The sequence below is a fragment of the Rhodococcus sp. NPDC003318 genome (genome assembly GCF_042879035.1).
In the GTDB taxonomy this organism is placed as follows: domain Bacteria; phylum Actinomycetota; class Actinomycetes; order Mycobacteriales; family Mycobacteriaceae; genus Rhodococcus_G.
Genome location: NZ_JBIAOU010000019.1, coordinates 1 through 57,671, shown reverse-complemented (window position 1 = coordinate 57,671; position 57,671 = coordinate 1). Strand labels below are relative to the sequence as shown.

39 protein-coding genes, 1 pseudogene and 1 CRISPR repeat array are annotated in these 57,671 nt (G+C 68.0%); of the genes and pseudogenes, 15 read left to right on the top strand and 25 right to left on the bottom strand.

All coding sequences use genetic code 11. From position 1 onward, the window contains the following. Positions 1–12 precede the first annotated feature (12 nt). Both ACFYVR_RS22325 and ACFYVR_RS22320 read right to left on the bottom strand, forming a co-directional pair. Positions 13–657, bottom strand: a complete 645-nt coding sequence (locus tag ACFYVR_RS22325; RefSeq protein WP_387477238.1) for an HNH endonuclease — start codon at positions 655–657, stop codon at positions 13–15. Continuing rightward, positions 624–956 (bottom strand): DUF222 domain-containing protein, encoded by a 333-nt coding sequence (locus ACFYVR_RS22320; RefSeq protein ID WP_387477236.1) that lies wholly within the window; start codon positions 954–956, stop codon positions 624–626. The genes ACFYVR_RS22325 and ACFYVR_RS22320 overlap by 34 nt, the downstream gene beginning before the upstream one ends. Before the next feature lie 396 nt (positions 957–1,352). On the opposite strand from ACFYVR_RS22320, the gene ACFYVR_RS22315 reads away from it, so the two are divergent. Further along, positions 1,353–3,020, top strand: coding sequence for an SLC13 family permease (locus ACFYVR_RS22315; protein WP_387477234.1), 1,668 nt, complete (start codon positions 1,353–1,355; stop codon positions 3,018–3,020). A 124-nt stretch (positions 3,021–3,144) separates the two neighbouring features. Further along, the gene (locus ACFYVR_RS22310; protein ID WP_387477232.1) at positions 3,145–3,660 is read left to right on the top strand and encodes a protein tyrosine phosphatase; all 516 of its coding nucleotides are present in this window, start codon (positions 3,145–3,147) and stop codon (positions 3,658–3,660) included. Here the strand turns inward: ACFYVR_RS22310 and ACFYVR_RS22305 are convergent. The 3 genes from ACFYVR_RS22305 to ACFYVR_RS22295 form a co-directional block, all read right to left on the bottom strand. Further along, positions 3,657–3,812 carry a hypothetical protein gene (locus ACFYVR_RS22305; RefSeq protein WP_387477230.1) on the bottom strand — a complete coding sequence of 52 codons (156 nt, stop codon included), beginning with the start codon at positions 3,810–3,812 and terminating at the stop codon, positions 3,657–3,659. The two genes, ACFYVR_RS22310 and ACFYVR_RS22305, sit on opposite strands and share 4 nt — an antisense overlap. A gap of 170 nt (positions 3,813–3,982) precedes the next feature. Continuing rightward, positions 3,983–5,731, bottom strand: a complete 1,749-nt coding sequence (locus tag ACFYVR_RS22300) for a polysaccharide biosynthesis tyrosine autokinase (RefSeq protein WP_387477228.1) — start codon at positions 5,729–5,731, stop codon at positions 3,983–3,985. Positions 5,732–5,852: 121 nt separating this feature from the next. Then, positions 5,853–18,707: an amino acid adenylation domain-containing protein gene (locus ACFYVR_RS22295; RefSeq protein ID WP_387477226.1), complete on the bottom strand. Its 12,855-nt coding sequence runs from the start codon at positions 18,705–18,707 to the stop codon at positions 5,853–5,855. Positions 18,708–18,895: 188 nt separating this feature from the next. Between ACFYVR_RS22295 and ACFYVR_RS22290 the strand changes: the two genes are divergently transcribed. The 3 genes from ACFYVR_RS22290 to ACFYVR_RS22280 all read left to right on the top strand — a co-directional run bounded on the left by ACFYVR_RS22290 (position 18,896) and on the right by ACFYVR_RS22280 (position 23,412). After that, positions 18,896–20,749 carry a DUF4012 domain-containing protein gene (locus tag ACFYVR_RS22290; RefSeq protein ID WP_387477224.1) on the top strand — a complete coding sequence of 618 codons (1,854 nt, stop codon included), beginning with the start codon at positions 18,896–18,898 and terminating at the stop codon, positions 20,747–20,749. 521 nt (positions 20,750–21,270) lie between these two features. Beyond that, on the top strand, positions 21,271–22,518 hold the full coding sequence (locus ACFYVR_RS22285; RefSeq protein ID WP_387477222.1) for an O-antigen ligase family protein: 1,248 nt from the start codon (positions 21,271–21,273) through the stop codon (positions 22,516–22,518). Positions 22,519–22,533: 15 nt separating this feature from the next. Then, positions 22,534–23,412 (top strand): glycosyltransferase family 2 protein, encoded by an 879-nt coding sequence (locus ACFYVR_RS22280; RefSeq protein WP_387477220.1) that lies wholly within the window; start codon positions 22,534–22,536, stop codon positions 23,410–23,412. Between the two features lie 22 nt (positions 23,413–23,434). On the opposite strand, the gene ACFYVR_RS22275 is transcribed toward ACFYVR_RS22280, so the two are convergent. The 8 genes and pseudogenes from ACFYVR_RS22275 to ACFYVR_RS22240 form a co-directional block, all read right to left on the bottom strand. After that, on the bottom strand, positions 23,435–24,928 hold the full coding sequence (locus ACFYVR_RS22275; protein WP_387477218.1) for a lipopolysaccharide biosynthesis protein: 1,494 nt from the start codon (positions 24,926–24,928) through the stop codon (positions 23,435–23,437). Further along, entirely contained in the window at positions 24,925–26,007 is a 1,083-nt protein-coding gene (locus ACFYVR_RS22270) for a polysaccharide pyruvyl transferase family protein (protein WP_387477304.1), read from the bottom strand. The genes ACFYVR_RS22275 and ACFYVR_RS22270 overlap by 4 nt, the downstream gene beginning before the upstream one ends. A 5-nt stretch (positions 26,008–26,012) precedes the next feature. Beyond that, positions 26,013–27,083, bottom strand: a complete 1,071-nt coding sequence (locus ACFYVR_RS22265) for a polysaccharide pyruvyl transferase family protein (protein WP_387477216.1) — start codon at positions 27,081–27,083, stop codon at positions 26,013–26,015. Then, positions 27,080–27,946: a glycosyltransferase family 4 protein gene (locus tag ACFYVR_RS22260; protein ID WP_387477302.1), complete on the bottom strand. Its 867-nt coding sequence runs from the start codon at positions 27,944–27,946 to the stop codon at positions 27,080–27,082. Before ACFYVR_RS22260 ends, ACFYVR_RS22265 begins: the two co-directional genes overlap by 4 nt. Before the next feature lie 161 nt (positions 27,947–28,107). Beyond that, positions 28,108–28,647 (bottom strand): glycosyltransferase, encoded by a 540-nt coding sequence (locus tag ACFYVR_RS22255; RefSeq protein ID WP_387477300.1) that lies wholly within the window; start codon positions 28,645–28,647, stop codon positions 28,108–28,110. Positions 28,648–28,680: 33 nt separating this feature from the next. After that, positions 28,681–29,190 (bottom strand): annotated as a pseudogene (locus ACFYVR_RS22250) (glycosyltransferase); the annotation flags it as partial. 63 nt (positions 29,191–29,253) lie between these two features. Then, entirely contained in the window at positions 29,254–30,579 is a 1,326-nt protein-coding gene (locus ACFYVR_RS22245; protein WP_387477214.1) for a UDP-glucose dehydrogenase family protein, read from the bottom strand. 35 nt (positions 30,580–30,614) lie between these two features. Continuing rightward, the gene (locus ACFYVR_RS22240; protein WP_387477298.1) at positions 30,615–32,126 is read right to left on the bottom strand and encodes a sugar transferase; all 1,512 of its coding nucleotides are present in this window, start codon (positions 32,124–32,126) and stop codon (positions 30,615–30,617) included. A 673-nt stretch (positions 32,127–32,799) separates the two neighbouring features. On the opposite strand from ACFYVR_RS22240, the gene ACFYVR_RS22235 reads away from it, so the two are divergent. Beyond that, the gene (locus ACFYVR_RS22235; RefSeq protein WP_387477212.1) at positions 32,800–33,720 is read left to right on the top strand and encodes a UTP--glucose-1-phosphate uridylyltransferase; all 921 of its coding nucleotides are present in this window, start codon (positions 32,800–32,802) and stop codon (positions 33,718–33,720) included. Between the two features lie 114 nt (positions 33,721–33,834). After that, a CRISPR array of direct repeats spans positions 33,835–34,167; the repeat unit is 19 nt; unit sequence GCGCAGGCGGGGATGAGCC. Between the two features lie 392 nt (positions 34,168–34,559). On the opposite strand, the gene ACFYVR_RS22230 is transcribed toward ACFYVR_RS22235, so the two are convergent. The 9 genes from ACFYVR_RS22230 to ACFYVR_RS22190 all read right to left on the bottom strand — a co-directional run bounded on the left by ACFYVR_RS22230 (position 34,560) and on the right by ACFYVR_RS22190 (position 42,308). Next, a complete protein-coding gene (locus ACFYVR_RS22230; protein ID WP_387477210.1) occupies positions 34,560–34,688 on the bottom strand; it encodes a hypothetical protein in 129 nt (42 codons plus the stop codon). Positions 34,689–34,788: 100 nt separating this feature from the next. Next, positions 34,789–35,661 carry a glycosyl hydrolase gene (locus ACFYVR_RS22225; RefSeq protein ID WP_387477208.1) on the bottom strand — a complete coding sequence of 291 codons (873 nt, stop codon included), beginning with the start codon at positions 35,659–35,661 and terminating at the stop codon, positions 34,789–34,791. Next, positions 35,658–36,695, bottom strand: a complete 1,038-nt coding sequence (gene galE, locus ACFYVR_RS22220; RefSeq protein WP_387477206.1) for a UDP-glucose 4-epimerase GalE — start codon at positions 36,693–36,695, stop codon at positions 35,658–35,660. Before galE ends, ACFYVR_RS22225 begins: the two co-directional genes overlap by 4 nt. Position 36,696: 1 nt before the next feature. Beyond that, the gene (locus ACFYVR_RS22215; RefSeq protein ID WP_387477204.1) at positions 36,697–38,601 is read right to left on the bottom strand and encodes a glycosyltransferase family 2 protein; all 1,905 of its coding nucleotides are present in this window, start codon (positions 38,599–38,601) and stop codon (positions 36,697–36,699) included. After that, entirely contained in the window at positions 38,589–39,557 is a 969-nt protein-coding gene (locus tag ACFYVR_RS22210) for an NAD-dependent epimerase/dehydratase family protein (protein ID WP_387477202.1), read from the bottom strand. Before ACFYVR_RS22210 ends, ACFYVR_RS22215 begins: the two co-directional genes overlap by 13 nt. Positions 39,558–39,586: 29 nt before the next feature. After that, positions 39,587–40,903, bottom strand: a complete 1,317-nt coding sequence (locus tag ACFYVR_RS22205) for a UDP-glucose dehydrogenase family protein (protein ID WP_387477200.1) — start codon at positions 40,901–40,903, stop codon at positions 39,587–39,589. 659 nt (positions 40,904–41,562) lie between these two features. Further along, positions 41,563–41,691 carry a hypothetical protein gene (locus ACFYVR_RS22200; protein ID WP_387477198.1) on the bottom strand — a complete coding sequence of 43 codons (129 nt, stop codon included), beginning with the start codon at positions 41,689–41,691 and terminating at the stop codon, positions 41,563–41,565. Between the two features lie 123 nt (positions 41,692–41,814). Further along, on the bottom strand, positions 41,815–42,024 hold the full coding sequence (locus tag ACFYVR_RS22195) for a three-helix bundle dimerization domain-containing protein (RefSeq protein ID WP_387477196.1): 210 nt from the start codon (positions 42,022–42,024) through the stop codon (positions 41,815–41,817). Positions 42,025–42,092: 68 nt separating this feature from the next. Then, a complete protein-coding gene (locus ACFYVR_RS22190) occupies positions 42,093–42,308 on the bottom strand; it encodes a three-helix bundle dimerization domain-containing protein (protein ID WP_387477194.1) in 216 nt (71 codons plus the stop codon). 107 nt (positions 42,309–42,415) lie between these two features. On the opposite strand from ACFYVR_RS22190, the gene ACFYVR_RS22185 reads away from it, so the two are divergent. Continuing rightward, entirely contained in the window at positions 42,416–43,465 is a 1,050-nt protein-coding gene (locus tag ACFYVR_RS22185; protein ID WP_387477192.1) for a DNA polymerase IV, read from the top strand. 191 nt (positions 43,466–43,656) lie between these two features. Here ACFYVR_RS22185 and ACFYVR_RS22180 read toward each other — a convergent pair whose 3' ends face one another. Continuing rightward, positions 43,657–44,595: an alpha/beta hydrolase gene (locus ACFYVR_RS22180; protein WP_387477190.1), complete on the bottom strand. Its 939-nt coding sequence runs from the start codon at positions 44,593–44,595 to the stop codon at positions 43,657–43,659. Positions 44,596–45,067: 472 nt separating this feature from the next. Here ACFYVR_RS22180 and ACFYVR_RS22175 point away from each other — a divergent pair, with 472 nt between their 5' ends. Genes ACFYVR_RS22175 through ACFYVR_RS22140 form a run of 8 tightly spaced genes read left to right on the top strand, consistent with a single transcriptional unit; the run spans position 45,068 to position 54,665 of the window. Then, on the top strand, positions 45,068–46,099 hold the full coding sequence (locus ACFYVR_RS22175) for an LLM class flavin-dependent oxidoreductase (protein WP_387477188.1): 1,032 nt from the start codon (positions 45,068–45,070) through the stop codon (positions 46,097–46,099). A gap of 33 nt (positions 46,100–46,132) precedes the next feature. Then, a complete protein-coding gene (locus tag ACFYVR_RS22170) occupies positions 46,133–47,413 on the top strand; it encodes an NtaA/DmoA family FMN-dependent monooxygenase (protein ID WP_387477186.1) in 1,281 nt (426 codons plus the stop codon). A 35-nt stretch (positions 47,414–47,448) separates the two neighbouring features. After that, on the top strand, positions 47,449–48,771 hold the full coding sequence (locus tag ACFYVR_RS22165) for an NtaA/DmoA family FMN-dependent monooxygenase (protein ID WP_387477184.1): 1,323 nt from the start codon (positions 47,449–47,451) through the stop codon (positions 48,769–48,771). A gap of 1 nt (position 48,772) precedes the next feature. After that, complete coding sequence (locus ACFYVR_RS22160) at positions 48,773–49,753, top strand: ABC transporter permease (protein ID WP_387477182.1); 981 nt, start codon at positions 48,773–48,775, stop codon at positions 49,751–49,753. Then, entirely contained in the window at positions 49,750–50,601 is an 852-nt protein-coding gene (locus ACFYVR_RS22155) for an ABC transporter permease (RefSeq protein WP_387477180.1), read from the top strand. The genes ACFYVR_RS22160 and ACFYVR_RS22155 overlap by 4 nt, the downstream gene beginning before the upstream one ends. Then, complete coding sequence (gene nikE / locus ACFYVR_RS22150) at positions 50,598–52,247, top strand: nickel ABC transporter ATP-binding protein NikE (RefSeq protein ID WP_387477178.1); 1,650 nt, start codon at positions 50,598–50,600, stop codon at positions 52,245–52,247. The genes ACFYVR_RS22155 and nikE overlap by 4 nt, the downstream gene beginning before the upstream one ends. A 16-nt stretch (positions 52,248–52,263) precedes the next feature. Beyond that, on the top strand, positions 52,264–53,778 hold the full coding sequence (locus ACFYVR_RS22145; protein ID WP_387477176.1) for an ABC transporter substrate-binding protein: 1,515 nt from the start codon (positions 52,264–52,266) through the stop codon (positions 53,776–53,778). A 35-nt stretch (positions 53,779–53,813) separates the two neighbouring features. After that, entirely contained in the window at positions 53,814–54,665 is an 852-nt protein-coding gene (locus ACFYVR_RS22140; RefSeq protein ID WP_387477174.1) for a sulfurtransferase, read from the top strand. 207 nt (positions 54,666–54,872) lie between these two features. On the opposite strand, the gene ACFYVR_RS22135 is transcribed toward ACFYVR_RS22140, so the two are convergent. Both ACFYVR_RS22135 and ACFYVR_RS22130 read right to left on the bottom strand, forming a co-directional pair. After that, entirely contained in the window at positions 54,873–55,661 is a 789-nt protein-coding gene (locus ACFYVR_RS22135) for a hypothetical protein (RefSeq protein ID WP_387477172.1), read from the bottom strand. 859 nt (positions 55,662–56,520) lie between these two features. After that, a partial coding sequence (locus ACFYVR_RS22130; protein ID WP_387477170.1) for a LuxR C-terminal-related transcriptional regulator occupies positions 56,521–57,671 on the bottom strand: 1,151 nt, incomplete at its 5' end.

Here is a 57,671-nt window from a genome sequence, read left to right as displayed (position 1 = left end):
GCAGTCGCGCTCTCACGCGTCCGCTGATCCGTACACCAGGAAGGTTTGACCGTCTCGGCGTTCGATGAGGTGCGACCATTGGCCGACCAGTCGCCACGGCGCACCGTCACCACCCCGGTCACCGTCGCCGCGTCTGTCCCTCGCCGACCTCACGTAACCGGCCACGCCGCCGACAGCGGTGAGGATCTCGGCGATGCGATGCCGGTGGTTGACCCTCGGTGTCTGCTCCGGTTCGATGTGTCTCGGCGCGATCCACTGCGTCCGGCCGGGGTGGTCGCTGCCGTCGGGCGCCACCCGGGTCTGCCAGCCACCCGGACCGTCGTGGACCAGGGCATGACAGGCATCGCACGCGAGGTCCTCGTTGTCGATGTCGGTGCGGCCCCCGGCCTTCCACGCCCGAACGTGGTGCACCGCGGTCATCGACGCCGGCGCATCACAGCCCGGCCGGGTGCAGCCTCCCGACGCCGCGGTCAACGCCAGGCGCCGATCGGGCGACGCGGTCCGTTTCGCCCGACCCAGATGCAACGGCCGGCCACGATGATCCAACAGCGCCAGCACCGGATACGCGTGTTCGGCCATCCGCAGTGCATCGGAGATCGGCACGATGCCCCCGGACGCGGTGGTCACCACCCCGGTCGCCTCCTCCACCTGCTGCACGGGGCTCCGATCGCCCCGGCCCACACCGCGGCCGCGGTCTCCGGCAGCGTCGGATCCATCGACTCCCCGGAGACGGTGTGCCAGATCCCGGTCTTCCGGGCCCGTTTCACCCGCGCCGCGGCGTCACCACCGGAGATCCGTTGCGTCTGGACCAGGAACTGGGTGATCGACCGGCACCCCACGCTCCCCGGCAACGACCGTTCAACGGCCTCGACAACCAGTCGGTCCCCGACCGCGGTCGCCTTGCGCAGCGACGTCTGCACCCGCTGCACCACCTCGACCACATCGTCGCCGGACAACCCCGTCAACCCCACCGCGAGCAGGCCCTAGACGGCAGCGTCGAGGGCGGCCAGGTGCATGTCCACCTGGCCACCGCCGCCCTCAACCCCACCATTCGAAAGCATGTTCGAACCATACGGCGACCCCCCCGACAGGTTTCGGGATATCGCGTCATCCGACCCCCGGAAACAGGGCCTACCAGCCGGAACAGTGCCGCCAGCCCCGAAGCGGCGGTCGCCCGGCCTGCCTCGCGCCGAGCAGGTGGCCCGAGGCACGGACCGAACAACAGCACGGACCCGAACAACAACCCCACCAGCACCCCTCTGACGGCACCTCTCAACCGGTGGTGGAGCCGATTCGAGCACATCTCCCGACTCACCGCGCCGACGGCCCACGGGACTGAGAGCATTGCCTGCATGGCACTTGTCGCGGCGATCATCGTCATCGTCACCCTGGCCGTGATGACGACGGGGCGGATGCCGGCGGTCTTGGCGTTGACGTGTGCGTTGGTGGTGGCGGGGTTTGTCGGGATCGCCACGCCGGCGGAGCTTTTCGCGGGGTTGAGCAACGGTGGTGTCATCACGGTGGCAGCGATGCTGGTGATCGCGAAGGGGGTGCTGCGGACGGGTGTGGTGTCCCGGGTGACGCATCGGTTGCTGGCGGGGGTGCGGACTCCGACGCAGACGCTGAGCCGTCTGATTCCACCGGTGGGGCTGATGTCCGCGTTGATCAACACGACGCCGATCGTGGCGATGCTGATTCCGGCGACGAAGGAGTTGCAGCAGCGGTCGGGGGTTCCGGCGCGGGGTGTCCTGTTGCCGATTGCGCACGCGACCACGCTGGCAGGGTCGGCGACGCTGATCGGCACGAGTTCGAACCTGCTCATTGCGGGGATCGCCGCGACGGCGGGTGTGCAGGTGTCGATGTTCTCGTTCGTGCCGATCGCGGTGCCGGTGGCGCTGGTCGGCTGGGTGGTGCTGTTGGTGACGTCACCGTTGATGTTGCACGGCACACCGGAGGTCGCCGAGCGCGATCTGTCGTGGCGGGCGGAGATCCCGATCTCGTCCCGCGCCACCGCCGTCGGCCGCACCGCGGCCGGGCTCGGCATCCACACGACGGCGGAGTTCGAGTTGCTGGAGATCCGGCGGTGGGGCAAGCCCGTCGACCCGGATGCGGTGTTGGAGGTCGGCGACGTCCTCGTCTACCGGACCACGGAGGCAGGCGTCCGGATGCTCTGGGCGAGCCCCGGATTCGGGCTCGATCCGCAGCACCTGTACCTGGTCGCGATCGCCACGAACGAGCAGCAGACCACGGTCCGCGATTTGGAGGAGGACGAGGACATCACGGTGATCGCCGCGCAGACCACCCGACTGCTCCGGGAGGCGCCCGCCGAACCGGGTGCGCTGTGCCTGGTCGCCGCGGCGTCCGCGGATGTCCTCGCCGACCATCCGTTGGTGAGCCTGTGGCAGCGGCTGCCGGGCACGTCCCCGCAGACGAGGAAGACGTGGATCGCGTTGACGATTCTCGCCGCGGTGATCGTCTCCGGATCGTTGGGCCTGGCGCCGGTCGAGCTGAGCGCCGTCGCGGGGGCCGCGCTGATGGTCCTCACCGGTATCCTGACGCCGCGGTCCGCGGTGCGCGCCCTCAACTGGAACATCCTGGCGATCATCGCCGGGTCGATCGGCCTGGGGACGATCGTCGTGCAGAGCGGTCTCGGCTACTACATCTCGGACGCCGTCCTGACCCTGTCGAGCGGCAACACGGCCCTCGTGGTGCTGGTGATCGCCGTGGCGACGACGCTGCTGACGAACGTGGTCACCAATGCGGCCGCCGCGGCGATCCTGACGCCGGTGGCCCTGTCGATCGCCGCGGAGACGGGGCTGAATCCGGTGCTGCTGCTGACGCTGATCGGGACGTGCATCTCGTTCACGTTCCTCAATCCGTACAGCCATCAGTCGAATCTGATGGTGATGCGTCCGGGCGGGTACTCGTCGGCGACGTTCCTGCGCTTCGGTGTTCCGCTCACCCTGGTGTCGCTGGTGACGGTGTTCGGTGTCGGCTGGGCTCTGCTGTCGGTGTGGTGACACACACCGAGCCGAACACGGTGCGGCACAAATCATCTCGACAGGTGAGACGGCGCCGGCGTCACCGGCGTGGCGCAACGGACGCTACCCGGCCGAGCGGCCCGTGACCCACTAGGCTTCTCCCATGCACCTGCTCTTCGTCTGTACCGGAAACATCTGCCGCTCCCCCACGGCCGAGCGACTCGCCGTGGCCTTCGCGGAGGAGTTCGGGTTGCCGGGGCTGACGGCGGAGAGTGCGGGCACGCGGGCGATGGTCGGGTATCCGATGGAGCCGACGGCGGCGATGGTGCTCGAGAGTCTCGGCGGCGATCCGGCCGGGTTCACTGCGCGACGCCTGACGCCGGAGATCGCGATGGGCGCAGACCTGATCCTGACGATGACCGCGACGCAGCGAGAGAAGGTGCTGACGCTGGCGCCGGCGCAGATGAAGAGGACGTTCACGCTGCGGGAGGCGGCCCGCCTGTCGCAGGTGTCGGGTGCCACCACCGTGGCCGAACTCGCCGCGGCCCGGGCCGCACTGACGTCGCCCGACTCCGAGGACGTGGCCGACCCGATCGGGCAGGACGCCGAGACGTTCCTCGAGGTGGGCACGCAGGTCGCGGACCTGCTGGGCCCGGTTCTGCACCAGGTGCGCGGCTAGGAACGTCGCGTCGCGGCGAACCCGTCGAGGTAGTCCCACGGTGCGCGTTCGCGGCTCGGGTCGTGGGACTCGCGGGACGACGGCACGACGCGGGCGCGGTCGATGTACGACCCGGAGGGCGCGGGTGTGCGCCCGAGGATCGCGTCGGCCATTTCCTTCCGGAAGTGGGCACCCGGTCGACGAGCGGGGTGACGGCGAGGGCCGGCAGCACCCGCCGACGACCGAACCCCGCTGACCACCGGCCCCCGCCGACGACAGAGCCCCCGCCGACGACAGAGCCCCGATGCCGTGGGGCACCGGGGCTCGGTCGTGACCGCCTGCGTCAGTTCTGCGGCGGCTGTTGCCGGGCAGGCCACTGTTCGGTCGGGGTCGGGTACGGCGCCCGGTAGGGCTGGTCGCCGTAGGGCCGTTCCGGATTCGGCTGCGGCGGGTAGGTCTGCCGCTGCTCGGGGTGGCTGCCGTATCCCGGCTGCGGCGCGGCCGGTTGCTGGGTGAAGTCCCAGGCGCGGTGGCCGCCGCCCGCGGGCTCCGGATGGTTGTCCTGCCCGTTCTGCGGCCGACCGTTCTGCAGGTACCCGTTCTGCGGCTGACCGTTCTGCAGGTGACCGTTCTGCGACTGCCCGTTCTGCGCGGCCGCGGGGGCGAGCGCCACCGGAGCGGCGGTCGCCGGACCGGAAAGGGCCGCGGTAGTGGTCTTCTGCAGCTGCGGGATCGTCTTGTCGGTCTCGTAGTAGTACCGGTACGCGTACACGCCGCGTCCGTTGGCGGGCGACATGGTGATGACGGTGCCGAGGATGGTGGCGCCGACGGCGTGCAGGTTGCCGACCGCCCGGGTGAGCTGTTCGCGCTTGGTCTGCCCGTGCCGGGCGATGACGAGGGCACCGTCGGACATCGCGGTGAGCACGGTCGCGTCGGTGACCGGCAGCAGCGGCGAGGCGTCGATGATCACGTAGTCGAAGCGGGCACGCAGGTCGTTCAGGACGTTCTGCGCGGTCGCGGTGCCGAGCAGCTCGCTGGGGTTCGGCGGGATCGGCCCGGACGCGAGGACGGTCAGCCCGGGGAACTGGCTCTCCTGCAGCACGTCGTCGAGGTGCGCCTGACCGGCGAGCACCGAGCTGAGGCCGACGGAGCCGAGGATGTTCAGGTACTTCGACACGCGCGGCTTGCGGAGGTCGCCTTCGACGAGGCACACGCTGCGGCCGGCCTCGGCGAGGACGAGCGCGATGTTGATGGCCGTGGTCGTCTTGCCTTCGGCGGGCAGCGAACTGGTGACGACGATGACGCGCGGCGGGTTGTCCACCTCGAGGAACTGCAGGTTGGTGCGCAGCTCGCGGTACGCCTCGGCGCTGCCGGAGTTGGTGTCCGCGAAGCTGATCGCCGCGTGGTCCTGCCGGTCCTTGTCGAAGGGGACGACACCGATCATCGCGACGCCGGAGACCTCTTCGATGATCTTGCGGTCCTTGACGGTGTTGTCGAGCCGGTCCCGCAGCACCGCCAGTGCGACGCCGAGCAGCAGGCCGACGGCCAGACCCAGCGCGAGGTTGCGCTTGGTCTTCGGGCTGACGGGCGTGGTCGGGGTGTCGGCGTGCTGTTCGACGACGACCCGGGCCGCGGCCTCCCCACCGCGCTCGGGCGTCTCGAGTTGCTTTGCCATGACGACGAATTCGTCGGACAGCGCGTTGGCGATGTCCCGTGCCAGTTCCGGCGAGGAGTCCTGCACCTTGGTGTCGATCAGGACGGTGTCGGGTGCGGAGGTGGCGGTGACCTTCGCGGCCAGCTGCTCCGGCGTGATACCGGTGAGGTCGAGCTTGTCGATCGTCCGCTGCGCCAGCGTTGTTCCGGTGAGCAGCTTCGTGTACGAGGTGACGCGCTGCTGGGAGAACAGGTTGCCCTGGTAGATCTCGTTGACCGAGGCTCCCGAGGACGTCGAGACGAACAGCCGGGTCCCGGCCTGGTAGGTGGGTGTCGTCAGCAGCGACGCGGCGAGCGCGCCGAGGACGCAGGCCACCGTGGTGACGGCGACGATTTTCCATCGGGCCTGCAGGATGCGCAGGTAATCTTGTACTTCCACTATCGAGTCTCCCATCGACCATCGGCACGCAGTAGGTCGGTGCCCCCAGAACTTGTTGCCCAAGAAACCCGAACAGACCGCCACATCTTAGTTAGCTGTGCGTCTGCCCGGACAATCGCCTTCACCCCGACGGGGCCTCCCTTCCCCGGAGGAGTGTGGCGACGACTGCGAGGTGCTCCGGTTTCCCCATCGCGGAATGCGTGGTGTCCACCGGATGCGTGTGGACGCGGCCACCGACGTGCGGGCGCCAGGCGTCCGGTAGGTCGGGGTGCCGGTCGAGGTCGTGGGTGGCGACGAACAGGTCGACGTCGCCGTCGAAGCGTCGCGGTCTCTGGCGGGCGAACCGCTGGTGGCGGTCGGTGAGGTCGAGGATGTCCCGCACGCGGTCGGCGGTGACGAACCGCAGCTGCGGGTGCGCGTCACGCAGTGCGGACGCGGCCTGCTCGGGCGTCACCTCGACGGCGACGGCGGTGCCACCCGAGGGTGCGGTGGCGCCACCGAGCATCCCGAGCTCCCCGACACCGAGCTCCCCGACACCGAGTTCACCGACACCCAGTTCGCCGACACCGAGCTCGCCGAGGAAGGCGCCGAGGTCGGGGTGGCCCGGGTCGTCGGGCTGGTGCTGCGGCAGCAGGGTGTCGAGGAGGGCGAGCGTGGCGACGCGGTGGCCCGCTTCCTGCAGCTGCACGGCCATCTCGTGGGCGATGGTGCCGCCGACGGACCAGCCCAGCAGGTGGTACGGCCCCTCGGGTGCCACCCGCCTGAGTGCGGCGATGTAGCGGGCCGCGGTCTCGGCGAGGGTGTCGGACGGGTCGCCGCCGCCGGTCGCCTGCAGCCCGTACAGCGGCCGGCCGCCGAGGTGGTCGGCGAGCGGCGCGTAGCCCCAGGAGAGACCGCTGACGGGGTGCACGCAGAACAGTGGCGCGCCGTCCCCGCCGCCACCGAGCGGGACGACGGTGTCCAGCACTCGTGATTCGGCGGGCGGCGCGGTGTCGGCGATGCGGGCGGCGAGCCGGTGCACGGTCGGGTCGGTGAACACCCACTCGACGGCGACGTGCCGGTTCAGGCGGGTGCGCAGTGTGGCCGCGGCGCGGGCGGCTCCCATCGAGGTGCCGCCGAGGTCGAAGAAGCCGACGTCGGCGGGAATGTCGGTGAGGCCCAGCAGGTCGCCGTACACGGCGGCGACGGCGATCTCGAGGTCGCCCTGCGGGACGGTGACGCCGCCGACCGCGCTGCGGTCCGGTTCGGGGAGCGCGGCGCGGTCGATCTTCCCGGACGGCAGCAGCGGCAGCTGCGGCAGGACGGTGACCGCGGACGGCACCAGGTGCCGGGGCAGCCGCGCGGCGAGGTGGTGACGGACGCTCTCGCCGGTCAGGGCGTCGTCGCCGACGACGTAGGTGGCGAGCATGGCGGTGCCGTCGGGTGCGGTGCGGGCGACGGTGGCGCAGGACTGCACGCCGGGATGGCGCAGCGCGGTCGCGTCCACCTCGCCGGGTTCGATGCGGACGCCCCGCACCTGCACCTGCGCGTCGCTGCGGCCGAGGTACTCGAACTGTCCGTCGCCCTTGCGCCGCACCAGGTCTCCGGTCCGGTACAGGCGGCGGCCGGGGTGGAACGGGTCGGCGACGTAGCGGCCCGCGGTCAGGCCGGGCCGCCCGTGGTAGCCGCGGGTGACGCCGGCGCCTCCGAGGTACAGCTCGCCGACCACCTCGTCGGGCACCGGTCGCAGGCGGCCGTCGAGAACCAGCGCGAAGACGCCGTTCATAGCTGGACCGATCCGCACCGGGCCACCGGTCAGGGGCCCGGCGACGGTCGCGAGGACGGTGGCCTCGGTGGGGCCGTAGGCGTTGAACAGTCGATGCCCGGACCATCGTTCGGCCAGTTCGGGAGGAAGCGTCTCGCCCGCCGACCACACCGTCCGTGGACTCAGGGCGGCCGCGTCGAGGGTCGCGAGGACGCTGGGCGTCACCGCGACGTGGGTGATCTCCTCGAGTTCCAGGAACCGCGCGAGTTCGTCTCCGGCGTAGCAGTATTCGGGTGCGGCGATCAGCGTCGCGCCGGTCGCGTGGGCGGCCAGCAGTTCGAACGTCGAGGTGTCGAACGTCGGAGAGGCGAGCTGCGCGATCCGCGGCGCCGGGTGGTCGCCGAGCACCCGCGGCAGCAACGCGAGCAGGTTGACCAGACCGCGATGCGGCACCGACACACCCTTGGGCCGGCCGGTGGTTCCGGAGGTGTAGATCAGGTAGGCGGGGTTGTCGATCCGCGCGGGCACGGGTTCGGCTGCGCGGGTGTCGGTTTCGTCGAGTGCGAGCCACTCGACGTGGCCGGAGAGGGTGTCGGCCAGCGCGCGGACGGTCAGGCCGATCCGGGCGCCGGCGTCGGCGATCATCCAGTCGAGGCGTTCACGCGGGTGGGTGGGGTCGAGCGCGATCCAGGCGGCGCCGGATTTCGCGACGGCCCACGCTGCCACCGTCCACAGCGCGCCGCGGGGCACGGCGATCGCGACCACGGTCTCGGGGCGGGCACCGCGCGCCGCCAGGGACCGCGCCCACCGCTCGGATTCGGCGTCGAGTTCGGCGTAGGTCCACTGCCGGTGCCCGTCGGACAGGGCGAGCGCGGACGGTGTGGCGCGGGCCTGGGCGCGGAGGATGTCGGCGAGGGTCCGCGGCGCCGGGGTGCCGACGGGCTCGCGGACCACACCGGCGAGGTCGGTCGGCGTCACCAGGTCGCCGACGGCACGGGACGGGTCGTGCAGGGCCGCGTCGAGGATCCGGTCGAACAGCGCGGCCATCGTGTGCGCGGTCGACGCGTCGTACAGGTCGGTGGCGTAGCCGAGCCGCAGGTCGAGGCCCTGCCCGGTGTCGGTGACGTCCCAGACGAGGTCGAATTCGACGGCGGGATCGTCGGATCGCGGGTCCGCCCCCGGCAGCTCGGGAGTGTCCGCCCGGTAGGTGAGCACCACCTGGAACAGGGGGTTGTGGGCGGTGGTCCGGTGCGGGGCGACGCGCGCGACGACGTCGTCGAACGGGACGTCGGCGTGGGCGAGGGCGTCGAGGACGACGCCGCGCACCTCGTCGAGCAGTCCCGAGAACGGCTGCTGCTCACCGACTTCGGTGCGCAGAGCGACGGTGCCGACGAACATGCCGACGAGCCGGTCGAGCGCGGGCAGCGGCCGGCCGTGGACCGCGGTGCCGATCACGATGTCGGGCTGGCCGCCGAGCCGGGCCAGCAGCACCGCGAGCGCGGCGTGCAGCACCATGAACGGGGTGACGCCGTGGGCGCGGGCCACGGCGTGCAGCCGCCCGGTCCGTTCGGTGTCGACGCTCCACCTCACGAGGGCGCCGTCGCCGCTCGGGCGGGCGGGGCGCGGCCGGTCGACGGGCAGCGGCAGCGGACCGGTGATTCCGCCCAGCACCCGCGCCCAGTGTTCGAGCTGGGTGTGGGCGCGACTGCCGAGACTCTCGTGCAGCCAGAGGCTGTAGTCCGCGTAGTCGACGGGCAGCGGATCCCAGTGCGGCGCGGCACCGTTCACCCGCGCCCGGTACGCCGTCTCGGCGTCGACGAGCAGCGGCGCGAGCGACGCCCCGTCGAACGCGATGTGGTGGACGACGACGGCCAGCAGGTGGGTGCCGTCGGGGCGCGTCCACAGCCGGGCCCGCAGCGGTGGCTCGGCGGTGAGGTCGAACGGGCGTCGCACCCACGCGTCGACGTCGGGATTGGCGGAGCGGCCCGCGGTCACCGGCACCAGGTCGGCGCCGACGATCTCCTGGCGGGGTCCGTCGGCGTCGACGGGGAACACGGTCCGCAGCACCGAATGCCGCTGCGCCACATCGCGGATGGCGGCGAGGACGGCGTCCGCGTCGACGTCCGCGCCGAGGCTGCGCACGACGGGCATGTGGTGGACCACCGAGTCGGGGGCGATGCGGGTGAGCAGCCACATCCGCCGTTGCGGCGGCGCGAGCGGCACCCGCGCACCCGGCTGCCGGGGCACCAGCGCCGGCCGCGGCGTCGCGGTCGGCGGGTGGTCGAGCCAGCGGGCCAGGTCGGCGACGGTGGGGTGCTCGAACAGCACCCGGGCGGTGACGTCCACCCCGAACAGGTCGGTGAGCCGCGCGACGACGGCCGTCGCGGACAGCGAGTTGCCGCCGAGGTCGACGAACCCGTTCCCCGCACCCACCACGTCGACGCCGAGGACGTCGGCGAAGAGGCCCGCGACCAGTTCCTCGGTCGCGGTGCGCGGCGCGAGATATGTTGTCGCGGAGTCGGAGTCGAGGTCGGCGCGGAGAGCGGCGACGTCGAGTTTGCCGTTGGCGGTGGCGGGCAGGGCGTCGCGGTGGACGATCCGCGGGGGCACCAGGTGCGCGGGCAGGCGCCGGGTCAGCGCGTCCCGGACGGTATCGGGGTCGGTGGCGCCGGTGACGAACGCGGCGAGGTCACCGCGCCATTCGACGACGGCGGCGCCGTCGACGCCGGGCACCGCGAGCAGCGCGGCCTCCACCTCGCCGGGCTCGATGCGGACGCCGCGGATCTTGACCTGCCGGTCGCTGCGACCGAGGTACGACAGCCGTCCGTCGGTGCGTCGGTGCACCAGATCGCCGGTCCGGTAGAGCCGCTCCCCTCCCGGGGCGGCGACGAAGCGGGCGGCGGTCTCACCCGGCGCGTCGACGTATCCCTGCGCGAGGGCCGCGCCGCCGACGTACAGCTCGCCGACCGCGCCGGCGGGGACGGGCCGCAGCCGCGCGTCGAGGACGTACGCGGTGACGCCGGGGATCGGGGTGCCGATCGTGACGTCCTCCCCGACCTCGGCGAGTGTCGCGACGACGGTGGTCTCCGTCGGGCCGTACGCGTTGAGCATCAGGCGGGTCGCGCTCCACTCGCGCGCGAGGTGCGGGGCGAGGGTGTCGCCGCCGACGGCGACGACGCGCAGGTCGTCGAGGCCGGCGGGGTCGAGGGTGGCGAGCACCGCGGGGGTGGACAGGTAGTGGGTGACGCGCTGGTCCGCGAGCAGCCGCTGCAGCGGCGGTCCGCCGACGACGTCGGCGGGCGCGACGACCAGGCAGGCGCCGGTGGTGAAGGCGAGCAGGAATTCGAGGACGGCGGCGTCGAAGGCGGGGTTGTAGCCGTGCAGCACCCGGTCGTCGGGGCCGACGCGGTACCGGGTCGCCGCCTCCGCGGCAAGCGGCGCGAGCCCCCGGTGCGTGACGGCGACGCACTTCGGGGTGCCCGTGGACCCGGAGGTGTGAATCACGTACGCCACCGAGGCGCTTCGCACCTGTGCGCGAGTTCGGTGGTCCTGGCTACCGAACTCGCGCACGGGCCCGGAGGGCATCACGGCGGCGCCGGTCTTGACGACGGCCCACCACTGCACGACGAAGTCGAGGGAGCGGGGCTCGGTGAGGGCGATGGTGACGCCCGGGCCGGCGCCGTCCGCGGCGAGGGCGGCGGCGCGCTGCCCGGCGCGTTCGTCGAGCTGGCGGTAGGTGAGGGTGGTTTCGCCGTCGGTGACGGCGTCGCGGTCGGGGTGGGCGGCGACGGTGGCGGCGAGCAGCTCGGCGAGGGTGCGTTCGGCGGCGGGCGCGGCGCCGGTGAGGGCGGGCGCCGGCGGCAGCGCGACGGCCCCGACCGGCAGGCTCGGGTCGGTGGTGACGGCGTCGAGGATCCGCGTGAACAGGTCGCCGAACGCGACGGCGGTGGCCTCGTCGAACAGGTCGGTGGCGTACCGCACGGACGCGTCGAACCGGTCGCCCCGTTCGACGAACCCGAACAGGACGTCGAACTTGGCTGCGCCGGGGTCGATCTCGTCGGCGGTGACGGTGAGCCCGTCGACGGCGAGGTTCGGCTCGGGGAAGGGGTGCACGGCCAGCGCGACCTGCGGTGTGGCGCCGCCGAGCGAGCGCGCGACGGTGTCGAACGGGACGTCGGCGTGCTCGAACGCGGCGAGGTCGCGCTCACGGACGTCCGCGAGCAGGTCGGCGAACGTCCGGTCCGGTGCGGCGTCGGCGCGCAGGACGACGGTGCCGACGAACATGCCGACGAGCGCGTCGAGCGCGTGGTCGCCGCGGCCCGCGACGGCGGTGGCGACGAGGACGTCGTCGTGGCCGCCGAGCCGGGCCAGCAGCACCGCGAGCGCGGCGTGCAGCACCAGGAACGCGGTCGCGCCGTGCTCGTCGGCCAGCGCCTGCGCGGCGCGGTGCGTCTCGGGCCCGATCGCGAACTCGACCGTCCCCGAAGCCGATTCGCCGCCGTGTCGGGGCCGGTCGGTGGGCAGCGGGGTGGCGGTGACGTCGCCGGCCAGTGCCCGACTCCAGTACTCGGCGCCCCGCTCGTCCGCGGCCAGGGACTGCTCCCACACCGCGTAGTCGGCGTACTGCAGCGGCAGCGGCGCCCAGCCGGGTGCGGTGCCGGCGCGGCGGGCGGCGTACGCGGTGAGGAGGTCGCCGACGAGCGGGCCCAGCGACCAGCCGTCGGCGGCGATGTGGTGCATCGCGACGACGAGGACGTGACGGCGCGGCCCGCGGCGCAGCAGCCGCACCCGCAGCCCGGGTTCGGTGGTGAGGTCGAATCCGGCGAGCGCGACCTCGCGGACGGCGGCGTCGAGCCCGTGGTCGTCGACGTCGAGGGGCGTCAGGTCGACGGGCCGCGGCGGCAGGATCACCTGGTGCGGCTGCTCCCCCGCCGGGTAGACGGTGCGCAGCACCTCGTGCCGGGCCACGACGTCGCCGAGGGCGGCGGCGAGCGCGGCGACGTCGAGGTCGCCGTCGAGGCGGATCGCGGACGGCAGGTTGTAGGCGGCGGACGCCGGGTCGCGGCGGTTGATCACCCACATCGCAAGTTGGCTGCGGGACAGCGGGATCCGGTCGGGCCGCGGCAGCTTCCGCACGGCGGGACGCGCGGGCGCCAGGTCGGCGGCGTCGACGGCGGCGGCCAGTTCCGCGACCGTCGGGTGCGCGAACAGGGCGCGCAGCGGCACGGCCCGCCCGAGGTCGCGGCGCAGCCGCGCGACGGCCTGGGTGGCGGACAGCGAGTTGCCGCCGGCGGTGAAGAAGTGGGTGTCGCGGCCGGCCGGGACGCCGAGCAGGTCCGTGTAGACGGCGGCGACGGCGTGTTCGGTGTCGGTGAGCGGCGCGTCGGGTGCGGCGGCGAGGTCGGGTTCCGGGAGGGCGCGCAGGTCGAGTTTGCCGTGGGCGGTGGGCGGCGCCGCGTCGAGCACGACGACGGCCGCCGGCACCAGGTACGACGGCAGGACCGCGGCCACGGCGCGCCGCACCGCGTGCGGGTCGACGGGTCCGCGCGGGAGCACGTAGCTCACCAGCATCGGGTCGCCGGTCGGGGCGGTGCGGACGACGGTGACGGACAGGTCCACGTCGGCGACCCGCGCGACGGCGGCGTCCACCTCGCCCGGTTCGATGCGCACGCCGCGGACCTTGATCTGGGAGTCGGTGCGCCCCAGCACCTCCAGCGTCCCGGCCGCGCGCCACCGCACCCGGTCCCCGGTCCGGTACAGCCGCTGCCCGTCGGTTGCGGCGACGAACCGGCCGGCGGTCGAGGCGGGTGCTCCGGCGTAGCCGCGGGCCAGTGCGGCGCCCCCGAGGTACAGCTCGCCGGGGATCCCGATCGGGACGGGGCGCAGGCGGTCGTCGAGGACCACCGCCCGGACGCCGGGGATCGGGCCGCCGACGGTCACCGGCTCCCCCGCCGTCAGCGCGTCGGAACTGGCGGCGTAGATGGTGGTTTCGGCGGGTCCGTAGCCGTTGAGCAGGCGCCGTCCGGGCGCCCAGTGGCGGACCAGTTCGTCGCCGAGCCGTTCGCCGCCCATCATCAGCACCCGCAGGTCGGGCAGGTCGGCGTCGCCGAGGGTGGCGAGCGCGGTGGGTGTGAACGCGGCGTGGGTGATGCGTTCGACGCGCAGCAGATCGGCCAGCTCGGGCCCGGCGAACGCGGTGTCGGTGGCGACGACGAGAGTGGCGCCGGACGCGCCGGCGACGAGGATCTCGACGAGCGCCATGTCGAATCCGGGTGCGCCGCGGTGCAGCATCCGGTCGCCGGGGCGGGCGGCGGTGCGGGCGGTGAGGTCGGCGTCGAGTCCGGCGAGGCCGCGGTGGGTGACGACGACACCCTTCGGTGTGCCGGTGGTGCCGGACGTGAACACCACGTAGGCGGCCTCGTCCGGGTGGGGCTGCGTGCACGCCGGCGCACCGATGCCGGTGTCGCCCACTGCGACCCACGTCGGGCCCGGCACGGGGCCGGACGCGTCGGCCGCGATCCCGAGCGTGGCGCCGGCGACGTCGAGCATCTCGGTGAGGCGGGCGGCGGGCTGGTCGGGGTCGAGGAGTACCGGCGCGGCACCGGTTTTCGCGATCGCCCACAGCGCGACCACGGAGTCCGCCGACCGCGGCACCGCCCACGCGACGGTGGTGCCGGGCCGGGCGCCGCGGGCGGCGAGGACGCGGGCGAGCGCGTCGGAGCGGTCGTCCAGCTGCCGGTAGGTGAGCTCGCGGCCGCCGGGTTCGCGCACCGCGACGGCGTCGGGCACCAGGCGCGCCCCGCGGGTGAGCATGTCGCGCAGCGTCACCGGGGCGGGCGCGTCCACCGGCGGCGCCGCCTCGTCGGGGCCGCGCAGGTCGACGGCGCCGGGCACGGTGTCGGGGTCGGCGGTGACGGCCCCGAGCAGCGTGACGAACCGCTCGGCGAACCGGGCGATGGTGTCGTGGTCGAACAGGTCGGTGTCGTAGCCGAATTCGAGGCGCAGCGGCCCGCCGGTGTCGAGGGCGGTGACCTGCAGGTCGAACTTCGCGCTCTCGGTGACCGGCGGCACGGACGTGACGGTCAGCCCGGGGAGTTCGACGGTGTCCGGGTGGTGCCGCTGCATCGACAGCGCCACCTGGTACAGCGGGTGGTGCGACGGCGAGCGGGTGGGGTTCAGCCGCTCGACGAGCGTCTCGAACGCGATGTCGCCGTGGGTGTAGGAGGCGACGTCGCGGGCCGCGACGTGCGCGAGCAGGTCCGCGAACGTCGCGTCGGGGTCGACGTCGACGCGCAGCACCAGCGTGCCGACGAACATGCCGACGACGTCGTCGAGTTGCGGGTCGTCGCGGCCCGCGACGGCGGTGCCGATCGGGATGTCGCGGCTGCCGCTGTAGCGGGCCAGCAGCGCCGCGAGGGTCGCGTGCAGCACCATGAACGTGGTGGCGCGGGACGTGCGGGCGAGGTCGGTGACGGCGGCGCGCAGCCGCTCGTCGACGTCGACGGTGATCGCGGCGCCGCGCCCCGACGGGACGGCCGGACGCGGCCGGTCGGCGGGCAACGTCACCTGGTCGGGCAGGCCCGCGAGGGTGTCGCACCAGTACTGCAGGGCGGCGCCGTCGGGCAGAGCGCGTTGCCAGCGGGCGTAATCGCTGTACTGCACCGGAAGCGGGGTCCAGTCGGGTGCGTCGCCGTCGACGCGGGCGCGGTAGGCGGTGGTCAGGTCGTGCAGCAGCGGGGTCAGCGACCAGGCGTCGGCGGCGATGTGGTGCACCACCAGCGCGAGGACGTGGCATCGGATGCCGGTGCGGTACAGCTCGATCCGCACGGGCGGTGCCGCGGCCAGGTCGAACCCGGACGTGGCGACGGCGCGGAGCCGATCGGTGAGCGCGGCCTCGGTGACGTCGACGGGCGTGAGGTGCAGCGGCGCGGCGGCGTCGATCACCTGGTGCGGACCGTCCGCGTCGGACGGGTAGCGGGTGCGCAGGATCCGGTGCCGCTCCGCCACATCCGTCAGCGCCGCGGCCAGCGCGGGCACGTCGAGGCAGCCGACGAGCCGCGCGACGAGCGGAATGTTGTAGTGCCCGGCGTCCGGGTCGAGCTGCGCGAGGATCCACATCCGCTCCTGCGCCGGGGAGAGCGGGATGCGGCCGTCGGTGCCGGTGGCGCGCAGCGGCGGCCGGGTACGTCCGCCGCCGACCCGGTCGACGACGCGGGCGGCGAGCGCGGCGACGGTCGGTGCCTCGAACACGTCGCGGACGGTGATATCGATGTCGAACAGCGCGGCGACCCGCGCGGCGAGCCTGGTCGCGAGCAGGGAGTTGCCGCCGAGGTCGAAGAAGCTGTGGCCGGCGCCGGCGTCGATGCCCAGGAGATCGGAGAACGCTTCGGCGACGGACTCTTCCACCGGCCCGTGCGCGCGGTGGTCGACGTCGGCGACGTGCGGTGCGGGCAGGGCGCGGACGTCGAGCTTGCCGTGCGCGGTCAGCGGCAGTGCGGCGACGGGGACGACGGCGGCGGGCAGCAGGTGCGCGGGCAGCAGCCCGCGCAGGTGCCGCATGAGCTCGGCGGACGCGGCGTCGGTGACGGCGTAGGCGACGAGCTGCGGCCCGGTTGCGGTGTCGCGCGCCGTGACCGCGGCCTGCCGGACGTCCTCGTGCCGGACGAGGGCGGCGCGGATCTCACCGGGCTCGATGCGGTGCCCGCGCACCTCCACCTGGTCGTCGCTGCGCCCGACGTGGTCGAGCCGGCTGTCACCGTTACGGCGGGCGAGGTCGCCGGTGCGGTACATGACGGAGCCGGCCGCGAACGGGTCGGCGACGAACCGTCCGGCGGTCAGGCCGGGACGGCGCAGGTAGCCGCGGGTGACCTGCGGTCCGGCGACGTACATCTCGCCGGTGCTGCCGGGCGGGACGGGACGCAGCGAGCGGTCGAGGACGTAGACGCGCAGCCCCGGCAGCGGCTCGCCGATGAGGCCGTCGCCTTCCGACGGGTCGAGGTCGCGGGCCGTGACGTGGACTGTGGTCTCTGTGATGCCGAACATGTTGACCGCCCGCACCTGCGGGTGGCGGCTCAGCCACGGCCACAGCGGCGTCGGGTCGAGGGCCTCGCCGCCGAAGATCAGCAACCGCACCGCCAGATCGGCCTCGCCGCCCTCCGCGAGTTGCGCGAACGCGGACGGGGTCTGGTTGAGGACGGTAACCTGCTCCCGGACGAGGAGGTCGGTGAATTCGTGCGGTGAGCGGGCCACGTCGCGGTCGACGAGGACGACGCGTCCACCGGTGGTCAGCGCACCCCAGATCTCCCAGACGGAGAAGTCGAAGGACGGTGAGTGGAACATCGTCCACACGTCGTCGGGGCCGAACCCGAAGTCGGTGTTGGCCAGCAGCGTCAGCAGATTCGCGTGCGAGACCAGCACCCCCTTCGGCTGCCCGGTGGAACCGGAGGTGTGGATCAGGTACCCCCCCTGCCCGGGGTGCACCGTCACGGGCTCCGCGGGCGTGACGTCGCCGAGTGCGTCGACCGCGACGACGAGGTGCGCGCCGGCGGGCAGCGACGCGGCGTCCGCGGACCGGCACACCGTCGCGGCGGGCGCGGCGTCGTCGAACAGGTAGTCGATGCGCTGCGCCGGATAGTCGAGGTCGACGGGCAGGTACACGCCGCCGGCGCGGAGCACCGCGAGGAGAGCGACGACCAGGTCGGCGGTGCGCGGCAGCGCGACCGCGACGACGTCCTCCGCGCCGACACCCGCCGCGATCAGTCGGGCCGCGAGCCGCGCGGCACGGCGATCCAGCTCGGCGTAGGTGAGGGACTCGTCGCCGGCGGTGACGGCGACGGCGTGCGGGGTGCGCGCGACGTGCGCAGCGACGAGGTCGTGCACCGCCGCGACGGTCGGTGTCGCGCCGGGACGCCCGGTGACGGCGGCGGCACGCTCGGCGGGTGAGAGCAGGTCGATGGCGCCGACCTCGAGATCCGGCGAGTCGGAGACGAACTCCGCGAGAAATCCGAGGAACCGGGCGTGGTGACCGCGCAGCTCGCAGTCGCTGTACCGGCGCGGGTTGGCTTCGAAGTCGATGCGCGTGCTGAGGCCCGGGACGGGCGGATAGACGTTGACGGACAGGTCGTCGACGGGGCCTGTCGTCAGAACGTGCACCTCACCGACGACATCGCCGAACATGAGCGTCGAGTAGAAATTCATCACGTTGACGACGGGACCGAAACTTGCCGTGTCTGTGCCGTTTCCGAGGTCTGCGCGGATGTCTTCGACGCGGTAGCGCTGGTGCCGCAGGGCCCCGGTGATCTCGAGCTGCACGTGTCGCACCAGCTCACGCGCGGTGGCCCGCCCGGGCACGGGCACCCGTAGCGGGACGACGTTGGAGACGGTGCCGGCGGAGCGGCGGGTCGCGGCGGTGGTGCGCCCCGACATCGGCAGGCTGAGCACCACCTCGTCGGCGCCGGTCATGCGGGCCAGGTAGGCGGCGAACGCGGCGGCGACGATCGGGACGTCAGAGCTGTTCCAGTCGCGGGCGCGGTCGGCGATGGCGTCGGCGAGCGCCGGGTCGAGTTCGGTGCCGACGCGACGCGGCGGCGCCGTGAGCGGCGCGCGGCCCGGCGCGAGCCGCACCGGGGCGGGCAGGTCGTCGACCCGCTGCGCCCAGTACGCGCGATCGGTGGACTGCCTGCTGCTGCCCTCGTAGCGGGCCTCGCCGTCGTAGAGCTCACGAAGCGTCAGTGCCCGGGCCAGCGGCGGCTCGGTGCCGGCAAGGAGGTGGGTGTAGACCTCCGCGATACGGGTGGCGACCACCATGCCGGCGTGGCCGTCGAGGACGAGGTGGTGCATACGGCAGAACATGAAGTGGTGGTCGTCCGCGAGCCGGATCAGCGTGGCCGCGGCGAGCCGGTCGACGAGCACGTCGAGAGGTCGACTGCCCTGCTCGGTCATCCATCGCACGGCCTCCGCCACGGGCGTGGGGTGGTCACGCAAGTCGAGGAAGGACATGGCGTCGACCATGTCGCGGTCGGCGTACTGGAGCGGCTCACCACCGCGGTCGATCAGGACAACGCATCCCGACTCGAGCTCGCGGCCGACTCGATCGCACGTGGCGGTCATCACATCGGCATCGATGGCGCCGCGGATCTCGACGTACTGCGCCACGTTCAACGGAACATCCGGATTGAGCTGCTGCGTATACCAGAGTCCCTGCTGTGCTCGGGACAGCGGAAAAGCGCCCACGACACACCTCCCCCCGACACCCGGGCCCAACCGGATATCAGCCCCCGACGGACTGCTCCCCACCCCCACGGTGGAGAACTTGCATAGCAAAGGACAATACTGGCAATACTTCGCGAGTGCGGATGCGAGACAGCGCGTCCCACCCAATCGACGAGGACCGCCTCGAACCACGACAGGAGCCGAGCTGAATGGATGACAACGGCACGGGCGATTCCCTCACCAGCGGCGGAGATTCCTCGCAGCCCGGTCAGCGGCGGCGGCGGACAGTGCAGCCGATGGTGATCAGACGGCGCCGACGCCGCATCGTCGTCGGCGCAAGTGTGACCGGAATCATAGTCATCAGCTTCGGTTTGTGGCTCGGATACACGGCGCGCGAGGCGCATTCGCACCTGAACGAGGCCCGCGATCACGCCACCGCGGCGAAGGACGCGTTGCTCGACGGCCGCAGCGAGGATGCGCTGCGCTCGGCGACAGACGCGGACAAGTACGCCGCGCTGGCCGAGTCCGACACCGGCTCTGTGCCGTGGCGGATCGCCGCGGCCGTGCCGTGGCTGGGTGCGCCGTTCGAGAGCGCACAAGAGATTTCGGCGGTGGTGCGCGGGCTCACGCGGGACGTGCTCACCCCGGTCGTCGACGCGGGCTCGTCGCTGGTTCCGGATCACCTGATCCAGGCCGGTGGACGAGTGAATCTTCAACCACTGCATGACGCTGCGCCCGTTCTGGCGCGGACGTCGGTAGCTGCGCAGCAACTGGCGGACAAGGCGGCGGCCGTTTCCGACGCCGGCTATCTGTCTGTGGTCGATGACGCCCGCACGCAACTGCAGGACCAGACCGCGGACCTGTCGAAGCTGTTGACCAACACCGCAACCGCCGCCGAACTGGCCCCGGCCATGCTCGGCGCGGACGGGCCACGGAACTACTTCATCGGTTTCCAGACCAACGCCGAGGCACGCGGAACGGGTGGCCTCCTGGGCGGTTTCGGTGTGATCCGCACGAATAGCGGTGCCATTGCCGTGGACACGCTCGGCGCAAACATCGAGTTGGCCCCTGCGGACATGCAGCCAATCGATCTGGGTCCAGATTACGCCGCCCTGTACGGACGCAGCCGTCCCACAACCGATTTCCGTAACAGCAACCTCAGTTCGCACTTCCCGTATGCGGCGCAGATCTGGCAGTCGTTGTGGCGGCAGGAGTCGGGTGAGACGGTGGACGGCGCCATCGCGACCGATCCGATCGCGCTCAGTTACATTCTCGGCGCCGTGGGTTCGGTGAAGATGCCCGACGGCGAAGTGATCACGAAGGACAACGTGGTGGAGCTGACTGAATCCACCGCGTACGTCCGGTTCGCCGACGACAACGCGGCCCGCAAGGCGTATCTGCAGGCGGTGGCCGCGAAGGTCGTGGAGAAGTTGACCGGCAACCTGTCGAATCCGCAGGCGGTTCTCGATGCCCTCGGCAGGGCGGCCGGCGAGGGCCGTATTGCGGTGTGGAGCGCGAACCCCGCCGAGCAGGAGGTGCTGACGGGAACGATTCTGGGCCACACCATCCCCGGCGATGCCGCACCTTATGCGGGGGTGGTGATCAACAACCAGTCGGGAAACAAGCTGGACTACTACCTGACGCGAGAGATCGACTACACGTCAGGGTCGTGTGAGGGCGAGACGCGCGAGTCGACAGTGACTGTGCGCCTGACCAACAACACTCCGGCGGGTGACCTTCCAGATTACATGGCGGGAATGTTTCTGAACCCACAGAATCTGCCGAAGGGCACCAACGTGTCCGGCGTGAAGCTCGTGGCGACACAAGGCTCGACATTGAGGAAAATTACCGTGGACGGTGGGCCATTGTTCAACACGACCGGCAAGGAACTTGGCCACGACACATTCGAGGTGTTTGCGCCAGTCCCCCAGGGCAAGACGGTGGAAGTCAAGTTCGAGTACATCGAGCCGACAGTGCCGGGAGAGGCCCGGGTGCCCGTCCAGCCACTGGTTGACACACCGACCGTGTCGGTAGACGTACCAGTGTGTGGCAAGCCAGAGTAGCCGCGACACCGAGGTCACCCATCACCGATCCTCATTGGCCCGGCGACGTGCCTTCTCCGCCGGGGAAGACGCTAGTTTCCGCCCGCCTCTCCGGCGCGGACATCGCCGCCGACGCCAAGTACCCCACGCAGCAATTGCGAAGCCTCCGAGAGCAAGAAGATCCGACTCGGTGAGTCCGTTCTCAGCGCTGACTGTGAGCAGTATTCGCCCTTCCAGTGGACCGTTGAGGACCAACCAGAAGAATGACGCCATCGTGACGACTGAACACGAAACGCAAGTGGGCCTGGACAGGCACCAGGCGCACGACGAAAAGAGGAGACCCATAACAACAAGGCCATGGAACATCACTGGATCGACGATGACGCACTCCCTCAGCTACGATTACTATCCCAACTCACCCTGAATACCATCCGTCCCAGCACTCTCACTGGGTGCATGGTCACGTTCAAGAAGTGACGATACGCATCACTCCGCGTATGCTGTTCTCGATCCATACTAAGGAAGTCGATCCGGGGGGATAAATGAATCAGAAAGTACTCAACAACAACCGTACAGATACTCCAACAATATCGCCTGGCGGAACCATTTGGGTAGCTATCCTGGCGATTACTCCAATCTATAGGCTGATCTCAATTGAAGTAAGCCCTCTCATCACATATGCGATACTGGCAGTCGTTATCTCCTGCGCTTTACTTGGCAGACTGTCACCTCCCCCAAAATCAGGGATCTGGATTTTTGCGCTCCTAGCGACACCTATTGCAGCTCTCATTTCAGGAGCGTCCTCCAGCGTATCCATGAGCACCTCAGCTGGGATCAAGCTCGCCATTCTAATCGGCATAACCCCCTTCGTGGTGAGATACTATGCAGAAAGCGAGTGCAATTTTGTGAAATACTCAACAATTGCATTCACCACAGTTCAATCAGTTTCTGCCGCGGCAGGACTTTTCCAGCTCGCCGGAGTTTCCATGCTCGGGCGGGAGGCTAACGATGGTCGGGCAAACGGCCTCGCAGTCCATCCGAACGTACTCGGGATCATGGCAGTAATCACCATTCTTGCATGCTTCTACATGCAACCGAAGCTCAAGGGCAAAACACGAGCTCTATGCATCGCAGCTATAGCACTTAACTTTGGAGCCCTAATCGGCAGCGGAAGCCTAAGTTCAATGATTTCATTGACAGTTGGGGGCGCCGTCCTGCTCATATCGATGCGGGTTACAGTACGCACTGCAATTAAGACAGCAGTGGCCGCGACCATCGTAGCCGCAATTTCGATCGTTTGCGGATACAATCCGTCATCATTCAAAGATCCGATCGAGGGAAGGGTTGACACCGTTCTCGGGCTCTCCGACGGTGTCGCTTCAGTTTCTATTCGAGAATCGACCTATGACTACGCGATTACCCACATCACTTCCGATCCATTGTTCGGCGTCGGCATGGATCCAACAAACGAGGGCACATTTGACGGCGTAACCGTTGTTCACAACTACCTACTTCGATCATGGTATCAAGGTGGACTATTGCTATTCATAGTCTTCCTCGCCATCACTGCAGTTCTCATTACAATGGTGGCCCGATCGCTTATATCAGGGATGAACGCTCCACAATCCGCGGTCATTGCTGCCGTCATCGGATTTGCAATTACATCAGCCTTCTATGACCAACAGCAGTACTGGATTCCGCTCATTTTTGCAGTCGCATTCTCCAGCCTCCCAAATCACTACGAAACAACAACCAACACAGAAGCCCAATCCGCTGTCAGTAGCATCTAGTCGATTCGAGGAACCATGACTTTCGCCAAATCCAATCTGGACCTGAATGTCGTCATCCCAGCTTTTAGGGCAGAGAAAACAATTCGCAGGGCGATCAAATCGGCGTACGACGCGGGGGCAACCGCTGCAATTGTTATCGATGACGGGTCCGACGACCGAACTGCGGAGGTTGCACGATCTGCTGGCGCATACTGCGTGACGCAGGAAAACTCCGGAGCTGCGCGTGCTAGAGCGGTCGGTGCGGAAATAGCCGACTCAAAGTACATCATCTTCCTGGATGCTGACGACGAACTCATACCCAGCGGGGTACGGATGTCGGTCAACATTCTAGACGACTCACCGCATCTGGCCGTCGCGGCGGGAACAGTGGTCGGAGTGGCCGAAGGAGGAACAGAACGGCCTTTTCCGATCCGATTCAGTCCCGTTACAACGAAAACACTTCTTTCCCAAGGTTTTGGCCCTTGGCCACCCTGTGCCGCAGTGGTGCGGCGAGAAGCATACAACCATTCGAAGTCGCTGGATCCCGCACCGCTCGCACCTCGATTTGCCGAGGACTATGAACTACTGATACGGCTCTCGATGATCGGCGACATCGACGTCCGAGATGAGCCAACCTGCCGCTACAGCCTCGCTGGCGGAAAGTCGGTTCGATCTGCGACGACTGCAATCGAAGCCAAGGAAAACATTCGACGGCACTATGCTACCCATCTAGGACTAGCAATCGAATCGATGAGCGAGAATCAGATCCGCATGGCTGCGACAGCACGCCGTGCCCGCGCAGAGTGGGCCGCCGGCAATCGGTTCGCGACAGCGGGCCAGCTTACGCGGTGGTTTCTGGCTGATCCCAAAACTGCCACTCGAAAGCTGGTTTCACAGCCATGGAAGCGTAACTGAATTGTCGAGGCCTCCAGCACCGTTATGTTTTCTGCACGACCTTCCGAACTGCACGAATACCGGTTCGATATGTCTCTAACGCGTAGCTAGATACGAACCCAAGGAGAATTAGATACAAGGATGCACCGACCGAACACAGAAGCAGTTCAACGATCGCACCGTCGACTAGAGACTGGATAAACACACTGATCATTCCCACAGGGATTGTGAAACACAGGATCCCCTTCACCGCCGCCCGGAGCAGCGGGGCCATATCCGTTTCGGTCTCTCTACCACACCACCAGTAGGAAAGCAGCCAATTGAGTCCATAGCCGATCGAATGCCCAATAGCAACGCCAATCGCGCCCCATGGGAGGCCCGCCAACATCGATGCCACCACAAAGGGTTGCGAAAACAAGTAGAATCTAAATTGTGCTCCCGTGGCGTCTTTCGCCAGAAATATCCAGAAGGTTACTTGATTGAGCGCCCTGAAAACTCCGCCTACTGCAAGAGCCTGAACAACTGGGACCATCCCCGACCATTCGGATCCGAATGCCACCTGAACTAGTGGGCTCGCCATTCCAAAGAACACTCCGTAGACGACACCCAGCCCAACACCACCAATAAGCTGTCCGGTCATTAGGAACGACATGAACCGATCCCGTTCAGTCACGACACGCGTCAGGATCGGTACCGCCACTCTGGTGAGCGGTGCGGCGATTTGATTGATTGGCACCATCAGCAGTTGATATCCACGACTGTAAATTCCAAGTACAGTCGGGCCCCAAAAGTATCCAAGCATCAAATTGTCCATGTTGCGGGTCACATAAGCAATTGACTGCGTTCCGAATAGTCCGAGACCGAAGGACAACAGGTTGCGGATTGATCCTTTACGATTGGGCAGTCCTGGCATCCATTTCGCAGCGATGACCGCGAGAACTAGACCAACAATGGCCGTAGCCAGTTGTTGGCACACCAATGCCCAATAGCTTGCCTGGCCAAGAAATATGAAAAGTATCGCCGCAATCAAGCCCACGACAGGAGGAGCGGTGTCAACAACAGCCAATGACTTGAAATCAAGCCTGCGGTTGAGCTCGGCACGGAATTGCGTAGCGAAACCATTAATTACGAAAACCAGCGAAAGTGACTCCACCATCCCAACAAGGTCGGGTTGACGGAAGATCGCTGCAATAGTTTGGGCAGAGAAGTAGGCCGCAACTGTAAGCACGCCGCCGAGTGCGGAGTTGACCCAGAACAAATTTGACTGCTGCGCACGCGACAGCTCCACCTCACGGGCAGCAGCCGTCGACAGACCAAAATCACGCACTAGCTCACCGAATGCGACCAGTGAAACTACAATTGCCATCAACCCGAAGTCACTGGGCGTCAGCAAACGGGCAAGAATCACGGTCCCGACAAACATTACGGCCATGCGGACGATTTGGCCGAGAATAGTGAACGTGGCGCCGCGCGCGGCCGTAGACGAGAGTTCGCGTCCGTCTACAGCCTCAAGGGAAGTCGCATTCGCCTTTGTCATGCTGTCGATTCCCGCATTTCATTGCCGACGCGATCTAGTCTGATCCGTGCCTCGGCCACTGCGACTTCCAATTGATTGACCATAGACGATAGAGCACTTTCCGACAGAACTTCATAGTCGGCCGCGGGGCTGCCCTCACACTTACCAACCCATTCAAGCCCAATAACACCAAAATGCCGCTGGATTTTTCCAGTAGCCGATTCTACCCATCCAATCGGGACCGCGCCCTCCGTCGCAGCCACAATTAGCCCATGCAATCTATCGCCGACGACAACCCTTGACTCAGCATAGATCCGCCTTACCGTGGCCTCACGACGCGAATGATCGCTATCATCCCAGACCGACACAACACAATCTAGCTCCCGACCAAGCCATTCAGCCATCTCATTGTCTCGCTTGACCTGCACTACGACGATCGGCTTGAGGTTTAGCGCCTCGGAAATTTGCTTAACCCACGTTATCCACTCTGCACTCGGCCGAGCGCGATCACCTCGCATAACCAGAGCAAGATGAGCCCGTGAACTTGGCGTACTCCAGTGCTCAATTGGAGTTCCGAGCGAGAACGCCCAGTCGGGCTCAACCTCTACGGAGTCGGCTACAAGCGAGACGGACTCCGGATCCCGAAATCGTACGTACGTGCATTGGCCTGCGACCAGTGAATACGGCCGAACAAGGTAGCGATTAGCGCTGCGAACCGGAATTCCTGCACCTACCCAAACCCCGCGACCCCCTCTCATTCGAAGTGGACCTAGGAGGAATGCCAAGGTCATCATCCGAAAAGCCCCTCTACGAGAAATTGGGACCTCGCCGGCATTGACAGCCACCAACGTTGGCCTGCGAATACCAGCGATCAACGCATGCGCGAACCAGCGGAAGTAGTTGCCGATTATTCGATCTGATTCCGATAGCCCCAGACCAGCAATGAATTGCTGGCTCGACTCGCCGACCCAAACGACAACCCTGCCATGTGCCCTCAGTTCACTGATATATGCCCTACGTAGCAGTGAATCTCCGATATTATCGTCCTGGCCAGTAGCCCAAATATAGACTTCCGAACTGGACCTGTCTTTATCAACCATGGGTGTCATTCCGAGACAGTCTGTCGCCGGCTCATATGCAACAGCTCACGAATTTCGGTCACCAGTTCCATACGCCGCGTGAATGCGATATCAGATGCTATCCGTTGCTTGGATCGGTAGGTCGCACGTTCCACCGACAGTGTAGTCAAATCCTCGACCTGCTGAAGTACTCGTTGTGGCTCAAACATATTGACGTTATGCACATACTCTTCGAGGCCAAGATCCGCGAAAGCCCCAAAGCCCTTTCTCTCATATGCGAGATGAATAACGAAGTGCCCGGCCATGAGAGCCATTAGCGCCGCATGTAGCCGGACTGCGACAACGACACGCGGCCGACGTCCGCCGTTGAGGAATTCCTCGCGGCTAAGGATGCGCACAGCACCCAGTTCTTGCATGTACTCACGGTCATCGTTCCCAGCGATCGCACTCTGCACATACCCGTCGAAATCTCCGATGTCGCGGGCCAGCTGAAGCACCAGTGGCGGAACCGCACCCCGCAGTGCTCTCACACTGACGACGGGCCTCGGCAGTGGCTCATTTCCGGGCAGCATCGGCAATCCTCTAAGTACCGCAAGATCAGAGGTACGACGGACGCCGAACTCACGAAACTCTGACAGAGTCCGATCATCCCTGACAAAGAAGCGGTCGATTCGGGAAATTCCCATGCCACAGAGTCTCCTAGCAAACGCCCTAGCAGGGCCGACGCTCTGTGGAAGATAGACAACAGGGGTCGATGTGCGAGCGGCTGCCATTAGCTGAGGCCCATGGACCAGACCGGTTTTCACAGCCTCCTCAAGGTGACCTGCCCGAAGGTACCCGCCACCCACCCCTACAACGAGGTCATAGTCGTTCAGTGTCCTCAGCAAGCGCAGGTACTCCGGTGCATAGCCGCGCCTGCCGGGTTTCGACTTCACAGTGGGTATTCCCAAAGACGCGAAGCTCTCGGGATCCGACGCTGCCAAGACGAATGTGGCGTCGGTGCCGACGGCCTCCTGTACGAGTCCAATAGACTCCTCTACCAGCAGGCCGTCACCTGCGTTTGAAGCGCTGTAGCCGTGCAGCATTGCCACTTTCACGCGTGCACCACCGAACTGTAGACCCCAATATGCGAGTCGATGCTCTTCTCCCAGGCGAAGGTCGAAGCCCAGCGCCGTCCGCGTCCAGCCGCGTCACGCATCCAGCTGCCATCCGACACGGCATCGACGATCGTCTCCGTGATCGAATCCGCATCCAGTCCCGGGATAATTTTTGCTGGGCCGGCCACTTCTCGCAGTGCGCCGCGGTCGGTCGTAATGACGGCGGCACCGGCTGCCATCGCCTCAAGAACTGGAAACCCGAATCCCTCGTATTTGCTGGGGAACACGAACGCAGCGCAATTCTGCATCAACGCAATCTTGTCATCTTCAGAAACGAAGCCCACGTAAATGACATTCTTGCTAGCCACGATCTTGCTCATGGCCTCATCAGCGTCCCAAGCAGCTTTGCCAGCGATGACGAGCGGGAGACCTAGTTTGCGGACTCCCTCCGACCCTGCAGCAGCGACCAATTCGATTAGGTTCTTTCGTGGTTCGATGTTTCCTACGTAAAGAAGGTAGTTCTCCGGCACGACAGCTCGGACCTCCGGGGACAGCGAGCAGGCCTGTGCGAACTTGTCAGATTCGATCCCGTGTGGGATTACAGCAATTGATGCACGAGCGATCCCGAAGACCTCGGCAATATCGTCAGCGCTCGATTCAGACACCGTAATGACCTTGGCAGTACTGGCAATTGCGGCCTTCACTCGGTGCCGCCACACCGCCTCGGCCCGTCGTGTGCGGACTCCTTCAACCCACTTACTAGCCACCCCGTGAACGGTCACCACCGATGGCGTGCGCGAGTGGATAAGGGGACCCGTATCCGCAACGAAATGAAGAACGTGCCCTGCTCGTGAACGCTTCAACGCATAGGCTGACTCAATGGCGGCCGTACCTACAGGGTTCGACGCAAATCTCATGGCATCAACTGCTATTCCCTTGTCGCGCAGTCCCGATGCCAGGGTCCGCGCATACGTGGTATTTCCTCCCACGTGCCGTTCAAGAATTCGTCCAGGCATCAGTACTCTCATGCCACACCCTCGCCTTCGCGGCCGTAGATCTCAGCCAGTGCCCTTCGCTGTGCATACGCTGAATGCACACTTACTGTGCGCAATGATTCATTGCGCACAGAGGTCCGAAATTCTGCGTCACGGATGAACTTGCGAATTGTCTCTGCTGCTTGGTCCGAAGTCTCTCCCGCCGTGACGAATCCCAGGCCGCACAGAGTGTCGATATTTCGGGTCAGAACGGCGGTACCGACGGCCGCTGCTTCGAGCAGAGTCATTGGCGCCCCCTCCCACGAGGCGGGGTGAAAGTACAGATCCGCACCTGCAATGAGAGCCAGCGCTTCGGTGTTCGGTACCCATCCGGTGACTTCGATGCCGGAGTCCAGCAGCGCTGCCTTGAGCGCGGGGTCTCCATCGCCGACCCACATCCAAGCAACCGAATGCACATCGACTAGTTGTGCAACCCGTGCAAGGAACAGCGGATCCTTCTGTGCGGAAATCCGCCCGACGGTGACGATCCGAAGCCGGCCGTCGTTCGAGGTTCTCTCCCTTGACGCCACAGGCAGCCCTTCTCCAGCGGCATTGGGGAGGTATGCAACCGGTCTGCGGCCGCCCACAATTCGCGACGCAGCTGCGGCCTCGTGGGGACTGATTGCGGCTATCAGCTGTGGGGACCTGCTCAGAAGCCGTTCGGCCACCCAGTAGGCGCCCTGGGTAGCGCGCCCTGTATCCCTTCGCAGGAATGAGTAGGAGTGCGGCGTGTAGATGACCCTTACGCCGGGATATCGGAAAATTCGCAGGGCGCCAGCAAGACTGGAATGTAGGTGGACAACGCGAGGGCGAGTCTCACGAATCAACCTTCTCGCTTGCAGAATGAATGAAGCCGTTGATCCAGCGAAGTGGACCAGGTCAACCTCCGGATCGGCACCCACATCATGCTCGGTCCGAGAACGGACTGCAAGGCGATGCCGCAGCCCCGGAGAGTTTCGGATGTACTGTCCGATCGCCGTCTGGACACCTCCACCGTAGGCCTCCGAGACATGCAGGACATCGGTACGACTGTCACTTTCACCGGTGGTGCCAGGCTGAATCTCAGTACTCATGCTGGACTCCAATCCGATGCCTGGAGTGCGCGTTGTTCCCCGCCCAATTCCCTAGGGTTGACTTCACGATCTCCCCATCCCTCGGTACTGCCAGCCGTGATCGCGCCAAAGACTGGGAGACAGGCAGTTCCGTCCATCTATTACACTGCGCTGACGGACAAGGCCAGCAAGCCGCGACGGATCGAGGGTTCGAAATTCCTTCCACTCCGTCAGAACGAGAATCACATCGGCCCCCACTACGGCATCCTCCGTGCTAGCCGCATAACTCAATGTAGGGAATAGCTTTCTCGAACTGTCCATCGCCTTCGGGTCATACACAGTCACCGCCGCGCCCTGAAGTTGGATCTGACCGGCCACATTGAGTGCAGGCGAGTCACGTACATCATCAGAGTCAGGCTTGAACGCAGCTCCCAATACCGCGACGCGAGCTCCCAGAACGCTCCCTCCACACGCTTCACGCGCCATCTCCACCATTCGTGTGCGGCGACGCATATTGATGGCATCCACCTCACGGAGAAAGGTCAGCGCCTGATCGGCCCCCAACTCGCCAGCTCGAGCCATGAACGCTCGAATATCCTTCGGTAAGCATCCTCCACCGAAACCCACTCCTGCATTGAGGAATCGTCGCCCAATGCGCACGTCGTAGCCGATGGCATCCGCAAGCACAGTTACGTCGGCACCTGCAGCTTCACATACCTCGGCCATGGCATTGATGAATGAGATCTTCGTTGCAAGAAAGGCATTCGCTGAGGTTTTCACCAGCTCGGCGGTCGCTAGGTCAGTCACAAGGAACGGGATCTGTTCCCCAAGGAGTTGCGCGTACACGTCTCGAGCCACTTCTTCAGCCCGACCGACCCCACTTCGCTCGACCCCTAACACAAGCCTGTCGGGGTGCAGAGTGTCCTGTACTGCAAAGCCTTCCCGCAAGAACTCAGGGTTCCATGCAACCTCGACGTCGTCGCCAGCAGGTGCGAGCGAGCGTGCGCGGTTTGCTAGACGTGCCGCTGTTCCTACTGGCACCGTCGACTTTCCGAGGATAACGGCTGGTTTTGTGAGTAGCGGCGCCAACTCCTCAATTACCGCGTCGACGTAGGTCAAGTCGGCAGCGAACTCGCCCTTCTTCTGGGGGGTTCCGACACCGATGAAATGAACGTCCGCGTAGTCTGCCGCCTCGCGATACGAGGACGAGAAGCGTAGGCGGCCCGCGTCGATATTGCGTTTCAGTACTTCTTCGAGACCTGGCTCGAAGAACGGAACCTCGCCGGCCTCCAACTTCGCAAGCTTGCTTTCATCTACATCAACTCCGAGGACCTCATGCCCTAACTCGGCCATACAGGCCGCGTGAGTCGCCCCCAGATACCCTGTGCCGAACACCGCGATTCGCGTCATGACTTGGATCCTTGATACTCGAAATTCGTTGCGGCTCAGTACGCGCCGTCGCTACCCACGACAGCCTTCAGTGTCTTTGCGATGATCAGAACGTCACTAACCATCGACCAGTTCTCGACATAGGCAAGGTCGAGGCGCACCGACTCATCCCAGGAGAGGTCCGATCGGCCGCTGACCTGCCACAGGCCCGTCACCCCGGGACGTACAAGCAGTCGCCGGCGGATGACGCCGTCATACGCCTCCACCTCCCGACGGAGCGGCGGCCGGGGACCCACCACACTCATCTCACGGCAAACCACGTTGATGAACTGAGGCAGCTCGTCGATGCTGAAACGGCGAATGAACTTGCCCACCCGCGTCACTCGCGGATCTTCGCGCATCTTGAACAGCAGGCCAGCACCCTCGTTGCGGTCCATCAATGTGGTCACCTGCTTGTCCGCGTCGGTGACCATCGACCGGAACTTCAGCATGCCGAAGGGCTTTCCGTCCAGGCCGATGCGTTCTGAGCGGTAGAAGACCGGTCCCCTGCTGTCGACCTTGATAGCCAACGCGACAGCGGCGAAGACCGGAGCGAGTATGAGAATCGCCAACAATGAGAACGCCAAATCGAAGATCCGCTTGCCACTTCGTTTCGCACCGTGATAGCTGGGCTTCTCGACATGGATGAGTGGGAGTCCGGCAACTGGGCGCATCTCCATCCGTGGCCCCGCAACGTCCACTACTCCCGTGGCAACCACCAGGTCGGCTTCGTAAGGTTCGAGTTCCCAAACCAAGTCACGAATGCCTTCGTGGCCCAGCGTTTCCGTGGCAGTGACGACCACTGTGTCGGCACCACTCTCCGCAAGTGCCGACACAACTGACCGCTCGTCTCCGTAGATGGCGATCTGATGCCCGTCGATATCGATGTGCTCACCCTTGGCGCCGGCATACCGGGGGACACAAACACCCACCACTCGGTAGCCATCCGAGGTGCCCCGCTGGAACGTGGTGGTCATCAGTCGCACAGCGCGTTCGCCACCGACGACCAACACCGATGTCTGATATGAACCGTGCGCGCGCTTGTGGGCGACGACCCTGCGCCATCCCCATCTGCTCAGCAGCAGGGCAAGCAGTCCGACAGGCAGTGCTATGGCGAGGTAGCCACGCGCCAGATCCAGCTTAAACACAAGCGCGGCGATGGCAATCGTACCGAAAAGCCTGAGCGTGCCAGAGATTACGCGCTGATACTCGTCGTATCCACTGCCAATCACCCGCCGAGAACGGGTTCGGAAGAGCGCCAAGGTACCTATCCAGGCAAAAATCAGGCACGCGGAGACGACGACGTAGTTCTTCTCGCTGACCGGACCGACAGCCGAGAGGTCCGCCTCGCCGAACCGAACGATCTGCGCCAGCACGACTGCCATCACAACCACCAGCACGTCGGACCAGAACAACCGTGTCACATACGCGTGTTGCCATGCCCAACGGGTGTTGCCGCTTCGATCACCGACCAGTGCCGGCCTGCGCGGTGCCGCCGTTCGACCCACAGTCCCAGAAGGCCTGGGCATCCAATCAGATTGCTCTGTCAACACTTCCACGTAAGTACCTCCCCCGACCCCACGTCCCAGGCTGGCGCCTGCGACGACCACAGGCGACGCTGCCGGAAACAAAACCGCGAGCCCTACCGGGTCCCTCCCGTGACCCGCCAGCACTCGCGTCCGAATACTTTCCTTTGGTGTGCAATATTTTGGGCCATGCCGACGGCAAATGCATCACCGAGCTCGCCGACGAGTGGCGCGAAGGACCCGCTTCGAACCCGATCCGATACCTGAACTCAACCGAGGTCTCAGCAAAATCACAGGTCAGATCTGGTAATCCCCGTTACACCTTCCCATCCAGCGGAATAGTTCATTCACGGCAAAGTGGGCAAGATCACACCAGGTGGTCGGTATCTTTTCGTTGCAGCGCTGGCTGCGACGGGTTGGCTGCCAATGATCCGCATTGAATGCACTCCTGTCGTTCCAGCCGCCCTCTCCATCGGCGCGGTCTTGGTGACGCACCTTGTTCGACACACTCCAAGACATCAGGTGTCGCTGTCTCAGCTCGAACGTTCTAGACTGCCGACACCTCCCGATCTCTGCGCAGCTGCAGTGCACCTGCGCGCCACTAGTTCACCTTCCGCGAGGCCAGCAGTGGATCCGTTGACAGCTGGTCTCGCCATCAGAGAGATGTGGAGCAACTATGACCGACCCGACGATCGTCCGGGCATTCCGCACCGCCGTCGTTCCCGCCGCTGGCATGGGCACCCGATTCCTGCCCGCGACCAAGACCGTGCCCAAGGAACTACTGCCGGTCGTCGACACCCCCGGAATCGAACTCGTCGCTACCGAAGCCGCCGCCTCCGGCGCCGACAAGCTCGTGATCGTCACCGCACCAGGCAAGGCCGGCGTCGTCGCGCACTTCGTCGAGGACCTCGTGCTCGAGGGCCGACTCGAGGCGGCCGGGAAGCACCACCTGCTCGAAAAGGTCCGCAGGGCGCCAAACCTCATCGACGTCAAATCCGTGGTCCAGGCCGAACCTCTCGGTCTCGGCCACGCTGTCGGCTGCGCCGAACAGGCCCTGACCACTGACGAGGAAGCTATCGCAGTGCTACTGCCCGATGACCTGGTCCAGCCGTCAGGGGTGCTCGATGTCATGGCACGGGTTCGCGCGAAACGAGGCGGCAGCGTCCTGTGCGCCATTGATGTCCCCAAATCGCAGGTCGGCTCCTACGGCATCTTCGACGTCCAGGAAGTCCCCGGCATCGCCAACCCCGACGTCATGCGCGTCCGCGGGATGGTCGAGAAGCCCAAGCTCGGCGACGCCCCCTCCACCCTCGCGGCCGCCGGCCGCTACCTTCTCGACCGCGCCATTTTCGACGCCCTCCGCCGAGTCGAGCCCGGCGTTGGCGGCGAGCTCCAACTCACGGATGCCATCGCTCTCCTTATCGACGAAGGCCATCCCGTTCACGTAGTCATCCACCGCGGACCCCGCCACGACCTCGGCAATCCCGGCGGGTTCCTGCGCGCGAGCCTCGACCACGCTCTTGACCACCCCGACTACGGCCCGTCACTGCGAACCTGGTTGAGCGAACGACTTGAGCAGCCGGCGTCCGAGCTCTGAGGATGGAGCTGACTACATTGCGAGCGGCAGACTCGCAAAGACCCATAATGAACACCTATCCTGCTTGTGAATGAAATCGGTGACCTTGGGCTCCATCGATCCAGGTCAGCAAGTGCGTTCCCTGCGCAGGCGGGGATGAGCCCGAATGGCGTAACGCGTTCTGGCGGAAGAAGGCGCGTTCCCTGCGCAGGCGGGGATGAGCCGGCATCCGCCTCGGCAAGGGGCAGATGGAAGGCGCGTTCCCCGCGCAGGCGGGGATGAGCCCTCCATGCCTGGCTCATCGCCGTCGGCCAGGATGGCGTTCCCCGCGCAGGCGGGGATGAGCCCAACGCGACGACGGTGCCCGCGAAAAGCAGTGCGTCCTCCCCGCGCGAACGGGGATAAGCCCGGCAGTGCATCACCTCGGAGAAGTGGCGGGCATGCTCCCCGTGCGAGCGGGGATTAACCATCGGCGCGGCGTTGGGTTTCGACGTCCAGCAAATGATCCCAGCGTTGGGTCCAGCAGGCCGCTGCGCATCGCGCCCCGCCCTTATGCGGGACACCCGACCGCTGGAGCGCAGTCCGAGCCCGAAAGCTGATCGACGCGCGCCGCCACAAAGTTGAAGGAGAAGTACGGGTGAGCACGCAGCGCGCAGGAGGCAGCCACGGGGCCGTCTGCAGAGGCGCCTGAATTTCCTCCCCGTGTGGCGCTCGACCAGCAGCGGCACGAACTCTCGAATCGGTCGGCCGTGGAACAGGAATCGAGACCGGTGACGGCGTCGTTGATTCTCGCGAACGACCTGACCGGTTGCTTGCCGCGAGGCGGCCGCCCGCCATCGCGCGCCGCCGGCAGTTCGACCTCACGCCAGCAGGATGAACGCCGCCAGCAGCAGGGCGCCGAGCAGTCCGCCAGCAATGCCCCAGGCGAGGTCGCCGTCGATCACCCTCGATCTGTTCCGAGGCGGGCTCGGCACGCGATGTCTCGACATGGTCGGAAATTTTGCCGTACCCCTCCGATCCCGTCACATCCAGACCCTCATTGCAGGGCGGTGTGGGGCGACACGACAGCAACCGCGCAGCGCGCGGGTGTCAGGAGATCTGTCGGAACTGCTCACCGACGGCGGTGACGCGGCCGTCGGTGTAGAGGGCGGTTTCGGGGCCCTCAGGCCAGGGCGGCAGGGAGAACCACGCCCAACGCTGCAGGTACGGCAGCGTCATCATCATCAGCGCTGCGGCGGCGAGGAACTCGGCCTGGACCCGCGGCTGCATGGCGTCGATGCCGGGCTCGTAGGTGATGAGACTGAATTCGGTCAGCCACAGGGGAAGGCCGTATCGGTCGTGCACGGCGTCGAGGTACCGGCGCAGATCGTCGACCGCGGCCGCCGTGGAGAAGCTCCTCCGCAGCCGGGGCGCGAGATACCAGTGCACGGGGATGAAGTCGACGCGGTACCCGCGCGAGCGGGCACCGACCATGAACCGGTCGAGCCAACCGCCCGGCGCACTTGCGTCGGTGGCGACGGCCGGCGCGCCCAGGACGAGTCCGGTCTGTTGCAGCCGCGGCCATGCGGCGAGCGCGTCCTCGACGGACATGTCGGCCTGCGTCGCCACGTCGGGTTCGTTGAAGCCGAGCAGGACCGTGCCGCTGGCCTGTGCGCGCCGCAGTGCGTCGTCGGTCAGGTCACGCCTGCCCCAGATCATCGGGACGAACTCGCAGCCGTTCGGGGTGTCGACCCCCTCGTGGTCGGGTGTCCACGTGTAGTACCAGCGGGCACCGGAATCGGTGAGTCCCGCACTGACTCCCGGCCCCTGCCACAGGCCCACACCGGGCAGGGGGCCGGGCGGTGGCGGGCGGCGCGGTGGCTGCTGGGACGAGGCCGTTCCGCAGCCGATGAACCCGGCCGCGGCGACGGCCACACCGCCCGCGAGCAGTGCGCGACGAGTGAGCCCGCGGGCCACACTCACCGGCGGTACCCGTCGGGGTTGAGCTCCTGGAATCGCCAGCTGTCACAGCACATCGTCGCCACATCGTACTTCGGCGCCCACCCCCACGCGTGGCTCACCGCGTCGATGTTCGCGACCAGTCGCGGCACGTCACCGAGCCGGCGGTCCGTGACGACGTACGGGATCTCCCGGCCCGCGGCCGCGGCGAAGGCCGCCCGGAGCTCGAGCACCGAAGTGCCCTGTCCGGTACCGAGGTTGAACAGCTGCATGCCGGCCCGGTCGTCGACGTGGTCGAGGGCGGTCACGTGGCCGCGGGCGATGTCCACGACGTGCACGTAGTCGCGAATCGCGGAGCCGTCGGGCGTCACGTAGTCACCCCCGAAGACCTGCACCCGCTCCCGCCGGCCCACGGCCACCTGCGCGAGGTACGGCACGATGTTGCGCGGCGTGCCGTGCGGTTCCTCCCCGAGCAGCCCGCTCGGGTGGGCGCCGATGGGGTTGAAGTACCGCAGGCTCACCGCCCGCAGGTCGTCGTGGTGGCGGCAGGCCTGCTCGATCATCTGCTCGCAGGCGAGTTTCGACCACGCGTACGGGTTCGTCGGGGCCGCGGGTGCGGACTCGTCGAGGTCGTCGGCGCCGGTGCTGCCGTAGATCGAGCACGACGAGGAGAAGACGATCCGGCGGACGCCCGCGCGCCGCGCGGACGCGAGGAGGGTCGCCGTGCCGCCGACGTTGGTGTGGAAGTAGTCGAGCGGGATCTCCGTCGACTCCCCCACCGCCTTGCGCGCCGCGAAGTGGACGACCGCATCGATGGTGTGGCGGCGGAAGATCGAGTCCAGCGCCGTCGCGTCGGTGACGTCGGCGACCTCGAGGACGGGACGGGTACCGGTGATCTCCCCGACGCGGTCGAGCGCGACGGCGTGCCCGTTGGACAGGTCGTCGACGACGACGACCTCGTGCCCGGCCTCAACGAGTTCGACGCAGGTGTGACTGCCGATGAACCCGGCGCCGCCGGTGACGAGGACGCGCAGCGGGCCGGTGATGCAGGTGGTCATGTCAGAGAACCTTCACGAGGTGGGAGAGGTAGACGAAGGCGACGACCGCGACGGGGACGGCCGACACCGCGCACACGAGCAGCGGTGCGCGGACGAGGCGGGCGGCCGCCGCCACGCTCACGGCGGTGCGGCGTCGGGTGTCACGTGCGTGCAGCACCGTGACGAGTGTCGCCACGGCGGTCTGGCCCGAGGCGGTGAGGAGGGAGAGCCCGACGTACCCGACCACCGGTGGGCTGTCGAGACCGGCTGCGGCGCAGGCGGTCAGGACGAGCGCCGTGACGCAGAACGGCAGGACGAGTCGCACCGGGAACACCTGCGGACCGGAGCTGCCCTTCGGTGTCACCTTGAAGTCGACGGTGCGCGGCACGACCCGCTCGACCATCGCGACGACCACGCCGAGGAGGAGGAACGGCCAGCGGCTCGCGGCGTACAGCCCCCGTTCCCAGCTGACGATCGGAGCGTCGGCCGGGCGCATCAGTCCGCCCCGCCGGACCACGACGCTGACCAGGAGCATCCACCCGGCCAGCGCGAACCACAGCCCGAAGAAGACCACGAAATGCACCGACACCCAGGGTGATCCGGTGGCGCAGGCGACGGCGAACAGGCTCAGCCCGCCCACCGACATGAGGGCGAGCAGCATGTCGAACCCGGACTGGAAGACGAACTGCGCGGCCAGACGGCGCGGCAGGACCCGGCAGGTGCGCAGCACAAGCCCGAAGAACACCGTGGTGAGGCTGTGCGCCCACTGGAACTCCTGGGTCACCATCGCCGCGAAGTCCGGGGGCCCGTCGCCCCGGGCGGCGGCGTCGATCGCGAAGGCGCCGCGCCAGCCGGCGACGTTGAGCAGGTACGAGGTGGTGAAGTCCTCGGCGAGGTCGGGGCCGAGTCCGCCGATCTGCCTCAGTGCCGCGGTGCGGACGGCGTAGTGCGAGCCGATGCACACCGGGGTGCCGTCGCCGTTGAAGCCGAGCTGCTGCGCCCCGTGGAACATCGCCTCGTCGTGCGGTCGGCCCCGCACCGTCCAGGAGACGTCGGCGTTGGCGTCGCAGACACTGGGCGCGGCGACGTAGCCGACCGCCGGATCGGCGAAGTGCCGCACGATCTCCCGGAGGTAGCCGCGGTCGGGGACGTGGTCGGAGTCCAGTTGCGAGACCACGTCGTAGTTCTCGTAGCCGTAATGATCGTAGAAGTAGGCGAGGTTACCCTCCTTGCACCGTCGTCGGCGCGGCCACGTGGTCCGCTGGTAGCGGGAGTCGTGCTTGCGCGTCGAGATGAACACGCCGCGCGCGGTGCACCACGCGACGGTCTCGTCGCTCGGGTCCTCGTCCGCCAGCCAGATGTCGTGGTCGCCGAGGTAGTGCTGCGCCAACATCGCCTCGAGGGTGGTGCGCACCAGCGGCCACGGTTCGGACGGTGCCTTCGTCACGATCATCGCCACCCGCAGGCGGGGCGGCGTGATGCCCGCCTCCAGGCTGCGCATCCGGTTGACGGCCTGCAGGAAGTAGATCGACAGCGACAGGATAGCGAGCAGCAGAACGGAATTGACGACGAAGCCGAGCATCGAGATCCGGTGTGCGGGCAGCAGCCACCACACCACGAAACCGGCGAACGTGACCACCCAGCCCGCCGTCAACCAGGCGATCGTGCGCGCGGATCCCCGCGGCAGCCGGCGGTGCAGCATGCCGGGAACTGCGGTGCGACGGGGCGGAAGCGGCCCGAACACCGGCCCCGACGGCCGCACGTCCACGACGCGCCCCCCGGAGAGGTCGTACAGGTAGGCGCGCAGTTCCTCGGCGTCCGTCTCGGCGTCGGCGACGTCGGGTGCGCGGTGGCGTCGGACAGGTTCGGCGGGGGCGTGACCGGCGAGCGGCCCCGGGTCGACGTCGGGCCCGGTCAACTGGCGCACCTCGCCTCCTGCCCCGAGTGCGCCTCCACCACCCCGTGGGAGCGGTTCCAGTCGATCGTCGCCCGCAGCCCGTCGGCGACGGCCACGGTCGGCGCCCAGCCGAGTTCGGCACGCGCCCTTCGGATGTCGGGTCGACGGCGGGTCGGGTCGTCCTGAGGCAGCGGCCGATACTCGATCTCCGAGGTCGACCCGACGATGTCCCGGGTCAGTTCGGCGATCTGCAGCACCGTCATCTCGTGCGGGTTGCCGAGGTTGACCGGCCCGGTCACGGGAGTGTCGATCAGGGCGATCAGCCCGCGCACCAGGTCCGACACGAAACACAGGCTGCGGGTCTGGCTGCCGTCGCCGTATACGGTCAGGGGCTCACCCCGCAGGGCCTGGGCGATGAAGTTGGTCACGACCCGGCCGTCGTCGAGACGCATCCGCGGCCCGTAGGTGTTGAAGATCCGCGCGATGCCCGCGTTGGTGCCCTCCCTCGCGTAGGCCGCGACGAGTGCCTCGGCGTAGCGCTTGGCCTCGTCGTACATGCTGCGCGGACCGGTGGGATTGACGTTGCCCCAGTAGTCCTCCCGCTGGGGATGCACGGCCGGGTCGCCGTAGACCTCGCTCGTCGACGCCTGCACGAACCGGGCGTCGTGCGCGGCGGCGAGGTCGAGCGCGTTCTTCGTGCCGACCGATCCGGTGGTCAGGGTGAAGACGGGCCGGCGGCTGTAGCCGGGTGGGGACGCGAGGCTCGCGAGGTTGGCGACCGCGTCGATCCGGCCGCTGATCTCCAGCGGGTTCCGGATGTCGTGGACGTCGAGGAGGAATCGCGGCGACTCGACCAGGTGACGGACGTTGGCGACCCGCCCGGACGCGAGGTTGTCGACGCAGATCACCTCGTCGCCGCGCGCGAGAAGTGCTTCGCAGAGATGGGATCCGATGAATCCGGCACCGCCGGTGATGACGACACGCATGGGTGTGTGCTCCGTTTCGGGAATGTGGTTCAGCGTCGGCCGATGCCGCGGTACGTCCAGCCGGCGGTGCGCCACGCGGCGGGGTCGAGGCAGTTGCGGGCGTCGATCACGACGCGCTCGGAAACCGTGTCGGCGAGGTCGGACGGCGTCAGGGCACGGATCTCGTCCCACTCGGTCATGACGAGGACGACGTCGGCCGCCTTGCACGCAGCGAGCGGAGAATCGAAGTACCCCAACTCCGGATGCAGCCGCTCCGCGTTGTCCATGCCGTGCGGGTCCCAGGCCTGGACCGTGACGCCTGCGGCCGCCAGCCGCGATGCCACGTCGAGGGCGGGTGAATCGCGCACGTCGTCCGAGTCGGGTTTGAACGTCAGCCCCAGCACCGCGGCCCGAGGGTTGTCGATGCCGCGGCACGCCTCGAGCGCCATGGTCGCGACGCGGGTGCGCTGGCGGGAGTTGATCCGTTCCACGTCGGCGAGCAGGTTCGCCGCCGCCGAGACGCCGAGTTCGGCGGCGCGGGCGCGGAAGGCCCGGACGTCCTTCGGCAGGCATGCGCCGCCGAAACCGAGACCGGCGTTGAGGAATCGGCGTCCGATGCGCTCGTCGAAACCGATCGCATCGGCGAGGACGGACACGTCGGCGTCCACGGCGTCGCACACCTCGGCGACACTGTTGATGAACGAGATCTTCGTCGCCAGGAACGAATTCGCCGCGACCTTCGTCAGTTCCGCCGTGGCGAGGTCGGTGACCACCAGCGGCGTCCCGTCGGCCAGCGGCCCCGCGTAGACCTCGCGGGTGACGGACTCGATCCGGCCCCGATCCCCCGGGCCGACGCCGAGCACGATCCGGTCGGGGCAGAGCGTGTCGTGCACCGCGGTGCCCTCACGAAGGAACTCCGGATTCCACCCGACGACGATCTCCGGCGACGGGGCGAGTGCCCGGATACGGTCCGCGATCCCGGTCGCCGTGCCGACCGGCACCGTCGACTTGCCCAGCACCACCGCGTGCCCGGTGAGCAGGGGGCCGAGGGCCTCGACGACGGCGTCGACCTGGCTCAGGTCGGCCGCGGCCGAATCCGGCCGTTGGGGCGTGCCGACGGCGATGAAGTGCACGTCGGCGGACTGCGCCGCCACCTCGTACGAGTGCGTGAACCGAAGCCGACCGGAGGCGGTGTGCCTGCGCAGCAGCTCGGGCAGTCCCGGCTCGAAGAAGGGCGCCTCACCCTCCTGCAGTCGGGAGACCTTGGCCGGGTCGACGTCGACCCCGATCACCTCGTGTCCCAGCTCGGCCATGCATGCGGCATGCGTCGCACCGAGATACCCGGTGCCGAATACGGCGATTCGCATCAGACGTGACTCCCTCGATAGGCGGGTCCCCGAGCCCGATGTGCGTGTCTGTCAGTGGCCCCGGTTTCGACCGCTGGTCTCAGCCGTGGAGCCTGATGTGGCCGCATCGCGACGACCGCCACACCAGAGCATCGCAACCACGGAGCTAATTGTTAGCAACCTCTTGGATGAGTATTCAACTAACGTGTCCGGGATCACCCCGCCAGCGCCCCAGCTTGCCGCGGACGTAAAGTCACCAAGGGCAGCCGAATCGGCGTACATGGGTTAACCTGCAATTAACGGCGCCTCTCCCCCCGGGCACCGCCAGGGCCCGTCGGCCGAACCCTCCCCCAGCCGACGCCGACGGGCCCGACCCGCCGGCGACTCCGGTCCCGACGCGCCACGCGCGCAGTCCCGCGCAACCCTCGACCGAGACAGGGGCCAGTCGGCGATGTCATCGTGCGGCGCATCCCGGGCAACGGCCGTCGAGCAGTCTCTCCAGGCCAGTGGCCTGGCCGGCGCGCGGGCCACGAGTTCGACCGCCGGCCTCACCGATTCGATGTCGCGGCCGGCGACGGCGACCGACGACTCGGCTGCGGATGTCCGGTGCATGCCCCGGCGGACGATGATCGGTGTCGCCAGGCGCGGGCCGGAGTTGTGCTCGTCGCGCGCCTCGGAAGTCACCCCAACCAGATGAATGCCACCAGCAGCAACGCTCCCAGTAGCCCACCGGCGAGACCCCAGGCGAGGTCGCCGTCGATCAGTCTCGATTTCTCCCGAGGCGGACTGGGCACTCGACGACTCGTCATGACCCGAAGCCTGCCGCACCCGGCCGGACTCGGCACGCCCAGAGGCCGGTATGTCGGTCACGTGAATGACAACCCGCTCGACCGCCCGGCACGCGGACAGGTGCCGCGGTGAGGCGGCCTCGACTAGCGGACCGTCGGCGGGGAGACGCTGAGTTCCCTGTCGGCGTGCCGCTCGACCAGCAGCGGCACGAAATCACGAATCGGTTTGCCGTCGAACAGGATTCGCGCCCGGGTGACGGCGTCGCTCACCTCCGCGAACGATCTGTCCGAGTGCTTCGCGGCGAGGCGACCGGTCGCCAGTTCGATCAGGCGCTGTTCCTCGTTGGGCAACATGAGGAAGTTTCTCCCCGCCCGGGTCCGTGGGTCAATAGCCCCGATCGGTGCAGTTGACACGAGTCCCGTCACCCCTGCTCTGCGAGCTGGGCGCGGATGCGTCGTTCGATGAACAGCGGGACGAACTCCCGGATGGGGCGGCTGTAGAAGTCCTCGTGCGCACGTTCGATCATGGCCTTGACGTCCCCGTCGGTCAGATCCGGGAAGTCCTTCTTGATTGCTTCCGCGATTTCCTTCAGCGCCGCGGCCTCTTTCGACGCCGCATCTTCCTTCTTCTTCGCCATACCGGACAGTTGACCAGGATTAGGTGAACGGAAGGTTGCCATTTGCTGGCAATCAGGTTCGCGCGGACGGTCACGACCGAGACCACGCGTGGGCGCACACTGAGGGCATGGACCGCGACCGCTGGGTACTGCACGTCGACCTCGACCAGTTCATCGCGGCCGTCGAGGTGCTCCGCCGCCCCGAGCTGCGGGGCCGGCCCGTCGTCGTCGGTGGACGCGGCGACCCCACCGAACGCGGCGTCGTCTCCACCGCCTCCTACGAGGCCCGCGAGTACGGCGTCGGATCCGGGATGCCGCTGCGCCTCGCCGCTCGCAAGCTCCGCGACGTCCCCGACGCCGTGTTCCTGCCCGTCGACGCCGAGGCGTACACGGCCGCGTCGGCCACCGTGATGGACACCCTCCGCGGCCTCGACGCCGTCGTCCAGGTCCTCGGCTGGGACGAGGCGTTCCTCGCCGTCCACACCCCCGACCCCGAAGCGTTCGCCCGCGAGGTTCAGGACGCCGTCCTCGCCGCGACGTCCCTGCACTGCTCCGTCGGCATCGGCGACAACACCCTGCGCGCGAAGATCGCCACCGAATTCGGCAAACCCCAGGGCATGTACCGGCTCACGGCCGACAACTGGTTCCACGTCATGGGCGATCGCCCCACGTCCGCACTGTGGGGCATCGGTGCCAAGACCGCGAAAAAGCTTGCCGCACTCGGCATCCACACCGTGCGCGAGCTCGCCGACACCGACGACGCCACCCTCGCCGCCGCGCTCGGACCGACCACCGGGCCGTGGCTGCGTCGCCTCGGCCTCGGCTGGGGCCGCACCGAGGTCGACGCCGAACCGTACGTCGCCCGCGGACACGGCCGCGAAACCACCTTCCAGCACAACCTCACCGACCCCGACGTCGTCGCCGACGAGGTCCGCACCCTCGCCGACCGCGTCGCCGAGGACGTGAAATCCGAAGGGCGTCCCGCCGTCCGCGTGACCCTCAAGGTGCGCTACGCACCCTTCGAAACCCACACCAGCACAAAGGCACTACCCGAACCGACCCTCGACGCCGCGACGATCGCCGACGCCGCCGTCGAACTCCTCGACCGCCTCGACCCCACCCGCGCCGTCCGCCTGCTGGGGGTCCGGCTCGACATGACGCCGCCTTCAGCCCCATAGGCTCCACTTGTGATGAGATACGACAGGCGACGGCACGTCCGAGAATTGCCGACAGTTGCATTGATCCGCTGATCAGGCGGCTCACCCAACAGCAGTTCGCGTGAACACGCTGCTCGGATCCTCCTCGTAGCGTCCGAAGGGCTGACACCCCTCGCCGGTCCCGCCCACCTCCTCCATGGGCGGGACCGGCATCACCGCACCCGGGTCTCGAGTGCGAGTACCTCGCGGACCATCGCCCAGAGGTCCTGGCGGGCAGGCTCGGTCAGCGACAGCGAGGGGAAGGTGAGGAACCCGTGGAAGAGGCCGGTGAAGCGGCGGTGCCGGACGGGGACGCCGGACGCCACCAGCCGCTGCGCGTAGGCGTCGGCCGCGGCGCAGGGCGGGTCGAGTTCCGCCGTCACCACCACCGTCGGGGGCAGTCCCGCCAGTGTGGCGGCCCGCGAGGGGACGACGCGCACGTCGTCGGTGCCGGCCGGGGCGTACTGCTGCCAGTACCACTTCATCGCCGCGGCGGTGTTGTAGTAGCCGGTGCCGTACAGCCGGTAGGACTCCGTCTCGAAGTCGTCGTCGATGACCGGGTACAGCAGCACCTGTGCGGCGACGGCCGGGCCGCCGCGGTCGCGGGCGGCGAGGGCGACCGTCGCGGCGAGGTTGCCGCCGGCGCTGTCCCCGGCGAGGACGATGCGGTTCGCGTCAGCGCCCCACTCCGCGGCGTTCTTCGCGGTCCATTCGAGCGCCGCGTACACGTCGTCGTGCGCGGCCGGCGCCGGTGACTCGGGTGCCCGGCGGTAGTCGACGGAGACCACCACGGCACCGATCGCCGCCGCCATCGAGCGGCAGAACTCGTCGTGACTGTCGAGGTCGCAGAAGACGAATCCGCCGCCGTGTGCGAACACCACGATCGGGAGGTCGCTCGAATCGTGGTGCGGGACGTACACCCGGAGCGCGAGGTCGCCTCCGGGGCCGTCGATCGTGAGGTCGTGGACCGCCCGCATGTCCGGCTGCCGCTGCAGCGGCCCGCGGCGGGCGCGGACGATCTCGCGCAGCTCCGCCGGCGGGATCGTGGTGACGTCCGGGAAGCTCTCGTTCAGGGCGGTCAGCATCGACGCCACGTCGGGATGCAGTTCCATCTCCACACTCCTTGGTGCTCACGGTGTTTGCGGTTCGACTCGCGGCGCAACGGTAGTGACGCGAACCTGAACGCCGGAAGGCCGGTTCCCGGCCAGCGGTCACCCGCCGCCCTCTCCGGACTCGCCTGTGCCCCGGTCACACCCGGCCGGACCTCCCGGGAAACCAGGTCATCGCCCGGTGGAGGACGAACCCAAAGTTGGGCGGACGCGTGCGTGTCTCGAGCTGTTCGTGACGGTCCTGTGAGTGGGATGTCTGGTCGACATGATCTGAGCCGACGAGTACGAACCCCGTGACCGTAGTTGAAATCACCCTGATTGAAACCGTCTGCCCGAGCCACACATCAACTTAGGTTTGATAACAATCAATTGTGTCGTGGCAACGGGGGATCGCCGTGCACCGGCGGCCCTCGTGGCCGGACTCGGGGCCCTGCGGTTCCCCCTTCCACGCGTACGTGGAGAGCAGTGGGTCGAGATGAGCAAGAGCCGGAGGCAACCGAGCGTTGCCGCCGAGTTGTACGGACTGGGCGCCGCCCCCAGTGCATGGTCACGAGGCACCCGGACGACTGTGGACGTCCTCGATACCCTCGTCGACGCCGCCGTTCACCTCGATCGCGGGGAGGCCGAGTACCTCCTGATCGCCGACTCCCCGGAGCCCCGATTCGGGCCCGACATCGACTCCGCCCGCCCCGACGCCCTCCTCGTCGCGGCGGCGCTCGCACTGCACACCGACACCGTGGGACTGATCCCGTCGGTGGGCCTGGCGACGACGGAGCCGTATCACGTTTCACGAGCTGTGGCGACGCTCGACATCGTGTCCGGAGGCCGCGGCGGTTGGAATCCCGTCCTCGACAGCGGCGCACCGCGGGTGGACCGGGCCCGCACGGAACGTGAGCCCGCCGCACCGGAGGACCGCCTCGAGCGCGCCGGCGAACACATCGACGTCACCCGGGCCCTCGCCGCCACGTGGGCGCCCGACGCAATCCTCTGGGACACCGCGAGCGGCCGCTTCCTCGACGCGACGAAGGTACGGCCCGCCCCCGAGACCGGCCCCTACTACCCCGTCGGCGACGCCTCTCCCACCCCGCAACCGCCGAGCGGAACCCTTCGGACCGTCCTCGACGCGACCCTGGACACCGCGGTGTTCGCGGCACAGCGGGCCGACGACATCGTCGTCCGAGCATCGACTCTCGACGAGGCCGGCGCCGTCGCCGCCGCCGTCCGTGCGGCCGCCGGAGGCCGCGACCCGGTCATCCGCATCGCGGTCACCCCGTACCTCACGCAGGACGACGCGACCCGATCCGCCACCGGTCGCGCCCACCCGTCTTCCGCCAACGGAATTCCGGTGACGGGAACCGTGACCGAGGTCGTCGACGAGATCGCTCGGATCACGTCAACACTCGCGACGACCGCACTCCTCCTCGTCCTGCCCGACACCCGGACCGCTCCGCGCCTGTGGCGCAGCGTCGTGACCGGCGGACTGCGCGCCGCCACCGTCGACGCCTGACCGTCCTCCCCACTTCTCGTCCGAAGGTTCGTGATGTCCACACCTGTCGCCCATCTGGGCGTGATCTTCCCCGGCAACAACGAAAGCACCATCTGGCGCCACCCCGACAGCCGCTCGTTCATCGAGGTGGACACCTTCGTCGACTTCGCGCGCGAGGCCGAGCGGGGTGGGTTCGATTTCCTGTTCCTCGCCGAGCGTCTCGGAATCCGCGGCGCCGGTGGTCGCGTCCACGAGCACCTCGCGGCGGGACGCCCCGACAACCTGACCATCCTCGCCGCACTGGCGCGGGCGACCAGCAGGCTCGGCCTGGTCGCCACGCTCAACACCACGTTCAACGATGCCCTGACCCTGTCGCGGCAGCTCGCCACCCTGGATCAGCTCAGCGGCGGCCGGGCGGCGTGGAACATCGTGACGACGGAAACCGTCGGGTCGAACTTCTCCACCGGCAACTACCTCGCGCACGACGACCGATACGCACGAGCCACCGAGATCGTCGAACTCGTGCGGACCCTGTGGCGAAGCAGTCCCGGGCAGCCGGTGCAACACGAGGGTGTGTACCAGAGCTATACGGGCACACCGGGCCTGGACCGCAGCCCACAGGGAGAGCCGGTGCTCGTGCAGGCGGGTGCGTCCGCGGACGGCCGCGCGTTCGCCGCCCGCTACGCCGACGTCGTGTTCACCAACTCCGGCGGAGATGCGGACCGCGCCCGCGCCTTCCGCGCCGACCTGCACCGGCGGGCTGCGGAGGAAGGCAGAGATCCCTCCTCGGTGCTGGTACTGCCGGAGTTCGGATACGCGATCGGCGCAACGGAAGCCGAGGCCGAGGAGCAGGCCCGGTACCTCACCGATCTCAAGGTCTCCCCGCTGTTCGCGAAGGCGTGGCTCGAGGACATCTGGCGGCGGAGGTTCGACGACCTCGACGTCGACGGCCCGCTCCCTGCCGAGGATCCGGTCCCGGACGCCGGAGCACCGGAGGACGACCGGTTCGCGGTCCGCACCGCCGTCACCTTGGCCGAACGGGCCGCCGGATACCGCGCGCTCGCGGAGGACCACGGGTTCTCCATCCGCCAGCTCGTCGCCCACCTCAAGCGGAGCTCGCTGTTCGCGGGAACACCGGACACGATCGCCGACGAGATCGAACGCTGGGTGACCTCGGGCGCCTCGGACGGGTTCATCCTGTCGCCGCCGGTCATCGTCGACAGCCTCACCCAGTTCGTCGACCACGTCGTTCCCCGGCTGCGGGACCGCGGTCTGCTGCGCGACGGCTACCCCGGCGCCACCCTCCGCGACCACCTCGGCCTCGCCGCCGTCTGACCACCTCCACCACCACATTTCGAAACGGATCGACCTTGTCTTCTCACGAACCACCCCGCCAACTCCTGCTCGGCGCCCTGCTGAACGGTGCCGGCCACCACGAGGGCGGCTGGCGTCTCCCGGGCAGCCGCGCCGAGGAGATCTACTCGCTCTCGCTCTACCAGCACCTCGCCCGGCTCGCCGAGGACGCCAAACTGCACTTCCTGTTCGCCGCCGACAGCCCCAGCCAGGACCTTCGGCAACTCCGGCTCAAGGCCCACCGCAACCTCGAGCCGTTGACGCTGCTGACCGCGCTGACCGCATCGACCGAGAACATCGGCCTCATCGGCACGTTCACGACCTCGTACTACGAGCCGTACAACCTTGCCCGACAGCTGAACTCGCTCGACATCCTCTCCGGTGGCCGCACCGGATGGAACATCGTCACCTCGCATTCCGGGGCCGAGAACTTCACCGATCAGCCTCATCTCGAGCACGGCCTGCGGTACCGCCGCGCCGAGGAGTACGTCCGCCTCACCAAGGCGCTGTGGGACGGCTGGGATCGCGACGCGCTCACCGCCGACCGGGCGACGGGCCTGTGGGTCGACACCGACAAGGTGCGGGCCGCCGACTTCCACGGCGAGTTCCTCCACTCCCAGGGTCCGCTCAACCTCCCGCCCTCGCCGCAGCGGTGGCCCGTCCTCGTCCAGGCCGGCGCCTCGACCGACGGCAAGGAACTCGCTGCCGCGCACGCCGAGCTCGTGTACACGGCGAGCAGCAACGTCGACGCCGCGCGCGCCTGGGCCGAGGACCTCCGCGACCGCGTGGAGGCCCGCGGACGGGCCCGCGACTCCATCAAGGTGATGCTCGGTGTCGCCCCCGTCGTCGCCGAGACCGACGCCGAGGCGCAACGCATCCTCGACGAGCTCGACGACTTCATCGACGACCGGGCAGCGCTGCCGATGCTCGAGAAGCTACTCGGCGGCGTCGACCTGTCGGGACTCGACCTCGACGAGCGAATTCCCGAGGAACTCCTGCCCGAAACCTCGCAGGTGTGGGTCGAGTCCCGGTACCGCCTGCTGCGCGGACTCGCCGTCGACGAGGGCTTCAGCGTCCGAAAGCTGATCCGCGTCGCCCAGCGGGGCGGTGGGCACTGGAGCCCGGTCGGGTCCGTCGAGCGGGTCGCCGACCAGATGGAGGAGTGGTTCCGGGCCGGCGCCGCCGACGGATTCAACTTCCTCCCGCTGTACAACCCGGCGGGACTCGAGGCCATCACCACCCTCCTGGTCCCGGAACTCGTGCGCCGCGGCCTGTTCCGCAGTGAGTACGAGGGCGCGACGTTGCGGGAGAACCTCGGCCTCACCGCGTTGGAGCACTGAGATGACCGTGCTGGATCGGCCGGAGACGGCCGCGTTGCCCCGCCGTTTCCGGATCCGTGAGATCGCCGGCACCCGCTTCCTCGTCGGCCGCGCGGTCACCGGGGCGTGCGCCGTCGTCGGCGCGTTCGTCCTGCTGTTCTTCGCGCTCTACGGAACCGCCGATCCGGCACGCGCTCTCCTGCCGCAGGACGCGACGGATGCCGACATCGAGGCGGTCACCCGCGAGTACGGCTTCGACCAGCCGATCTGGGTGCAGTTCGTCAAGTTCGTCGGATCGATCGTCACCGGTGACCTCCCCGACTCGTTCCGGTACGGGGAGAACCCGTTCGCCCTCGCGCTCGACCATCTGGGCGCGAGTCTGCTGCTCGGCGCCGTCGCTCTCACCCTCGGCGCGCTCGTCGGCGGCCTCATCGGGTACCTCTCGGCGACCGGACACTCGTGGTGGCGGCGCAAGGGCTTGCTCGCATTCGCGATCGGCGCCCACGCACTGCCGACCTTCTTCCTCGCCGTCGTCCTCGTCTACGTCTTCGCGGTGGTGTTGAAAGTGCTGCCCACCAACGGTTTCTCGTCACCGGCAGGTCTGGTGCTGCCCGTGGTGGTGTTGGCGACGAGCGTGGTCCCGGAGATCGCCCGGGTCGTCCGGACCTCCGTGCTCGGCCTCGTCGACGCCGACCACGTCCGCGCGGCCCGCGCTCGCGGGGTCGGCTCGCGCCGCATCGCGTTGCGGCACGTCGTCGGCAACGCGCTGGCGCCTGCGGTCAACCTGCTCGGCGTCCAGGCCGGCTACCTGCTCGGCGGCGCGGTCGTGGTCGAAAGCGCCTTCGGCTGGCCGGGATTGGGCCAGTTGTCTGTCAACTCCCTTCAGAACCGCGACTATCCGCTGGTCATCGCCTGCGTGCTCGTCCTCGCCGTCGGATTCGTGATCGCGAACTTCCTGGCCGACGTCCTGTCCGCCCTTCTCGAACCGAGGATCACCGCGTGACCACACTCGTCGAGTCCCCACGCCGACGCCGACGCCGGTCCGGCCGCACGGCAGCCGTGTGCGCGGCCCTTCTCGGTCTGATCGTGCTCGTCACGATCCTCGCGCCGCTCGTCGCCCCCTACGATCCGCTGTCCGGCGACCTGACCCGCGTTCTCGAGGGTCCGTCTGCTGCGCATCCGTTCGGGACGGACGAACTCGGCCGGGACGTCCTGAGCCGCGTTCTGCACGGCGGGCGTGGGGCACTCGCGATCACCGCGGTTGCCAGCGTCCTCACCGCCTTCATCGCGCTGCTGCTCGCCCTCACCGCGAGCACCCTCGGTCCGGCCGTCGACGCGTTCGTCAGCAGGCTCGGGGACGTCGTGCTGGCGGTGCCCACCATCGTCATCGCGATCGTGCTGCTCAGCTTCGCCGGCAACTCACCGGCCATCCTGATCACCGTCATGGTGCTCGGCGGCTGGGTGGCGACCTTCCGCCTCGTCCGGTCGACGGCCCGCACCACGCTCTCACTCCAGTACGTCGCCGCGGCCCGGGTCGCCGGTGTGCGACCGGCGCGCATCGCGTGGCGTCACGTGGTGCCCGCGGTCGCACCGATCCTCGTCGTGTCGGCCACGGCCGCGGCCTCGGTGGTGCTCATCTCGTTGTCGAGCCTGAACTACCTCGGGCTCGGTCTGCAGCCGCCGACCCCGGACTGGGGACAGATGGTGGCCGCGGGGCAGTCGAAACTCGGTACCGCACCGTGGCTCTCCCTCCTGCCCGGGTGCGCGCTGGCGCTGACCGTCTTCTGCCTTCACATGGTCGGCGACGCACTCGCGGATCGCTTCGGAGGCCACGAGGAGGTGTCCCGATGACCGCGACCACTCTCGACGTCGAGACGACGTCGGTGCTGTCCGTCACCGATCTGATCGTGGGTGTGCGAGGAGTTGCCGACCCTCTGGTCGCGGGGGTGTCCTTCGACCTCCGGGCCGGGGAGGCGGTGGGTCTGGTCGGCGAATCGGGTTCCGGGAAGACGTTGTCCGTGATGGCCGCGGCCGATCTGCTTCCGAAGGGTGTCGAGCGGCGGTCGGGATCGATCGTGCTCGCGGGTACGGATCTGGATTCCCTGGGCGCCCAGGTCCGTCGGCGGCACGTCACCGACCGCGTGGGTGTCGTGTTCCAGAATCCGACCGCCTCACTGAACCCCCGGCTCACCGTGGCGGCGCAGCTCACCGAGGTGGTCCGGGCGCACGAGACGTCGGGGTCTGCGGCCGCGCGGGTGCGGGAACTGCTGGAGCTGGTCCGAATCCCGGACGCCGATCGGGTTCTCGCTGCCTATCCACACGAGCTGTCGGGCGGATTGAACCAGCGCGTCGCGATCGCGATGGCACTCGCGGCCTCACCGGCCGTCCTGGTCGCCGACGAGGCCACCACCGCTCTCGACGTCACCACCCAGCGCGAAGTGCTCGAGATGCTCGGCGACCTGCGCCGCGACCTCGGGCTGGCGCTACTGCTGGTCAGCCATGACATGGGTGTCGTCGCCGACACGACCGACCGGGTCCTGGTGATGCGGGGCGGCGAGATCGTCGAGGAGGGCCGCACGGCATCGCTGCTCGCCGCACCCGAGCATCCCTACACGCGGGAACTTCTCGACGCGCTCCCGCAGCGCCTGACGCACGACGGCGCCGGCGTGACACCGACGGCGGCGGATGCCGACCCGATCCTGACGTTGCGTGGGATCACCGTCGACTTCGCCGCACCCGGCGGGGTGCGACGGCGCGCCCGCAAACGGGTACTCCACGGCATCGATCTCGACGTCGAGCCGGGCCGGTCGCTGGGAATCGTCGGCGAGTCCGGTTCGGGCAAGACCACGCTGGCCAGAGTCATCGCGGGTCTGCAGGCGCCGTCCGACGGTGAACTGTCCCTCGGGAGTGCGGGCGGATGGAACAACCTGCGCCGCACCGACCGCGCCCGCTGGCGCCGCGAGGTTCAATACGTCTTCCAGGACCCGTACGGCTCACTGAACCCGAGACTCACTGTCGCCCAGTGCATCCGGGAGCCCCTCGACGCGAACCCCGAGACCCGGGGCACCGCGGCGGATCGGGTGAGGGCGCTGATGGACGAGGTTCACCTGCCCGTCGAACTCGAGCACCGCCGCACCTCTTCCCTGTCCGGCGGTCAACGGCAGCGGGTCGGCATCGCCCGGTCGCTCGCCACCAACCCGCGGGTACTCATCGGTGACGAACCGGTGTCCGCACTCGACGTTACCGTCCAGGCCCGCATCCTGCGACTGATGAAGGATCTCGTCGCCCGCCGAGGCATGTCCCTGCTGTTCATCTCGCACGATCTCGCGGTCGTGAGCTACCTGTGCGAACAGGTGGTCGTCGTCCGCGACGGACGGATCGTCGAGTCCGGCCCGACCCGGGAACTGCTGTCCTCCCCCACTACCGAATACACCCGGAAACTCGTCGACGCCATCCCCGGCGCGTCGCTGCCGGACCTCCTGCCCACCTTCAGCTGAGTAAGAAAGTTCTCCAATGTTCTCCAGGTCCAGACGCTTCTTCTTCGCGGCCGTGCTCGCCGCCCCGCTCGCCCTGTCGGCGTGCGGTTCGATGTCGGACTCGTCCTCCGGCGCGACCGTCGACGACACCCTGAACATCTCGCTGTCCCGCGCGATCAAGACGATCAACCCGTATTCGACCGGGTCGCCCGACGCGGACCGCGCCATCCAGGGCGCGGTCTACAGTGCGCTGACCCGGACCGCACCGGACGGGACGATCGTCCCTGAGATCGCCACCGAATGGACGCAGGTCGACGAACGGACCTGGGAATTCACCCTGCGCCAGGACGCCGAGTTCCCCGACGGCTCGCAACTGACGAGCGAGGACATCCTGTGGAACTTCTCGCACCTGCTCGACCCGGCCGACAAGACGCAGGCCGGGGGCGCGCTCCGCGGCTACGTCGCTGGCGTGCGCCTGTCGCAGCCCGACGTCCTGCGGTTCGACCTGAGCAAGCCCGCCCTCGATCTTCCCGGCCGGCTCGCACTCACCTATCTGACGTCGCCGGAATTCGCCGCGGACAACAACCTCGACACCTCCGCTTGGGGCACTGGACCGTACAAGATCGACAGCTTCGACCTGGAGAACGGGGCGACACTCTCGCTCAACCCGAACTACTTCGGCGAGGCTCCGGACTTCGATTCCGTCGAATTCTCTGTTCTCTCTTCGGAATCGGCCCGTGTCGCTGGACTTCGATCCGGTGAGATCGACTTTGCGCTCACCGTCGAGCCGTCCAACCTGTCGCAGTTCGACGGATCCGACTACACCACCGTGCTCACCGCAGGTCCCCGCGCGCACACACTCGCAATCAACGAGTCCAACCCGGTGCTCGCCGACCCGCGGGTGCGCCAGGCCCTGAACTACGGCATCGACAAGAAGGCCATCGTCTCGTCGATCTTCGGTCCCGACTTCCCGGTGCTCCCGGGCCAGGTGCTGTTTGCTCCGTACCAGGATCCGACGCCGGGAGTCACCGAGTACCCCTACGATCCCGAGCGGGCGAAGGCGCTCCTCGCGGAGGCCGGACACGGCAACGGACTCACCCTCGAGGTGTCCATCCCCGCGGGTAGCTACGTGGCGGGCGAGACCGTCGTCCAGGCCATCGCCCAGCAGCTCGCCGAGGTCGGCGTGACCCTGAAGCTGACCCCGGAAGCGGATTCGTTCGACCGGCAGTCGGGGCCGACTCCTCCGGACCTGGCGTACATCGCATGGACGACGGAGTACAAGGGCGGCTACCAGTGGCTGAACTACTACACGACCACCTTCTCGATGAGCAACACCACGAACACTCGTTTCGACGAGCTGCTGACGCAGGCACTGAACGCCGGTGACACCGACACCCAGCGCGGCCTGATCGACGAGGCCACCACCCTGTACCACGATCAGGCCGATACGGTCTTCCTGTGGCCCGCCCCGCTGACCGCTGTGCACTCGTCGTCCCTCGAGTGGACCCCGCGCGTCGTCGCGTGGCCGCAGGAGATCCACCGCGCCTCCTGACCCCGGACCTCTTCGCCTCTCCGACAGGACATTCCATGACCCTCCTCACCACCCGCGAACTCATCGACCTCCTCGCCGCCGATCGCCCGGTGCGGGTGCTCGACATCCGGTGGTCGCTCGCCGAGCCCGACGGATCGGCAGCCTTCGCCGCCGGACACATCCCGGGCGCGGTCTACGTCGATCTCGAAACCGAACTCGGCGACCACTCGGTGTCCGGCCGCGGCCGGCACCCGCTGCCCTCCGGCGCCGATCTGCAGGCCTCACTTCGACGTGCAGGTGTAAACGACGGTGACACCGTCGTCACGTACGACGACTGGAACCGCGCCGGATCGTCGCGGGCCTGGTGGGTGCTCCGCGCGGCGGGACTGACCGACGTCCACATTCTCGACGGCGGTCTCGGCGCATGGACGGCGGCGGGTGAGCAGCTGGAGTCCGGGACGGTCGAGGCGGAGCCCGGTTCGGTGGCCCTGCCGCACCCGGACCTGTATGCGGGCTCCCTGCCGACGCTCACGGCCGAGGAAGCCGCGAAGGTCCCGGGCACCGGGGTGCTGCTCGATGCCCGTGCTCCCGAACGCTTCCGCGGTGAGGTGGAGCCGGTGGACTCGGTCGCCGGGCACATCCCCGGTGCGCAGAACCTGCCGTCGACGTCGCTGCTCGCAGCCGACGGCACGTTCCGGCCGGTTGCCGAGTTGCAGCAGACGTTCGCGACGCTCGGGGTCGACGGAAATCGGCCGGCCGGGGCGTACTGCGGGTCGGGCGTGACCGCCGCGGTCGTCCTCGCCGCCGCCGACGCGGCCGGAGTCGACCTCGCGTTGTTCCCCGGCTCGTGGTCGCAGTGGTCCTCGAACCCCGACCATCCCGTCGAAGTCGGCGACGGGCGGAATTAGAAGTCGGTTCTGTGCGCTCCGGCCGCTCGATCCGGCGACGGACAGCCGCGCCCGAGCAGTTGGCAACTCGCACGTCTGGACCGCGTGGACGGCGGGGAGGGTATTGACCGCGACGACCTCACCGAACTTGGACGTCTCCTTCCGGACAGGTGTCACTCGGGGGATCGATCCGGTGACTGCTCGCGCGGCGGGCCGGTGGCGCCGCGGTCAGGACACGGGTTCCTTGGAGGACGGGAACAGCTTGCCGACCACGGCGTTGCCGGCGATGCCGACGACGATCATGGCGATGCCCACGGCGTCGGGCAGGGCGTCGGTCACCCAGCCGAAGATGCCGGCGATCAGGACGAAGGTGGGGATCCAGTCGAACAGGCCGGCGGCGGAGGGGGCGGGTTCGGATTCGCCGCGGGCGGCGGCGTCCTTCGCGGCCGCGCGGTCGGGGTAGTACGCGGTGAACTCGACGGCGAAGAAGACGGCGGCGAGCGGGAGCACCCATGCGGTCCAGAAGTTGCCCGGGTCGTCGAGGACGGCGTCGCCGAAGGCGCCGACGGCGGCCGAGAACGCGAACGCGCCCGCCCAGACCGCCGAGATGACGTAGTTGATCCGCAGGAACAGCGGCGTACCCCAGTACTCTTGGGGCGCTTGCTCTTTCGCGTACGGCAGGGTGAATGGCCTGCGGATCGCGAGGGTGACGAGTACGAACAGGGCGAGCGCGAGGTTGGTCAGCTCACCCGCCCACGTCTGCATCCAGTCGATGACACCGTCGGATGCGAACAGGCCCACGACGGCGAGCGCGACGAAGAACAGCGCACCGAACACCTCGAGGGCGTGGATCTTGATGCCGCGCCGGGTGCCCAGCCACATCGTCAGCAGTGTCAGGCCGAGCGCGGAGCAGACGGCGACCTCGAACCTGCCGGGCGAGGACAGCACCGACATCAGGATCCACGGCGCGATCCCGGAGAGCGGCGACTTCAGGTAAGCATCAACGAGCTTGACCATGGGGACACTGTAGAGGAGCGGGCGGGCGGATGTACGCCCTACGAGCATTCCGTGACCAGCCGGCGACCACAGCGATTGGCGCGTTAACTGTGCAGCCGCTAACATTGTGCACCGTCGTTCTCGCACCCCAAGGCATGGGCGACCGCCGGCCCGTCGGCAACTCCTCCGAGTTCGACGGGCCGGCCACCCACTTCGAGATCAAACCTGGTTGCCGCACAGTCTCATTGGTGACGTCGTTCTCGACGATCTGGCCTCGCGACAGTCGGCGCGGGGCGCCGTTTCCCACGCCGCGCCGGCCGCACGATCACACCGGAACGCGCCGAGGATCGGTAATTACCAGATCGTAACTCGCCGAGCTGGACAGCAGTGCCGCACGCCGCCGAACCTCCCCCGGTCGGCGGCGAAGGCACGCCCACGTCGCTCCCTCCCCCTCGGTAGCGGCGGGCGGGCCGCTTCGACCGCTGGTGTTGTACAGCGCACAGCTGTTAGAACTTCGGTGGCCCAATCGGGCGCGGAGGGGAATGCTCGCCGATGCGGGTGCCGCGACCGATTCGAGGGGCCGCCGGAGCTGAACGCACGCCGTACGCTCCGACGGCCCCGAACCCCTTCCGACGAGCCGCCGAACCACCAGCATGGGAAATCAACCGCAAATAGCCAGCTAATGGCAACCTGCCGTTCACCAGCTGCTGGTCAACTGTCTGGTAACCGAGCGAAGCCCCGGGAGGACGCCATGATTCACGACCGGTTCGACAACGCCCACCCCCGTATCTGGCCCAGCATGATCGCGGCCGCGTCCGTCGTCGTCCTCGTCCTGACGCTGGTGACGTCCCTGATGTGACCTCTGCGCCGGGCCGTCCCGTCACGGGCGTTCGCGCTGCGCGACCCAGGCCGCGATCTGGGCGCGCGACGAGAACCCCAGCTTCGTCAGGACGTGCTCGACGTGACCGTCGACGGTGCGCCGCGAGATGGTCAGCCGCGCCGCGATCGCCTTGTTCGTCAGTCCCTCGGCGACCAGTTCGGCCACCTCCCGCTCGCGTCGCGTCAGGTCCGTCGGCGACGCCGCGGCGGCGGGCGCCGGCCGCGGCCGCTCGCCCAGCGCCAGGTCGAAGGCCTCGTCGAAGTCGAGCTTCCGGCCCTCCGCGTACGCGCGGTCGAACGCCGCGGACCCGATCGACTCCCGCGCTCGACCCTCACTGTCCGCGTGCGGGTCGAGCATGTGCGCGTAAAGGGCGATCGAGTTGCCTATCTGTGCCAGCCCCTGCGCCGCGCCCATCAGGGTGGCGGCGCGTCGGTGATCGCCGTCGGCGGACGCGACCCAGGCCATCACCTCGAGGCACACGGACGCCAGGAAGTGGTCCTGCCTCGGACGGCTCACCCGCAGTGCCTGCGTCGCGGCGTCGAGCGCCCGCTGCCGGTCACGTCCATTCCATGCGGCCACCGCGGTGGCGCTCAGCGCCTGCGACCGGAACACCGTTTCACCGCGGGGTTCGGTGAATCTCAGGACCTCCGCATAGGTGGCGATCGCGCCCTCGGCGTCACGCTCGATCAACCGCGCCGTTCCGATCGCCAGCAGCACCAGCACCTGCGAGAGCACGTCGTCGTGCGCGACGAACACCTCCTGCGCGCGCTCGAGCAGTCGATGAGCGCGGGGCAGGTCTCCGACGAAGGTGGCGTGGCGTCCCTTCGCGAGGTCGACCCAGGCGCCTGCGACCGGGTCCGCCAACCGGGCGGCGACCGCCTCGGCGCGCGCCACCGACGCTGCTCCCGCGGCGGCGTCTCCCTGGATCTCTGCCACTATGCAGTTGTGGCACAGGGCCTTCACATAGGTCACGGACGGCTCGTCACCCACATGGTCGAGAACCCGACCGACCCAGTGCCGCCCCTCCCCCAGACCGTTGCACGCGAACCAGAACGCCTGCAACGCAATGGTGAACTCGAGCACCTCCGCAGAGGCCACGTCCGCCGACTCCGCACCGATCGCGAACTCGAGCGCCTCACGCAGATTGGGCC

Coding starts and splice junctions, on each gene's coding strand:
- ACFYVR_RS22270 (WP_387477304.1), bottom strand. CDS start 26,007: ATGGTTGATAAAGACAGGTCCAGTTCGGAAGTCTATATTTGGGCTACT.
- ACFYVR_RS22175 (WP_387477188.1), top strand. CDS start 45,068: ATGAGCAAGAGCCGGAGGCAACCGAGCGTTGCCGCCGAGTTGTACGGA.
- ACFYVR_RS22240 (WP_387477298.1), bottom strand. CDS start 32,126: ATGCCCAGGCCTTCTGGGACTGTGGGTCGAACGGCGGCACCGCGCAGG.
- ACFYVR_RS22140 (WP_387477174.1), top strand. CDS start 53,814: ATGACCCTCCTCACCACCCGCGAACTCATCGACCTCCTCGCCGCCGAT.
- ACFYVR_RS22180 (WP_387477190.1), bottom strand. CDS start 44,595: ATGGAACTGCATCCCGACGTGGCGTCGATGCTGACCGCCCTGAACGAG.
- nikE (WP_387477178.1), top strand. CDS start 50,598: ATGACCGCGACCACTCTCGACGTCGAGACGACGTCGGTGCTGTCCGTC.
- ACFYVR_RS22145 (WP_387477176.1), top strand. CDS start 52,264: ATGTTCTCCAGGTCCAGACGCTTCTTCTTCGCGGCCGTGCTCGCCGCC.
- ACFYVR_RS22285 (WP_387477222.1), top strand. CDS start 21,271: ATGAATCAGAAAGTACTCAACAACAACCGTACAGATACTCCAACAATA.
- ACFYVR_RS22230 (WP_387477210.1), bottom strand. CDS start 34,688: ATGTCGAGACATCGCGTGCCGAGCCCGCCTCGGAACAGATCGAGGGTG.
- ACFYVR_RS22185 (WP_387477192.1), top strand. CDS start 42,416: ATGGACCGCGACCGCTGGGTACTGCACGTCGACCTCGACCAGTTCATC.
- ACFYVR_RS22315 (WP_387477234.1), top strand. CDS start 1,353: ATGGCACTTGTCGCGGCGATCATCGTCATCGTCACCCTGGCCGTGATG.
- ACFYVR_RS22305 (WP_387477230.1), bottom strand. CDS start 3,812: ATGGCCGACGCGATCCTCGGGCGCACACCCGCGCCCTCCGGGTCGTAC.
- ACFYVR_RS22205 (WP_387477200.1), bottom strand. CDS start 40,903: ATGCGAATCGCCGTATTCGGCACCGGGTATCTCGGTGCGACGCATGCC.
- ACFYVR_RS22290 (WP_387477224.1), top strand. CDS start 18,896: ATGGATGACAACGGCACGGGCGATTCCCTCACCAGCGGCGGAGATTCC.
- ACFYVR_RS22235 (WP_387477212.1), top strand. CDS start 32,800: ATGACCGACCCGACGATCGTCCGGGCATTCCGCACCGCCGTCGTTCCC.
- ACFYVR_RS22210 (WP_387477202.1), bottom strand. CDS start 39,557: ATGCGTGTCGTCATCACCGGCGGTGCCGGATTCATCGGATCCCATCTC.
- ACFYVR_RS22190 (WP_387477194.1), bottom strand. CDS start 42,308: ATGGCGAAGAAGAAGGAAGATGCGGCGTCGAAAGAGGCCGCGGCGCTG.
- ACFYVR_RS22245 (WP_387477214.1), bottom strand. CDS start 30,579: ATGACGCGAATCGCGGTGTTCGGCACAGGGTATCTGGGGGCGACTCAC.
- ACFYVR_RS22275 (WP_387477218.1), bottom strand. CDS start 24,928: ATGACAAAGGCGAATGCGACTTCCCTTGAGGCTGTAGACGGACGCGAA.
- ACFYVR_RS22195 (WP_387477196.1), bottom strand. CDS start 42,024: ATGTTGCCCAACGAGGAACAGCGCCTGATCGAACTGGCGACCGGTCGC.
- galE (WP_387477206.1), bottom strand. CDS start 36,695: ATGACCACCTGCATCACCGGCCCGCTGCGCGTCCTCGTCACCGGCGGC.
- ACFYVR_RS22135 (WP_387477172.1), bottom strand. CDS start 55,661: ATGGTCAAGCTCGTTGATGCTTACCTGAAGTCGCCGCTCTCCGGGATC.
- ACFYVR_RS22160 (WP_387477182.1), top strand. CDS start 48,773: ATGACCGTGCTGGATCGGCCGGAGACGGCCGCGTTGCCCCGCCGTTTC.
- ACFYVR_RS22280 (WP_387477220.1), top strand. CDS start 22,534: ATGACTTTCGCCAAATCCAATCTGGACCTGAATGTCGTCATCCCAGCT.
- ACFYVR_RS22310 (WP_387477232.1), top strand. CDS start 3,145: ATGCACCTGCTCTTCGTCTGTACCGGAAACATCTGCCGCTCCCCCACG.
- ACFYVR_RS22200 (WP_387477198.1), bottom strand. CDS start 41,691: ATGACGAGTCGTCGAGTGCCCAGTCCGCCTCGGGAGAAATCGAGACTG.
- ACFYVR_RS22170 (WP_387477186.1), top strand. CDS start 46,133: ATGTCCACACCTGTCGCCCATCTGGGCGTGATCTTCCCCGGCAACAAC.